We start from the raw sequence: 55692 nt of genomic DNA on the forward strand, positions 1-55692 counted from the left end.
CGAGGTGGCTCCCACCACGGTGACGGAGAATCCCGACACGGTTCGCGCCCTCTATCCGCTGCCTGACTATGGCGACGCCTATCTCTACGTCGTGCGCCCGCTGGCGCCGGGCCTGATCCAGCGGATGCGCAACGGCGAGGAATCCATCACCGCCTATCGCGAAGCGGAGGAAAGCCGCGCCCGCATCCAGGCGGCTTTCGCCCTCAGCTATCTCGAAACGGCCCTGCTGGTGCTGGTCGGCGCGGTGTGGCTGGCCATGTCGGCGGCCAGTTCGATCTCGGCGCCCATCGGTCGGCTGGTGAAGGCGGCCGACCAGGTGGCCGGCGGCGATCTGGACGCGAGGGTCGATAATGCCGAGGCGCCAGCAGAGCTGATCGTCCTGTCCGAAGCGTTCAACCGCATGACGCAGGACATCAAGACCCAGCAGGCCGCCTTGAAGACCGCGTCCGACGAGGCCCAGGCCCGAAGCCTGTTCATTGAAACCGTGCTGTCGGGCGTCAGCGCGGGCGTCATCGGTCTGGATCGCAAGCGCCGCATCTCGGCCATCAACGACAGCGCCAGCTATCTGTTGGGGCTGGACGCCGAGCATGTGCAGGGACGGCGGCTGGCCGAGGTGGCGCCGGAATTGGGCGAGCTATCCGAGCGCGGCGAGGCCCATATCGAAGAAGACATCGACATCGACCGCAACGGCGATGCCCTGCGCCTGCGGGTCCGTATCGAAGGCGGGCAGGGCGGCGAGATGGTGCTGACCTTCGACGATATCACGCGTCTGGTCACGGCCCAGCGTAACGCCGCCTGGCGTGATGTGGCGCGGCGCATCGCCCATGAGATCAAGAACCCGCTGACCCCGATCCAGCTGTCGGCCGAACGCTTGCGTCGCCGTTATCGCGAGCAGGTCGGCGATGATGTCGAAGTTTTCGACCGCTGCACCGAGACCATCATCCGTCAGGTTGGCGATATCGGACGGATGGTGGACGAATTCTCGTCCTTCGCGCGGATGCCCGCGCCTCGTTTCTCACGCGAGAACCCGGCTGAAATGCTGCGCGAGGCGGTGTTCGCCCAGCGCGTTGCGGCGGGGGATATCGGAGTCGATCTGATCGAGCCCCTGCCGGACGTCGCGATGCAGGCTGACGGTCGCATGGTTCGTCAGGCCCTCGCCAACATCCTGAAGAATGCAGGCGAGGCGGTGGCCGGTCGACGCGAGCGGGACGGGGTGACGGAGCCCGGTATGGGGATCATCGCCCGTCTGACGGTCGAGGACGGTTTCGCTTCCTTCATCATCGAGGACGACGGTGTCGGCCTGCCGGCCAAGGACCGAGACCGGCTGACCGAACCCTATGTAACGACGCGCGAGAAGGGGACGGGCCTGGGCCTGGCCATCGTCAAGCGCATCTGTGAAGACCACGGCGGAGAGCTGAGGCTGGCCGACGCCGAAACCTTGTCAGGCGCGCGCGTGTGCCTGACCTTCCCCCTGAGCCAGGATCATAAGGCCGCCGCTCGCGCTTCCAGCGCGATGCGGACGGCGGAGTAAGAGAGGCGTCATGAAAAGCACCGGTGCCGACATTCTGGTCGTCGACGACGAAGCCGATATCCGCGAGCTGGTTTCCGGCCTCCTGGAGGACGAAGGCCACGCGGTCCGCACGGCCGCAAACTCGGACGAGGCCCTGGCCGCCATCAAGGCGCGCAAGCCGTCGCTGGCGGTCCTGGACATATGGATGCAGGGCGGCGGGCTGGACGGCCTGGAACTGCTGGATGTCGTGCGCGAGCTGGATGAGGACCTGCCGGTCGTCATGATCTCGGGCCATGGCAACATTGAAACGGCGGTCAGCGCCCTGAAGCGCGGCGCCTATGACTTCATCGAAAAGCCGTTCAAGTCCGACCGGCTGGTGGTGGTGGTCGAGCGGGCGCTGGAAGCGGCTTCTCTGAAGCGCGAGAACCGTCGCCTGCGCGCCCAGACGCTGACGCCCAGCGGCCTGATCGGCAAGTCTGTGGCGGCGCAGGCGCTGCGCAGCACCATCTCCAAGGTGGCGCCCGCCAACAGCCGAATTCTGATCGCGGGGCCTCCGGGCTCGGGCAAGGAACTGGTCGCGCGCCAGATCCACGACGCCAGCCCGCGCGCCAGGGCCGAGTTCGTGGCGATCTCGGCCGCCGGCATGACGCCCGAGCGCCTCGACGTCGAACTGTTCGGGGAAGAAGGCGGCGACGGTCGCCCGCGCAAGATCGGCGTCTTTGAACAGGCGCATAACGGCACCCTGTTCCTGGACGACGTGGCCGACATGCCCCGCGAGAGCCAGAGCCGTATCCTGCGTGTTCTGGTCGAGCAGCGGTTCCGCCGCGTCGGCGGCGAACAGGATGTTCAGGTCGACGTGCGGGTCATCAGTTCGACCTCGCGCGATCTGCGTCTGGAGATCAGCGAAGGGCGCTTCCGCGAGGACCTGTTCCACCGTCTGAACGTGGTGCCGATTCGCGTTCCGCCGCTGTCCGAACGTCGCGAGGATATCAGCGAACTGGTCGAGTATTTCGTCGATAGCCTGTCGTCGTCGCAGGGGCTGCCGCATCGCCGCATCGCCGATGACGCCCTGGCTGTCCTGCAGGTCCATCCGTGGCCCGGCAACGTTCGGCAACTGCGCAACAATGTCGAACGCCTGCTGATCCTGGCGACCGGGACGGCGGACGAGCCGATAACGGCGGACATGCTGCCGCAGGAGGTGGCGTCGTCCGCCAGCCCCGCTTCGCTCAGCGCCGATCGCATCATCGCCCTGCCGCTGCGTGAAGCCAGGGAGGTGTTCGAGCGTGAATATCTGTCGGCGCAGATCATGCGCTTTGGCGGCAATATCTCGCGCACGGCCGCCTTCATCGGCATGGAGCGGTCGGCGCTGCATCGCAAGCTCAAGTCGCTGGGCGTGTCGCCCGCACGCGGCGGAGACGAAGAAGGAGAGGGCGCCTGATGTCCAGGGTCGCCTATGTAAACGGCGTTTATCAGCCGCACGGTCAGGCCGTTGTCCACATCGAGGATCGCGGGTTTCAGTTCGCCGACGGCGTCTATGAGGTCTGGTCGGTGTTTGACGGCAGGCTGGCTGACTATCAGGGTCACCTGGGCCGGTTGGCGCGCAGCCTGACCGAGCTGCGCATCGATATTCCCATGTCGGCCCAGTCGCTGGGCATCGTCCTGCGTGAAACCATCCGCCGCAATCGGGTGCGCAACGGCCTGGTCTATATCCAGATCACGCGCGGCACCGCCCCGCGCGACCACGCCTTCCCGAATGATGTGGCGCCCAGCGTCATCGTCACCGCGAAGTCTGTCGACCTGAAGAAGGGCGAGGCCCTTGCCGCCAAGGGCGCCGCCGGGGTCACCCACCCGGACATGCGCTGGGGCCGCTGCGACATCAAGACGGTCGGCCTGTTGCCCAACGCCCTGGCCAAGCAGGCGGCGCGTGAACGCGGCGCTTACGAAGCCATCCTGTTCGACGAAATGGGCATGGTGACCGAGGGCTCCTCGACCAACGCCTGGATCGTTGACGAGAATGGCAAGCTGCGGACCCGCGACACCCAGGCCAACATCCTGCGCGGCATCACCCGCGCGGCGATCCTGAAACTGGTGGAGGCGGAAGGCATCGAACTGGAAGAGCGCGCCTTCAGCGTCGAAGAGGCCAAGCGCGCGCGTGAAATCTTCGTCACGGCGGCCAGTTCCTTTGTCATGCCGATCGTGTCGCTGGACGGAACCCGCATCGGCGAGGGCAAGCCCGGCCCGGTGGCGGCCCGTCTGCGCGAGATTTATCTGGAACAGGCGCGCCGCGAGGCCATTTAAGCCGTTGCCGCACCGGCGGGGGCGTGGCTAAGGTCGCGAATGCGGGCGACATCCCGCCTCGCGGCCATTCCGCCGTCGATGAAAAAGACCAAGAACAGGATCAACCTGCCATGTCGCAAGACAAACGACAGAACCTCCAGGACACCTTCCTGAACAGCGTCCGCAAGACGAAAACGCCGCTGACCATCTTTCTGGTGAACGGCGTCAAGCTTCAGGGCATCGTCACCTGGTTCGATAACTTCTGTGTGCTGCTGCGTCGCGATGGCCAATCGCAGCTGGTCTACAAGCACGCCATCTCGACCATCATGCCGTCCGCGCCCGTGCAGTTGTACGAGCCCGACGCCGAAGAAGACTGATTGACCTCCAAACTCATTGACCACGCCGTCCCGCTGATCCGGGCCGTCGTCATCCATCCCGACCGTCGCGGCGACAATGCGCGCCATGCTTCCGAACGCCTGGAAGAAGCCGTGGGCCTGGCCCAGGCGCTGGACCTTGACGTCCGCGCGCAGGAGATCGTGCGCCTGCGATCCGTCACGCCCGCCACCCTGATCGGTCGGGGCAAGCTGGAAGAGATTTCAGCCCTGATCCTGGCGGCCGACGCCGAAGCGGTTGTCGTCGACGATCAACTGACCCCGGTGCAGCAGCGCAACCTTGAACGCTTCTGGGACATCAAGGTCATCGACCGCACCGGCCTGATCCTCGAGATCTTCGGCCGCCGCGCCCGCACGCGCGAAGGTCGATTGCAGGTCGAGCTGGCGCGGCTGGAATATGAGCGCTCGCGTCTTGTCCGCACCTGGACTCACCTCGAGCGCCAGCGCGGCGGCACGGGCGGCGTCGGCGGCCCCGGCGAAACCCAGATCGAACTAGACCGGCGGATGATCGCCGACCGCATCGTCCGGCTGAAGGCCGAACTGGAAGAGGTGCGCCGCACGCGCGGCCTGCACCGCAAGGCGCGCAAACAGGTCCCGTTCCCGTCTGTCGCCCTCGTCGGTTACACCAATGCGGGCAAGTCGACGCTCTTCAACCAGCTGACCGGGGCTGAGGTGATGGCCAAGGACCTGCTGTTCGCCACCCTGGACACGACCCAGCGCACCATCCGTTTGCCGCAGGGGCGTCCGGCCATCATCGCCGATACCGTGGGTTTCGTCTCCGATCTGCCGCACGAACTGGTCGAGAGCTTCCGCGCCACGCTGGAGGAGGTCGGGGAGGCCGATCTGATCCTGCATGTGCGCGACATCGCCTCGCCCGACAGCGCCGCCCAGGCCAAGGACGTCGAGACGGTGCTCGAGCAGATACCGACGCCGGAAGGAAAGACGCGACGCATCCTTGAGGTCTGGAACAAGATCGACCTGCTGGAACCCGAAACGCGGGAAGCCGTGGTCGGTCAGGCCGAACGTCTGGCGCGCGAGGGAACGGCCGTGGCTGTGTCCGCCTGGACAGGCGAGGGGATCGAGGCGCTCCGCGAAACCATCGCCGCCCTGATCGACGATGACCCCGAAACGCAGCTTACGGTCGAACCGCATCGCGGCGACCTGCTGGCGTGGCTCTACGCCAACGGCCGCGTGACGGGGCGCGAGACCGACGAGGGCGGCCGGGTTCATCTGACGGTCCGTCTGCATCCCGCCGCGCTGGGGCGACTTGAACGGCTGTATCCGGATGTGATCGACTGATCCCGTCATGCATCTGATCGAGACCATCCTCTTCCTGTTGCTGGCCGTGGTGCTGTCGGGATGGGTGGCTCGCATCACGCGCATCGCCCTGCCTCTGGTGCAGATCGCGCTGGGCGCGGGGGTGGTGCTGATCACCGGCGAGTCGGTCGATCTGAAGCCGGATGTCTTCTTCCTGCTGTTCCTTCCGCCGCTGCTGTTCGTGGACGGTTGGCGCATCCCCAAGGAGGCGCTGTTCCGGGACAGGGTGGTGATCCTGGAGCTGGCTTTGGGGCTGGTGGTCTTCACCGTTCTGGGGCTGGGCTTTCTGATCCACTGGATGATCCCGGCCATGCCGCTGGCCGTGGCCTTCGCCCTGGCGGCCATCCTGTCGCCGACGGACCCGATTGCGGTCCAGGCCATCGCCGGGCGGGCGCCGATCCCCAAGCGGCTGATGCACATCCTCGAAGGCGAGTCCCTGCTGAACGACGCCAGCGGCCTGACCTGTATGCGGATCGCCGTGCTGGCGGCGACGACCGGCGCCTTTTCTCTGACCAGCGCTTTTGGAACCTTCGCCTGGCTGGCTCTGGCGGGCGTGGCGGTCGGCATCGTCGTCACTCTCGCCATAGGACTGGTGAAGGCCTTCATCAGCCGTCGCTGGGGCGAAGATGTCGGCGGCCAGATCCTGATCAGCCTGCTGATGCCCTTTGCGGCCTATCTGGCGGCCGAAACTATCCATGCTTCCGGCATTCTGGCGGCGGTGGCGGCGGGCGTGACGATGAGCTTCACCGAACGTCAAGGCTCGGCCCTGGCCGCGACCCGCATTCGCCGCGCTGTGGTCTGGGACACGGTGCAGTTCGTCGCCAACGGCCTGATCTTCGTCATCCTGGGCGAGCAGATGCCGTCCATCATGGCGCGCGCCGCCGAGGTGACACGCACAACCCAGCACAGCGAGTTATGGTGGCTGGCGGTCTATGTCTTCGCCATCGTCGCGGCGCTGGCGGTGTTGCGCTTCGTCTGGGTGTGGACCTCGCTGAAACTGACCCTGTTCCGCCGCAAGGGTCGCGGCGCCCCGCCTAAGGTCGGTTTGAGGCTCGTGGCGGTCATGTCTCTGGCGGGCGTGCGCGGCGCCATCACCCTGGCCGGCATTCTCACCTTGCCTTTCTATCTGGGCGACGGGTCGCCGATGCCGGCGCGGAACCTGGCCATCTTTCTGGCGGCGGGCGTGATCATCGTCTCGCTGGTGCTCGCGACTATCGCCCTGCCGCGCCTGTTGAAGGGCGTCCAACTGCCGCCCGAGGATGATCATCAGGCCGAGGAAAACCGCTCTCGCGTCGCAGCCGCCTGGGCCGCTATCCGCGCCATCGAGGACGCCCAGCACGCGATGGCCGAGGGCAAGGCGGACCCCGACTTCTACACCGAAACCGCCACACGAGTGATGGAAGTCTATCGCCACCGCATCGACATGCGCGCCAGCATGGAGGCCGACGCCGTGGTCCAGGCCCGCCGCTCCGACGAGATTGAGCGCCGCTTGCGTCTGACGGGCCTTGCCGCAGAGCGAGAGGAACTGGTCCGCCTGGGCCGTCAGCGGCTGATCGACGAAGAGACGGCCCGCAAGCTGATCCGCGAGATCGACCTGCAGGAGTTGCGCTACATCTAGCTTAGGCTCGTTCGGCCGCCTTCGCCGCGTCCCACAGGGCGTCCATTTCGGGCAGGTCGGACTGTTCCGGCGCGCGGCCATCCTTCTTCAACTCGGCTTCGATGAACTCGAAACGACGCACGAATTTGGCGTTGGCGGCGCGCAGGGCGTCTTCGGGCTCGACCTCCAGCTTGCGGGCCAGATTGGCGACGACGAACAGCAGGTCGCCCAACTCCTCGCGCGCCTTGTCCTTGTCGCCCGCCGCGATTTCGGCGCGCAGTTCCTCGACCTCCTCAGCCAGTTTGTCGAAGACCTCGTCGGTTGAGGGCCAGTCGAAGCCGACACGGCCTGCGCGCTTGGTCAGTTTGGCGGCGCGGGTCAGGGCGGGCAGGCCGACCGGCACGTCGTCCAGCACGCCATGCTGTTCCTTGGCCTTGCGCTCGGCGGCCTTGATGTCTTCCCAGCGGGCCTTCTGGGCCGGGCCGGTGGCCTGGGCGGCTTCGTCGCCGAAGACGTGCGGGTGGCGGCGGATCAGCTTGTCGGCCATGGCCTCGGCTACGTCTTCCAGCCGGAAATGCCCGGCTTCCTCGGCCATGCGCGAGTGGAAGACCACCTGGAACAGCAGGTCGCCCAGTTCGATCCTGAGCTCGTCCATGTCGCCGCGCTCGATGGCGTCGGCGACCTCATAGGCTTCCTCGATCGTATAGGGGGCGATGGTCTGAAAGGTCTGCTCCACGTCCCAGGGACAGCCGCCGTTCGGATCGCGCAGGCGAACCATAATGTCCTTCAGGCGGTCGACGGGGTGGGTCATTCAGGCGTGTCCGGCGTCTCTTTGCGCCAGGGCGGCGCGGATTTCATCGTGCCTGCTCGCAGTCAGGGGATAGCCTTTCAGCACCCAGGCGGTGGCCGCCAATAGCAGGCCCGGCACGGCGATGAACAGGATCTGCAGGATCAACAGCGAGAAGTCGCTGTTCCCCTCCGGCCCCGGCAAAGCCTTGAACCCGACCAGCGGCAGAATGGCGTAAGGAAGCAGAGCGAAGACGTGACCCATCTTGGTCGTGGCCGACAGGATGGAGAACATCAGGCCGGTGCGGTCCACGCCCGTCTCCAGCCGCACCTCGTCGCCCGCATCCGCCATCATCGCCCGCAGCAGGAACAGGCCCGCCGCATAGGGCAGGCCGGCGATGAACATGGCGACCGCCGTCAGGGCGAAGTTCCCGCCCGGCACCAGGGTCGCGCCAACGTAGAAGACGGCGAAGATCAGGCTGGCCACGGCCAGGGCGCGATCCTTGCCGATCCGGGTCGCCAGCCAGGCCCAGATGGGCGCTCCGACCAGGCCCGCCATGAAGTAGATCAGCATAAACAGCGACGCCTGGGTGTGATCGTAGCCCTTGATCTGGCCGAAGAAGAAGAACAGCAGCGACCCGGTGATGCCCGGCGCAATGCCCAGCAGCAGGTCGGCGATCAGCAGCTTGCGCACTGTCTTCATTCTGAACAGGGCCAGATAGGCGCGCGGCCCGCCGTGCGGCGCGGCGCCCGCGTTGACCGGCTCGGGCACGGCCACCATCGCCAGACCGATGGTCAGGGGCAGGGCGATGATGATGGCCCAGCCCATGATCCGCACCCCGTCGACGTAGTTCCCCAGGCCTGTCTTCACCACGATGGTCGGCAGGATCAGGATCAGGATCACGCCGATGATGTTGAACACCTGCCACCAGCCATAGACGCGGCTGCGCTGGTCGTATTGCGGCGCGAGAACGGCGGCCCAGCCCAACTGCCCCAGCGTTCCCATCGAGAAGCCGAGGTAGAGTACAAGCAGCCAGGCGAACAGGTAGACGGGCCCGGCGCCCGGCTGGACCGTCACGAACATCATCAGCGCCGCCAGCATCAGGATCGGCGTCGCCACGGCCATCCACGGGCGATAGCGGCCCAGGCGCGTGCGCGTCCGGTCCATCCCCCAGCCGATGAAGGGGTCGAACAGGATGTCGATCAGCCGCACCGCCATGAAGACGGCGGCCACCATGCCCATCTCGATGCCGACATGGGTGGCGTAGAACTCCGGCAGGGTGACGGGCAGGGCGACGCCGAAAGCCGCCAGCGGCAGGCAGGGCCCTGAGAAGGCGGCCAGGATGGCGTTGGAGCGACGCGGCGCGTCGGGCGCAGCTGTGGCGGACGAAGGCGCGGCGGTTGCGGTCATGCGGTCACGGCCCGATCGCGGCGCGAGTCGGCCGCAATCGTCACCATGCAGGTTTTCGACGCAGGCGCGAAGACCGCGAGGGCTTGCGGCGACTCTCATCCTGAGGCCTGCTGCGGGCATGTGGAAAGCGTCCGCCTTCGTTATCGCCGCCTTGGCCGCCGCCTTCGCAGGACAGGCTCACGCCGAGGCGCCGGAACCTGCACCGACCGCCCAGATCTGCGATCGGGCGCCCGGCGCCTGGGACGATACGGCCGAGGCGAACGCCATCTCCTTATATGCGCTGGAATGGGTTCCGTTCGGGCCGTCGGAACTGGGCTGGGAAGCCTATGTGCCGCTGATCCAGCATGAGGTCGGCTCGCCCTGCGATCCGACATCGGCGGGGTTCGCTGAAGCCCTGGCGGCGTTCCAGGCGCGCTATGGGCTGACGGCCAGCGGACGGTTCGACCAGGCGACCTTTCAGGTCTTGCGGGGCCTGTGGCAGGAGCGGCGGCCCTTCGTCATGGCGCGGGTGAGGGGGGAATGCCCTGATCCGCCCCCCGTCGCCGACCTGGCCTATCTGACGACGGGCGAGGAACATGCTGAACGTCTGACGCGCCTGCTGCGCCGCGACGTGCTCGAGGCCTATCGCGCGATGGCGGCGGCTGCCCGCGCCGAAGTTCCGGAGATCGCCGCTGAGCCGGAACTGTTGCGCGTCTTTTCTTCCTTCCGTGACCCGGAGGCTGACGCCGCCCGATGTGCACGTGACGGCAATTGCGACGGCCTGCGCCGCGCCGTCTGTTCGCCGCACCGCACCGGCACGGCGGTCGATCTGTATGTCGGCCACCTGCAGGGCATGGGCGTTGATTCCACCGATGTTCACAGCCGCCGCCACATGAGCCAGACCCCGACCTATCGCTGGCTGGTCAAGAATGCGGGGCGGTTCGGCTTCGTCCCCTATGTTTATGAGCCCTGGCATTGGGAGTGGGTCGGTCGATGATCCGCCCCTTGGCGCACGGCGAAGCGGCGCTGGCGCGCGAGGTGTTCGGACGCGACCTGCGGCTGGACGATATTCGCTTTCTGGGCTCGCCCTGGCCGTTTGATCGCGCCTTCGTGCCGGGGCGCTGGTTCGGACGTGACTGGATCGTCTGGCCCAGCGCGACGCTGGCGCCGGACCTGTCGCAGACGCCGTTGAGGACGCAGGCGGTTTTCATCCATGAACTCGTTCACGTCTGGCAGGCGCAGAACGGCGTCAACCTGCTGACCAGCAAGCTGAAGGCGGGCGACGGGCCGGGCGCCTACGCCTATCCCGTCGATGACCGATGCGACTGGATCGGCCTGAATATCGAACAGCAGGCCATGGTGGTCGAGCACCGCTTTCTGCTGTCGCGAGGCGCTCGGGTTCCCGCCGATCCGGCCTTCTACCAGCGTGTCTGTCCGATCGGTACGTCGGATTTTTGAGGCGAGAGTCTTGCGGACCTGCGTGAGAAGCCTAAATCAGTCACCAACACTGTTGCCGAATAGGCATCGTACTTCATTCTCATCGGAGCCGTGACGCCCAAGAAGCAGCACGGTTAAGGTCATGCGCCAGCCCGCACTTTTTTTTGGTCATGGTTCGCCCATGAACGCCCTTGGCGGTCCTTTTGCAGAGGCCTGGCGGAGCTTGGGTCATGACGTCGGCAAGCCTAAAGGCGTTGTCATGGTCTCGGCCCACTGGGAAACACGCGGGCTAGGGGTGACGGCGCAGGAGCAACCAGAAACCATCCATGATTTCGGAGGTTTCCCGCCAGAACTTCACGCCATGCAGTATCCGGCGCCGGGCTCTCCCGCCCTGGCGAACCGCGTGTCGGAGCTGACGGGGGCCGCGCCCACGACGCAATGGGGGCTCGACCACGGAACCTGGTCTGTGTTGGCCCACGTCTGGCCAGACGCTGACGTGCCCGTGGTGCAACTGTCGCTGGACCGCACCATCGACGCCCGCGCCCATTATGAGCTGGCGAAGCGCCTGCGCCCCTTGCGGGATGAGGGCGTGATCGTCGCCGGTTCGGGTGACTTCGTGCACAATCTGCGGACGTGGAAGCGCGCGGGCGGGGAGCCTTATGACTGGGCGGTCGACTTCAACGAGGCGGTGAAACGCGCCTTCATGGCGGGCGACCATGACGCCCTGATCGACTGGGTCCATCTGGCCGAGCAGGCGCAGCTCAGCGTCCCGACGGACGAGCACTATCTGCCGCTGCTTTATGTCGCGGCTCAGCAGGCGCCGGGCGAGCCCTTGAGCTTCTTCAATGATGTGATCGACGGCGGCTCGATCTCGATGACGGGCGTCCGGATCGGCTGACCGGACGCCGCGTCGCGGGTGTCAGCGGCGGCCGCCGCGCAGGGCGCTGTCCAGAGACCACGGCCCCGGTCCGGCGAAGACCAGATACAGGAAGACGAAGCAGTAGAGGGCCGCCAGCTCCCCGCCGTTGTTGATGGGGTAGGGGTTTTGCGGCGCGTGAACCATCCAATAGGCCACGGCGGTGAAGCCGGACAGGATGAAGGCCGTCGGGCGGCTGAACAGGCCCAGCACCATCAGCACGCCGCCGACCAGTTCGATCGGTCCGGACCAGCCCGCCAGCGTCGACAGGTTAATGCCCTGGCCTCCTCCGCCCGGCGGGAAGCCGAGAATCTTCTGCGCGCCGTGCTGAAGCAGCAGCAGGCCGGAGACAATTCTGAGAAGGCTGAGGAAATGCGGTTCCCAGCCGGCCAGGGATGTCGAACGTCGAGCCATGAAGTCTCCTCGGTCGTGGCGTCCCGAGAGCGGGACCGAACCGTCGAGGTTATGACACTGGCCGAGAACGGCAAGCGCCTTGTCAGGTGCCCTTCAATTCATCCTCGACCCGCTTCTGGATCGTCACATAATCGGTTTTGCCGGTGCCCAGGACGGGAATGCTGTCGACCTTGATGATCCGTTTCGGCACGGCCAGTTCGGGCGCACCGTTTTCTCGGGCCCACTCCGTCAACTGAGCGGTCTCGGCTCCTGCAACGTCGGTGACCAGGACCAGGCGCTCGCCCTTCTTGCTGTCAGGGACGGCGACGACGGCGTGGTGGCCGGTCGGCCAGACGGCGCCCGCCATGCCTTCAACAGCCGTCAGGGACACCATCTCGCCGCCGATCTTGGCGAAGCGCTTCACCCGTCCAAGGATGGTGATGTGACCCTCGGCGTCGATGTCGACGATGTCGCCGGTGTCGTGCCAGCCGTCGGCCAGAGGCTCCAGATTGTCCGGATCGTTCGGCGAGATATAGCCTTCCATCACGTTCGGGCCGCGCAGGAACAGGCGGCCGCCGACCGCAATGCCCTCGACCGGCTCGATCCGGTATTCCATGCCCGGCAGGATCTGACCCACCGTGCCCGGCCGGTTGCGGTCGGGATGGTTCACGGCCACGACCGGCGCCGCTTCGGTGGCGCCGTAGCCTTCCAGCAGGGTCAGGCCGCCGAACTTGGCGTCGAAGGCGGCGCGGGTTTCTTCGCGGACCTTTTCGGCGCCCGCCACGGCGAACTTCAGGGTGGCGAAGTCGCCGGGCTCGGCCACGCGGGCGTACTGGTTCAGGAAGGTATCGGTGGCGAACAGGATCGACGCCTTCACCTGGGGCAGCAGGTCGGTGATCTGCTTGGCGTGCAGCGGCGAGGGATATTCAAACGCCTTCAACCCCTGCAGCAGCGGCAGGATGACCCCGCCCGTCAGGCCGAAGCAGTGGAAGGTCGGCAGCGGGTTGAACATCACCCAGTCGGGATCCAGGTCGATGTGGGCCGCCACCTGGCGCGCGTTGGCGACCAGGTTCTTCTGGCTCAGCACCACGCCCTTGGGCGCGCCGAAGCTGCCCGAGGTGAACAGGACCACGCCCGCCGAATCCGGGTCGGTCTTCACGCGAAAGCGCTTGGGCGCCATGCCCGCGCTGAGGCCGTACAGCTTGTCGGCCAGGCCGATGGTCTTGCGGATGTCGTCCAGCCAGACGATCTCGGAAACCTCGCTCAGGGCCTCCATCAGGTTGTCCAGCTTGGCCTGTGTCACGAAGCGCTTGGCCGACAGGATCTTCTTTACGCCCGCCGTCTTCAGGGCGGCCTTCAGATTGGCCTCGCCCGAGGTGAAGTTCAGCATGACCGGCACCCGGCCGAAGGCGTGCAGGGCGAAGAAGGTCACCACCACGCCCGCGCTGGACGGCAGCAGCACGCCGACGCGCTCGCCCGGCTGGGTCAGTCTGGCGATCTTGCGGCCCAGCACGAAGGCGGCGCGGATCAGGCCTGTATAGGTCAGGGGGTGGCGATCCTGGTCCTCCAGAATCTCCTTGTCGCCGTAGCGGGCGCGCGCATCGACCAGCGCGTCGAACAGGGTCTCTTCATAGACCTTGGGGTCCAGGGCTGCCCGCAGCAAGCACGTCCTCCTTCGGAGGGCTCTCAGACGGCCCTCTCGGTTACAAGAGGCCGGAACCTAGTGACGTAAGGTCGGCTTGAAAAGATGCGTAACGCTGCGTGAGGCTGTTCCGGCGTCGGACTGAAACGCAGTGTGCCTTGCGTTTGCACTACGGAAAGCCGACATAGCATCGGAAATCCGGCCGCCCTCGAAAACAGGATTCAGACCACCGACAATGGTCACGCTGATCGACACCTTGCAGAAGAAGCCATCCGAGCTTCGTCACCCGGAAAAGCAGAACCGGCCGGATTCGGTCGTGCTGAAAAAGCCGGACTGGCTGCGCGTAAAGGCGCCCGGCTCGGGCCAGTACAACGCGACCAAGGACATCGTTCGCTCCAAGGGGCTGGTGACGGTCTGTGAAGAGGCCGCCTGCCCGAACATCGGCGAGTGCTGGAGCCAGAAGCACGCCACCCTGATGATCATGGGCGACACCTGCACGCGGGCCTGCGCCTTTTGCAACGTCAAGACCGGCCTGCCGCAGCCGCTGGACCCGGAAGAGCCGGCCAAGGTCGGTCTGGCCGTGGCCCAGATGGGCCTGAACCACGTCGTCATCACCTCCGTGGACCGCGATGACGTGTCGGACGGCGGCGCCGCCCACTTCGCCGAGGTGGTGCGCCAGATCCGCCTGCAGGCGCCGAACACCACGGTCGAAATCCTGACGCCTGACTTCCTGCGCAAGGACGGCGCGGCCGAGGTGATGATCGACGCCACGCCCGACGTCTTCAACCACAACCTTGAGACGGTTCCGCGCCTGTATCTGAAGATACGGCCGGGCGCCCGCTACTTCCACTCCCTGCGCCTGCTGCAGATGGTCAAGGAGCGCGACCCCAACCAGTTCACCAAGTCCGGCATCATGGTCGGTCTGGGCGAGACCAAGGAAGAGGTCATGCAGGTGATGGACGACATGCGGTCCGCCGGCGTCGACTTCATCACCATCGGCCAGTACCTGCAGCCGACGCGCAAGCACGCCCCGATCGACCGCTTCGTCACGCCCGAAGAGTTCAAGGCCTATGAGGCGATCGCGCGGGCCAAGGGCTTCCTGATGGTGTCGTCCTCGCCGCTGACGCGCTCGTCGCACCACGCGGGCGACGACTTCGCCCGATTGAAGGCGGCGCGCGAGGCTCAGCTGTCGTCCCGGAACGGCCGCTGATCCTTTGGCCGTCCATCGCGTAACGCGCATTCTGCCCTATGCGCCGGAACAACTCGCCGCCCTGGTGGCGGACGTGCGCGCCTATCCCGACTTCGTGCCGTGGATCACCTCCATGCGCGTCTGGAACGTGCGCGACGAGGCGCCGGGCGTGCATCTGCTGGACGCAGAGGCCGGGGTCGGCTTCGCCTTCCTGACCGAGAAGTTCTCGACCTGGGTGCGCCATGACGTCCATGCGCCCAAGGTCGAGGTCGGCCTGATCCGCGGCCCGTTCAAACACCTGAAGAACCGCTGGGAGTTCCATCCGCATCCGCAGGGGACGCGACTGGAATTCTTTATCGACTTCGCCTTCAAGTCGCGCATGCTGGACATGATGCTTCAGGCGAACTTCGACCGGGCGGTCGACAAGCTGATCCAGTGTTTCGAGGGCCGCGCCAAGGCCCTCTACGGCAAGAGGTAAGACCATGGGCGCGCCTTTCGACTTCGATGCGACGGTCGTGGGCGCGGGGGCTGTGGGGCTGGCTTGTGGTCGGGCGCTGTCGCGGCGCGGCCTGACGGTGCTGGTGCTGGAGAAGGAGCCGCACATCGGCCAGGGCGTCTCCTCGCGCAATTCCGAGGTGATCCACGGCGGGCTGTACTACCCGACCGGCTCGCTGAAGGCGAAGCTCTGCGTCGAAGGGCGGCGCGCCCTCTATGACTTCCTGGAGAGCCGCAAGGTCGATCACTGGAAGTGCGGCAAGCTGGTCGTGGCGACCGAGGAAGCCGAGGTCGAGCGCATCGAGGCCATCTTCCAGCAAGCCGTGATCAATGGCGTCGAAAACCTGGAGCACCTGACCGGCGCGCAGGCGCGGGCGCTGGAGTCGGAACTGAACGCCCACGCCGCCATCCTGTCGCCCGAGAGCGGCGTGTTCGACAGCCACGGCTACATGCTGGCCCTTCAGGGCGAGATCGAGGACGCGGGCGGCGCGGTTGTGATCTCGGCGCCGTTCGAGGGTGCCGAAAGCCTGCCGGGCGGCGGCTTCTCGATCCGTGTGGGCGGGGAGGGGGCGATGACCGTGACCAGCCGTCTTCTGGTCACCGCGCCCGGCCTGTCGGCTCAGGAAGTCGCCGTGCGGATCGAGGGCTATCCGGCAGCGGATATTCCTGCGCGTCATCTGGGCAAGGGAATCTACTTCCGCCTGACGGGAGCGGCGCCGTTCAACCGTCTGATCTATCCGCCGCCGATTCCCGGCGCGCTGGGCACTCACTACCGCAAGGATCTGGGCGGGCAGGGCGTGTTCGGTCCCGATCTGGCCTACGTCGAGATCGAGGACTATTCCGTCGATCCGGCCAAGGCGGAAGAGTTCGCCCGCTACATCCGCCGGTTCTGGCCGGGCGTGACGGTCGAGCGGCTGACGCCTGACTACGCCGGCATCCGGCCCAAGCTGCACGGGCCGGGTGAGCCGCAGCCGGACTTCCAGCTTCATGGCGCGGCGAATCACGGGCTGGAAGGGCTGATGGCGCTTTTCGGCATCGAAAGCCCTGGCTTGACCAGTTCGCTGGCCATCGGCGAGGCCGTGGCGCAAAGCCTGACGGCAAGGGTTTGACGGTCGGTAGGCCTGACGGCGTCGAGGCCCTTGAAATCGGTTGCGTCTTCATGCATAAGCCCGCCCTCGCGTGGCGGCTCTTATCGGGGGGCCGCCGCTGTTGTTTTCGCGTCTTCACCGGCGCACCGACTTAGAGATTGAGACGGACATGGCCGTTCCGAAGCGCAAAACCTCCCCCTCGCGTCGCAACATGCGTCGCGCTCATGACGCCCTGGGCGCCAACACCTATGTCGAAGACAAGGACACCGGCGAACTGCGTCGTCCGCACCACATCGACCTGAAGACCGGCATGTACAAAGGCCGTCAGGTCCTGACCCAGCAGGAAGACTAAGTCTTTCGGGTCTGACCGGCTTCGGCCGGACGAAAGTTTTGACGGCGCGCGATGACATCGCGCGCCGTTTTCGTGCGTTATGGACGGCGTGTGCAAGACAGGAGCGCCTTTCATGATCCGCAACGCCGTTCTCAGTTCCGTCGCCCTGTTGGCCCTGACGGCCTGCAACGCTCCGGAAACCGCCAAAACACCTGAAGCCGAGCCTCCTGTTTCTGCACCTGCGGCTCCGACAGCCGCAGCGGATGTTCTGACGCCTCAGGGCTATGGGCCGCTGCGAATTGGAATGTCTCAGGCCGAGGTGGACGCCGCTGTCGGCCCGCCTCCCGCCAACGTCGCGGACGCGGAACCTTCTGAATGTCGTCAATACCAACCGCCTCGTGGTCCCAAGGGTGTTCTTGTGATGCTTGAGAAGGGCGTGCTCACGCGCCTGACCGCCATCAGAGGGTCGGATGTGTTGACCGAGGACGGCGTCGGCGTGGGCTTTGACGGCGAGCAGTTGAAGGCTCGCTACGGCTCCGTCGCTGAGGTGACGCCTCACAAATATCAGGATGCGCCGGCTGCCTACGTCACGATCTGGTCAGGCAAGACCTCTCCGTCGAGCGGCTATGTCACGGACCCCGCCGCGCGCGGCTTCAACTTCGAGATCGGTCAGGACGGCAAGGTCGCCTTCATCCACGCGGGCGGCCCCAGCATCCAGTATGTCGAGGGATGCTCCTGATCGCGGAGCGGCGGTTGGAGATTCCGCACGGTCGGGCTAAACGCCTCGAACAACTCCCACCATTCACTACAGAGTGTCTTTCATGACCGACATCGTCGACATCGTCGCCCGCCAGATTCTCGACAGCCGGGGCAATCCGACGGTTGAAGTGGACGTGATGCTGGAAGACGGCAGCTTCGGCCGCGCGGCGGTGCCGTCGGGCGCTTCGACCGGCGCGCACGAAGCCGTTGAGCTGCGCGACGGCGACATGGACGTCTGGGGCGGCAAGGGCGTCGAGAAGGCGGTCGACGCCGTCAACGGCGAAATCTTCGACGCCCTGTCCGGCATGGACGCCGAGGACCAGCGCCGCATCGACGAGGCGCTGATCGAGCTGGACGGCACCGAGAACAAGTCGCGCCTGGGCGCCAACGCCATGCTGGGCGTCTCGCTGGCCGTGGCCAAGGCCAGCGCCATCTCGGCCGGCCTGCCGCTGCACCGCTACATCGGCGGCGTCTCGGCCCGCATCCTGCCGACGCCGATGATGAACATCATCAACGGCGGCGCCCACGCCGACAACCCGATCGACATCCAGGAGTTCATGATCATGCCGACGGGCGCCGAGAGCTTCTCGGAAGGCCTGCGCATGGGCGCCGAAATCTTCCACGCGCTGAAGAAGGCGTTGAAGGATGCTGGTCACAACACCAATGTCGGCGACGAGGGCGGCTTCGCCCCGAACCTGGCCTCGGCCGACGAAGCCCTGACCTTCATCACCAAGGCGGGTCAGGCGGCCGGCTATCTGGCGGGTGAGGACTTCCACCTGGCGCTCGACGTCGCCTCGACCGAGTTCTTCAAGAACGGCAAGTATGAGTTGACCGGCGAGGGCAAGTCCTTCGACGCTGAGGGCATGGTCAACTACCTGGCCGACCTGGTCGAGCGCTTCCCGATCGTCTCGATCGAGGACGGCTGCGCCGAAGACGACTTCGACGGCTGGAAGCTGCTGACGGACCGTCTGGGCGACCGGGTGCAACTGGTCGGCGACGACCTGTTCGTGACCAATCCGCGCCGTCTGGCCGCTGGCATCGGCGAAGGCCTGGCCAACTCCATCCTGATCAAGGTCAACCAGATCGGCACCCTGTCCGAAACGCTGGACGCTGTCGATATGGCCCACCGCGCGGGCTACACCGCCGTCATGTCGCACCGTTCGGGCGAGACCGAGGATTCGACCATCGCCGACCTGGCCGTGGCCACCAACTGCGGTCAGATCAAGACCGGCTCGCTGGCCCGCTCGGACCGGACGGCCAAGTACAACCAGCTGCTGCGCATCGAAGAGATGCTGGGCGACCAGGCCGCCTATTTCGGCGACGGCATGCTGCTGAAATAAACTTCATCACGAAGATGTGCCGGGCGCCGCTTCCGAACCCCGGGGGCGGCGTTCGCAATTACGGCCAAGCTACGGTTCGTTAGGCATTTTCGGTCACTGATGGGCCACCGTGTTTGTGCGCGCTCAGAAGGAGCGTCCGTTGTGCCCGAGCAGATGAAGCCATACCTGCCGACTGTACTGTTGCTGCTGCTGATCGCCTATCTGGGCGTTCAGGCCCTGACGGGTGAGCGCGGCCTGCTAAGTGGTTCAGAACGCGACGCTTTATTGTCCAAGCGCCAGTCTCAGCTGACCCGTCTGAACGAACAGCGTCAGGATCTGGAAGTGCGTGTCCGCTATCTGCGCACCGAGAGCCTTTCGAGGGATCTGCTGGAAGAGCGGGCGAGGGCGGTGATCGGTTTCGCCGACCCACGCGACTACGTTGTTCGGCTGAACGGTCCCGCAGGACGCGCCCCCGAGGCTACGCGCGCCTCCTGAACTATTGTTACAGCGTAGCCGGCTGCTTTGGTTTCGGGAACGAAGGCTGCTAAAGCCCCTTTCCGTAACGATAAGAGTCCCTGATACAGGGGTGTAAGCCGGGAGATGCCGGATGGCGAAAGCCGCCGCTCAGAAAACCTCGCCCAGCGCGGGCGACAAGATTCCGAACACGCCTCAGGCTTCCAAGGAAGACCTGCTGCGTTTCTATCGCGAGATGGTCCTGATCCGACGCTTTGAAGAGCGCGCGGGCCAACTCTACGGCATGGGCCTGATCGGGGGGTTCTGCCACCTGTACATCGGTCAGGAAGCCGTGGCCGTCGGCGTTCAGGAGAGCGTCAAGCAGGGCTACGACAAGATCATCACCGGCTATCGCGACCATGGCCATATGCTGGCTGCGGGCATGGATCCCAATGAGGTCATGGCCGAACTGACCGGCCGCATCGGCGGCTCGGCGCGCGGCAAGGGCGGGTCGATGCACATGTTCGACGTGCCGACCGGCTTCTACGGCGGCCACGGCATCGTCGGCGCCCAGGTGGCGCTGGGCACCGGCCTGGCCTTCGCGGGCAAGTATCGAGGCGACGACTCGGTCAGCTTCGTCTACTTCGGCGACGGCGCGGCCAACCAGGGTCAGGTCTACGAGAGCTTCAACATGGCCCAGCTGTGGAAGCTGCCGGCCATCTACATCATCGAGAACAACCAGTACGCCATGGGCACGAGCATCGAACGCTCGTCCTCGACGACGGAACTGTATCAGCGCGGCGCCAGCTTCGGCATTCCGGGCGAACAGGTCGACGGCATGGACGTGCTGGCCGTCCGCGACGCCGCCGCCCGCGCCGTGGCCCGCGCCCGCGCCGGCGAAGGGCCCTACATCCTTGAGGTGAAGACCTACCGCTATCGCGGCCACTCCATGTCCGATCCGGCCAAATACCGGACCAAGGAAGAGGTGGACGAGGTCAAGAAGACCCGCGACCCGATCGACCATATCAAGATGCTTCTGGCCGCCGCCAAGGCGACTGAGGACGAGCTGAAGGCGATCGACAACGAAGTGAAGGCCATCGTGGCCGAAGCTGTGCAGTTCGCTCAAGAGAGCCCTGAGCCGGATCCGTCCGAGCTCTACACCGACGTCTACGTGGAGGCCTGATACGTGACGGACATTCTTATGCCGGCGCTGTCCCCCACGATGGAAGAGGGCACGCTGACGAAGTGGCACATCAAGGCTGGCGACGTCGTGTCGGCCGGTCAGGTGATCGCCGAGATCGAAACCGACAAGGCGACGATGGAAGTCGAAGCCGTCGATGAGGGCGAAGTCCTCGAAATCTTGGTGGCCGAGGGCTCCGAAGGCGTGAAGGTCAATACGCCGATCGCGCGTCTGGCCGGCGAAGACGGCGCTGCCGCGCCCGCACCCAAGGCCGAGGCTGCTGCGGCCGCCGCCCCCGAGGTCAAGGCTGAAGGCGCGCCTGCCGACGCCCCGGTGAAACCGAAGGTCGAACTTCGTGACCCGGAAATTCCAGCTGACGCCAAGCTGGTGAAGACGACCATCCGCGACGCCCTGCGCGACGCCATGGCCGAAGAAATGCGCCGCGACGAGAACGTCTTCCTGATGGGCGAGGAAGTCGCCCAGTATCAGGGGGCCTATAAGGTCAGCCGCGATCTGCTGCAGGAGTTCGGCGACCGCCGCGTGGTCGACACCCCGATCACCGAGCACGGCTTCGCCGGCCTAGGCGTCGGCGCGGCCTTCTCGGGCCTGAAGCCGATCGTGGAGTTCATGACGTGGAACTTCGCCATGCAGGCGATCGACCACATCATCAACTCGGCGGCCAAGACCCTGTACATGTCAGGCGGCCAGATGGGCTGTCCGATCGTGTTCCGCGGCCCCAACGGCGCCGCCGCCCGCGTGGCCGCCCAGCACAGCCAGGACTATTCGGCCTGGTACGCCCAGATCCCGGGCCTGAAGGTCGTGGCGCCCTATGACGCTGCTGACGCGAAGGGCCTGTTGAAGGCCGCGATCCGCGATCCGAACCCGATCGTCTTCCTCGAACACGAGATGATGTACGGCCTGGAGTTCGACGTTCCGGACGTCGAGGACTACGTCGTGCCGATCGGCAAGGCCAAGGTCCGCCGCGAAGGCACGGACGTCACCATCACGGCGCACAGCCGCATGGTCGGCTTCGCCCTGCAGGCGGCTGAAAAGCTGGCCGAAGAAGGCGTGTCGGTCGAGGTCGTGGACCTGCGCACCCTGCGTCCGCTGGATCACGAGACCATCGTTGAGAGCGTCAAGAAGACCAATCGTCTGGTCTCGGCCGAAGAGGGCTGGGGCCCGATGGGCGTCGGCGCCGAAGTGGTCGCCCGCGTGATCGAGCACGCCTTCGATTATCTGGACGCCCCGCCGCTGCGCGTGCACCAGGAAGACGTGCCGCTGCCCTACGCCGCTAACCTCGAAGCCTTGTCTCTGCCGGGCGTCGACAAGATCGTCGCCGCCGTAAAGAAGGTGATGGCGTGAGCGAGAACCCTGAATTTCAATTGACCATGCCGGAGAGCGTCGCTGCTGATCCGGAGGCTATCGAAATCCTGCGGATGTGGTGGTCGAAGAACGAGCCGGTCATGTCGGTGAAGCCGGCCTTCAACGACCCGATCAAATTCGGGGAACTGCTGGCCTATGCCGCGCGACATATGGCGCATGGTTATGCCGTGAGGCACGGTCATAACGAACGCGAAGCCTATAATCGCATCCTGCAAGGCCTCTCGGACGTAGTGAAGGCCGATAATGTGCGCACTGTCGCCGAGCCAATCCTGCAGCCGAAGGGGAGCGCCTGATGGACGCCGCCGCCCTGGAACAACGCGCTCTGCCGATCCCTGAAGGTCTGAACGCGCCCGAAGACCTGGTCATCGAATTGGCTCGCGTTTGGTGGAACGGCACGAGCCCCATCATGAACATTCGGCCCGCGCTGGCGGAGCCCGGCAACATCGGCGTCGTCTTGGCCGAACTGGCGTGGCACTACTCCCACGCCTATGCGGAGCATCATGGCTTTGATCAGCCGACGGCGTTCAAGGCCATCTCCGACAGCTGGGACAGGGCGCATGCCCAAGCCGCCTCCACCGTCAAGACGGAGACCGCTCAATGACCGATATCCTGATGCCCGCCCTGTCTCCGACGATGGAAGAGGGCGTGCTGGCCAAGTGGCACGTCAAGGTCGGCGACACCGTCTCTGCCGGCGATGTGATCGCTGAAATCGAGACCGACAAGGCGACGATGGAAGTCGAAGCCGTCGATGAAGGCGAAGTGCTCGAAATCCTGGTGCCGGAAGGCTCGGAGGGCGTGAAGGTCAATACGCCGATCGCCCGCCTGTCCGGCGACGCCGTGGCGCCCGCGCCCAAGAAGGCTGATGCTCCGGCCGAGGCCCCCAAGGCTGAAGCGCCGAAGACGGAAGTTCCTAAGGCTGAGGCTCCCAAGGCTGAAGCTGCTCCGGCCGCGCCGAAGTCCGACGACGGCGGACGCATCTTCGCCTCGCCGCTGGCGCGCCGTCTGGCCGCCCAGGCCGGTCTGGACCTGAAGACCGTCAAGGGCACCGGTCCGCATGGCCGCATCGTCAAGCGCGACGTGGAAGCCGCGGGCAAGGGCGGCGCTCAACCGGCCGCCGCTGCTGCGGCCGCGACCTCCGCTGAACCGCGCAAGGCTCTGTCGCTCGCTCAGATGGGTATCGCGAACGGAACCTACGACCTGATTCCGCTGGACGGCATGAAGAAGGCCGTCGCCCGCCGCATGGTGGACAGCGTTCAGAACGTGCCGCACTTCCCGCTGTTCATCGACGTCGAGATCGACCAGTTGATGGCTGTCCGCGCCAAGGTCAACAAGATGCTGGAGCCGCAGGGGATCAAGGTCTCCGTCAACGACTTCGTCATCAAGGCCGCTGCGCTTGCCCTGAAGATGGTGCCGGAGGCCAACGCCTCCTACACGCCCGAAGGCATCGCCATGCACCACAACGCCGACGTCTCGATGGCGGTGGCGATCGACGGCGGCCTGATCACGCCGATCATCCGCAAGGCCGAAACCAAGGGCCTGGCCCAGATCGCGACCGAGTCCAAGGATCTGGCCAAGCGGGCGCGTGAGCGCAAGCTGAAGCCGGAAGAGTTCCAGGGCGGCACCTTCTCAGTGTCCAACCTGGGCATGTTCGGCATCAAGCAGTTCACTTCGATCATCAATGAGCCCCAGGGCTGCATCATGAGCGTGGGCGCCGGCGAACAACGCCCGGTCGTCAAGGACGGCCAACTGGCCGTGGCTACGGTCATGACCGTCACCCTGACCTGCGATCACCGCGTGGTCGACGGCGCGACGGGCGCTCGCTTCCTGCAGGCGTTCAAGCCGCTGATCGAAGATCCCGTGGCGATGCTGGCGTAAGGGAGCCGAGAGGTCATGGCATCCGTCTATGACTTCTCCGCCCGGGCCATCGATGGCGCGGACGTGTCGCTGGATCGCTTTCGCGGTCAGGCGCTGCTGATCGTCAATACGGCGTCGAAATGCGGCTTCACCGGCCAATACGCCGGGCTGGAGAAGCTGCATCGCGATCTGATTGACGCGCCGTTCGAAGTCCTGGGCTTTCCCTGCAATCAGTTCGGCCAGCAGGAGCCGGGCAGGGCGGCGGAAATCGCCGCCTTCTGCGCCAGCAGTTTCGACGTGACCTTCCCCTTGTTCGACAAGGTCGAGGTCAATGGGCCGGAACGCCACCCTCTGTACGCCTGGCTGACGGAGCAGAAGAGGGGCTTCCTCGGCTCGCGCGCCATCAAGTGGAACTTCACCAAGTTCCTGACCGACCGCGAAGGCCGCGTTGTCGCGCGTTATTCGCCCCAGACTGAACCTGAGGCCATCAAGGCCGACATCGAAAAGTTGATCTGATCATGGCTGCTGAATTTGATCTCGTCGTCATCGGCTCGGGCCCCGGCGGTTACGTCGCGGCCATCCGCGCCAGCCAACTGGGCCAGAAGGTCGCCATCGTCGAGCGCGAAAACCTGGGCGGCATCTGCCTGAACTGGGGCTGCATCCCCACCAAGGCCCTGCTGAAATCGGGCGAGAAGTTCGAAAGCCTGTCGCACCTGAAGGACTACGGCCTGTCCGCCTCGGGCGCGTCGTTCGACTTCGACGCCATCATCCAGCGTTCGCGTGGCGTGGCCAAGCAACTGAATCAGGGCGTCGGCTTCCTGATGAAGAAGAACAAGATCGAGGTCATCGAGGGCGAAGCCAAGCTCGAGAAAGGCGCCGCCGCCCCCAAGGTCGTCGTGGCCCTGAAGGCCGGCGGCACGCGCGCCATCGAGGCCAAGACCGTCATGCTGGCCGTCGGCGCCCGCGCCCGCGCCCTGCCGCAGATCGGGCTTGAGGCCGACGGCGACAGGATCTGGGCCTATCGCGACGCCCTGGCGCCGAAGAAACTGCCCAAGACCTTCGTGGTCATCGGCTCAGGCGCCATCGGCATCGAGTTCGCCAGCTTCTACCGCGCTCTGGGCGCCGAGGTGACGGTCGTCGAAGCCGTCGACCGCATCATGCCGGTCGAGGATGAAGAGGTCTCCAAGGCCGCTCAGAAGGGCTTCGAAAAGCGCGGCATCAAGTTCAAGCTCGGCGCTAAGGTGACGAAAGTCTCCAAGGATTCCAAGGGTGTGAAGGTTGATCTTGAAGTCAACGGCAAGGCTGAAAGCCTGGCGGCCGAGGTCTGCATCTCGGCCGTCGGCATCACCGCCAACACCGACGGCATTGGTCTGGAGGCGCTGGGCGTCGAACTGGACCGCGGCCACATCAAGACCGACAGCCACTGCCAGACCAATGTAAAGGGCCTGTACGCCATCGGCGACTGCGCCGGCGCGCCCTGGCTGGCGCACAAGGCCAGCCACGAAGGCATTCATGCCGCCGAGCATATCGCCGGTTACAAGACGCCGAACGTCAACTCGCCCATCGCGGGCTGCACCTACGCCCAGCCGCAGGTCGCCTCGGTCGGGGTGACTGAGCAGGGGGCCAAGGCCGAGAAGCGCGAGGTCAAGATCGGCCGCTTCCCGTTCAAGGTGAACGGCAAGGCCATCGCGGCGGGCGAAACCGAAGGCTTCGTCAAGGTCATCTTCGACGCCAAGACCGGCGCTCTGATCGGCGCCCATATGATCGGCGCCGACGTCACCGAGATGATCCAGGGCTATGTCACCGCCATCACCATGGAAGCGACCGAGGAAGACATCCACGGCATCGTCTATCCGCACCCGACCATGTCAGAGGCCATGCACGAGGCCGCGCTCGACGCCTATGGACGCGTCATCCATATCTAAGGCTGGCATATCTAAGGCCGGTTGTTAGAAAATCTGAACTGTGGCTAAGAGGGGCGTTCCTCCCTGCGGTTCGGATTTTCCATGATTGTCGCGCCTGACGTCCTCGGCCTGATCGGCAACACGCCTCTGGTGCGCCTCAAGCGCGCCTCGGAGGCGACGGGCTGTGAAATTCTGGGCAAGGCCGAGTTTTTGAATGTCGGCGGCTCGATCAAGGATCGCGCCGCGCTCAGCATCATCCGGGCCGCGCGGGCGTCCGGCGCTCTCAGGCCCGGCGGGACAATTGTCGAAGGCACGGCCGGCAACACGGGCGTGGGCCTGGCGCTTGTGGGCGCGGCACTGGGCCACCCCGTCGTCATCGTCATGCCGCGCACCCAGACCGAGGAGAAGAAGCGCGCCGTCCGCCTTCATGGCGCGCGCCTGATCGAGGTCGATCCGGCGCCCTTCGCCAGCCCCAATCATTTCGTCCACTTTTCGCGGCGTCTTGCAGAAGAACTGAACGAAAGCGAACCGAACGGCGCCTTCTATGCGGACCAGTTCGACAATCAGGCCAACCGTCTGGCTCATTATGAGGCCACCGGTCCGGAAATCTGGAAACAGACCGACGGTCGCGTCGACGCCTTCATCTGCGCCGTCGGTTCGGGCGGAACCCTTGCGGGCACGGCCGCCTACCTGCGCGAACGCAGGCCTGATGTGCGGATCGGGCTGGCCGACGTGCCGGGCGCCTCGCTCTATAGCTGGTTCACCGATGGCGTGTTGAAAGGCGAGGGGACCTCCATCGCCGAGGGCATCGGCGTCAACCGCATCACGGGCAATCTACAAGGGCTGTCGGTGGATCACGCCTATCGTATCGAGGATGCTGAGTTCCTCCCGATTCTGTTCGACCTGGTGAGAGAAGAAGGCCTGTCGCTTGGCCCATCCAGCGGCGTCAACATCGCCGGCGCCATCCGACTGGGCCGCGATCTTGGCCCAGGCCACACCATCGTGACGGTGCTGTGCGACTCTGGCCAGCGCTACGGCAGCAAGATCTATGACCCGGCCTTCCTGGCCGCTCGAAACCTGCCTAAGCCCCAGTGGATGAGCTGATGACGCGCCGCAAGACCCCGTCGGCCCCGGAAAGCCGCATCCCGCCCCTGAACGCGCTGAAGGCGTTCGAGGCGGCCGCCAGACGCCTGAACATCACGCGCGCGGCCGAGGAACTGTCCGTCACGCCCGGCGCCATCAGTCAGCAGATCCGCATCCTCGAAGAACACGCCGGAGCGCCTCTGTTTCACCGCGAGGGCCGTCAGATCGCCCTGACCGAGCTGGGCGCCGAGCTTTATCCTCTGCTGCGCGACGGCTTCGACTATCTGAAACGGGCAGGGGACCTGCTCTACCGGCCGGAACGTCGTCACGCCCTGTCGATCTCCGTCCCGCCGTCTTTCGCAGCTAAATGGCTGGCGCCGCGTATCGCGCGCTTCTCGGCGGCCCATCCCGAGATCGAGGTCTGGATGTCGGCCGACATGCGCCTCGCTGACGTCAGCGGCGGCCGGGTGGATGTCGCCGTGCGCCATGGCCGGGGCGACTATGCAGGCGTGCGATCCGAATATCTGTTGAACGCCGACGTCACGCCCGTCTGCGCTCCGGGGCTGATGGCGGGGCCAAAGCCGCTGCGAAAAGCGGCCGATCTGGCGCAGCATGTGTTGATCCACCTGAGGCCCAGCGAACTGGAAGAGCCGCGCCCGGACTGGCGCGCCTGGCTGAAAGCGCGCGGCTTGACCGACATCGACGATCAGGCCGGTCCGCGTTTCGATCAGACAGCCTTGGCGATCGAAGCGGCGGCTCACGGCCAGGGCGTAGCCTTGGCGCCTTATGCCTTCGTCGCTGACGACCTGGCGGCTGGCCGACTGGTCGCGCCGTTCGCCGACGGGGCCTTGACGACCGACTTCGCTTACCACCTCCTGATCAAACGCAGCGGCGCCACAACGGCCGCCCGCACCTTCGTCGCCTGGCTGAAGGAAGAAGTGCGTGCGGCGGCCGAGGCCGGGGTGGACGATCTGTAGCTGTCGCTACAAGCGCCGAAACCTCGTCGAGCGCGCCTACCGCCCCGGTTCAACTGAACCAAGGCGCACTTGCCGCACGATAGTTGATTTCATTAGGTGAAAAATGGTGGACAATGATGATGGCTTATCGAACCAATTGTTCGCTACTTTGAGCGATTGGGAAGACTGCCTGAAGGACACTTCGCTGTCCGATTATCAGTGCCCCACGCTTCCTAAACCGCCCTCTCCGTCCATCTAACCCACAAAACCTGAAGAGCCATCACAGGCGGTCTCCCGTAACCCCCAAGGGGTGCGGGCATGGCCGCCTATTGTCGTTTGCCATGCCGCCCTCCGCATCCTCTTCGAGCCAAGCGCCGTTCTCTGTGCGCCTGTCGCCCGAGGAACGTGCGCGGCTGGAACGCGAGGCGGCGGGACTGTCGCTCGGAGTCTATATCCGCTCTCGCCTGTTCGGCGCGGATGCGACACCGCCCCCAAGGTCACGCGGCAAGTTTCCGGTGAAAGACCACAAGGCCCTGGCGCAGGCACTCGGTCTGCTCGGCCAATCCCGCATCGCCTCCAACCTCAACCAGCTTGCCCGTGCGGCGCATCTGGGAAGCCTGCCGGTCGATGGCTCGGTGGAAACCGATCTGACTGAGGCCGTTCATGCGGTCGCGGAGATTCGCGCCCTGCTAATGGTGGCGCTCGGCCTGTCAGAGGCCGCGCCATGATTCTCAAAGGCTCCCAGCGCGGGGGCGAGATGGCTATGGGCCGCCACCTCCTCAAACCCGAGAATGAACATGTCGAAGTGCATGAGGTGAGCGGCTTCATCGCCTCCGACGTTTTAGGTGCGATGAAAGAGGTTCAGGCGCTCAAAGCTGCGCGCGGCATCGAAGGCGACCGCTGCGCTGTCGAGGCAGATGCTTACGCTCACATGGCGCGGAGACGCGCCATGATGATTGAGCGCCATTATTTGGAACAGGACGCATTAGGCGATCTGGGCAACGCCCGTCTCGCCAACCTTGATGATGCCGAGAAGGCTGGCCTGCTTAATCCTGCCGGTTGGTATCTCGGGGTGATGCAGCGGCGTTTCCTGTTCCTCAACGCCGATGGTCACAACCTGATCTATGCGCGCACGGGCGGCGGCAAAGGCACGACCTCGGCGCTGCCCAATCTGGCGCACTGCCGCTCGTTCATGTTCGTCATCGACGTGAAGGATGCGGAACTGGCGAGCGCCACCGCAGCCCATATCATCTGCACCGAAGAGCTGGCGATTGTGGCCCTTGGAGCGGCGGGAGACAGTGGTGTGACCTCGAGGACCGGACGGCGCGGATGCCTTCGGGGACCAATCTGGCGGGCGGCTTCCGGGTTCAGACGCCGGGCAAGCTGCGAGCGGGCAAGCGCCATCGTGGCGGCGCCGTGGATGCGCACCTGATGACCTATAACTCGGTTCGCCTGACGTTTACGACATTCAGCGACTGGCGACTTCCTGCGGGTCCATTTCACGCTAGGCGCCAGGCGTGGTGGACGGCCGAGCCTTCTGGTTTGGGCTGGATCGCTTCTGGGCCTTTAACGGGGTGGTTGAGCCTCTTCGGTGTGATGTGGGGGATTATGTCTTCGGGGACATCAACCGGGGGCAGGTGTCCAAGATCACGGCCGTCCACATCGGCCAGTTTGGGGAGATATGGTAGTTCTACCCCTCGGCGTCATCCGTCGAGAACGACCGATACGTCATCTACAACTACCGTGAAGACCACTGGAATATCGGCAAGCCCCAGCGGCTGAGCGGAATTTGGCCGGGGCGAGACCTTGCAATACCCGCTGATGGTCTGCGACGATGGCAACCTCTACGAACACGAGGTGGGCCAGAACCGATCCGGCCGCCAGCCCTACGCCATGTCGGGGCCGGTCGAGTTGGGATCAGGCGAGAACACTTATTCGATCTATTCCATCATCCCGGATGAGGCGAACCTGGGCGACGTGCAGGTCAGCTTCACGACCGGCGACTGGACGATGAGCCCCGATGACGCGGAAGGCCCGTTCGACCTGACCGACAAGACGGATGTGCGGTTCAATGCGCGTCGGGTGGCGGTGAAATACGAGGCCGATCCAGACAAGGACTTCCGGGTCGGCATCTTCCGCTTTGAGGCCAAGGTGGAAGGTAGGCGATGACGATACCCCGCGCAGAACCGGCGCGCGGGACCGGAGCCAAGGTGTCTGACGTTGGCGCAAACAACACTGCTGCGCTGTGCCACGACGGTAAGCTGAACTTCTATTGGCTCGGGTCCATCCCATACAAGTTGGGCGACTTTATCGAACACCATGCCCCGTCTGTGGAGGTGATCGAAAGTTGGACTCACGCCGGCCGAGAAACCACGCTGAACGCCCCGACCAGGGCGAATGGGAACTTCACGCACAATACGCCCGATGGTTGGAGGTGGCACGTAGGCGGCGTTGACGCGTTCTCGCTCAACACCGCCGGCGGCGTCGCCTGGCCCCGAGTTTACGGGCCGCTTCAGCTCAAGAGCTACAGCATCAACCAGCTGCCTTTAGCGGCCAACCACAACCAGTCCATTGTCTATTGTTCAAACGGTGATGCTGGAGCTCGGTGTCTGGCCTACAGCAACGGCGCGAGTTGGCTCCGTATCCCCGCTGGGCGCCGTGGTAGCGCTGACGTGATGGTGTAGAAGTCAGCCCTCAGCTGATTCCTCCCGAGCTGGGCGCGGGCAGCAAGACGATCCGGGGAGAAGGGGCTGGGTGTCCCCACCATTCTTGAACGTCCTTGAACTCGGAAACCAATTCCTCCAGGGTCACCCCGGTGACCCTGATCATTTCCGCGCCCTCGCCCACCACGGCGATCCATGCACCCTCGATTTGTTCTAGAACAAGGATGGGTGGTCCTGAAGGTATGGTGAGATTGCCTCTCGGGCGGATGAAGGGGTGAGCGCCTAGTTCATTTCTTTTGCGTATCTCTTGGTTGTCGCTATAGATCAGCCACTAATTTTGCGGGGCCGGGATCCAGAGTGCAAGACTTTCATTTCGTTCGCCGCGGGGACTATCCGGGACGCAACGGCGGGGACGGTGATTGGCATGTTCAGACCGGCGCGCCCTCTAAGTGGGAGCAGCGATGGCTGGACGAGCCTCTTACGGTCTCTGATGGGGTCGCTGATGAAGCTCGTGAGCGCGACCTCCGTTACGTCGAGCAGGGTCAAACTTTCGCGGGGCCTGCCTTCGTCGTTGGGCTCCAGAACGCTGATGTATTTGGCAACTTCATTGTCGCGGACCAGCGCGGCGGCATCTTGACGGATTCGTTCCGCGCCCTGGGAGCGGTAGCCGACGCCGGCTTTCTGCACAAAGAAAAGGAGTTGTACACCCACGAACTGGACTGGACACACCAGCGTGAGGGAACATTCGCTGTTCTCGGGATACAAACCAACAACAACTATTTTCATTGGCTTCTGGAGGCTTGCGCGCGCGTTCAGGCCTTGGAGGATGCGGGTTTATTGAGGCCAGATCTCCTGTTTGTCGTTCCGCCGCTCCGGCCCTGGATGCGAGAGATTTTGAACACATTGGGGGTCGCTAATCGACAGATGGTAGAGCAATCAAGAGACTCTCGTGTTCGATACCAAAACCTTCTTGTACCGGCGCGCGGGCTTGTGAACATCAGAACCTTCAACGAACACGCCGTGCGAATGGCCAGATCATTGCCAAAGCCAGCAGCTGGTGCAGCGATCAAGCTGTTCGTGTCGCGTCAAAAATCGTCGTCTCGACATCTTGGCAATGAAGACGAGATTTTCGAGACAGCCCAAGCCCTCGGTTACATCAAGATCTTCCCAGAGGACCTGCCCTTCTCGGAGCAGATGGCTCTCTTTGCCCGTGCATCTCACATCGCAGGGCCCCTCGGGGCAGGACTAACTAACGCAGCCTTCATGCGGGAAGGCGGGGCCATGGTAGAGTTCGCCCCCGAAGGCCGAACCGGTGACGCGACTCTATTCGCGAACATGGCTCACAATTGGAGTCTGCGATATAGAGGCGTCGTGGGGCCGTTCGCCGGGGGGGGCGATCGCCCCGCAGACCGGCGAAACTTTACCGTCAACCTCGCCTTGGCTCAGGACGCACTCCACGCCGTCGAATAGATCGGCCGTGGGGCGCGCCTGAGGTCGGGCTAGTCCACACCCGCTAACAAACGGAAAATCGCCCCCAAAAGGGGCTTTTTTTATGCCCGGAGGTCAGATGACCGAAACCAAAAAGTTTAACTGGTCGATGGCGGCCGTTGTCGTGTCCCTCGTCGCCCAAGCTGCGGCCCTCGTGTTCTGGGGTGGCGGTCTATCTTCTCGCGTAGCGGCGTTGGAGGCCAGGACTGCGCCACTGGCTGATGGAACCCTGGCCCGACTGGATGAGCACACACTATCCGTAAGCAAGGCGCTTGAACGACTGGAGCGCAAGGAAGAGGTGAGGCTGTGATCCGAGAATGAACATGTCGAGGTGCATGAGATCAGCGGCTTCATCGCCTCTGATGTTCTAGGGGCGATGAAAGAGATTCAGGCTGTCGCCGCTGGGACGCGTTGCAAGCAGCCGCTCTTTTCTGTCTCACTCAATCCCCCAGAAACAGAAACCGTGCCAGTGGCGGCGTTTGAAGGCGCCATAGACCGCATCGAGAAAGCCAACGGCTTCGAAGGTCAGCCACGCATCGTGGTCTTTCATGAAAAGGAAGGTCGCCGTCACGCCCATGTGCTGTGGTCGTGTATCGACGTAGCCACCATGACCGCCAAAGCCATTACCGTTCTTCAAGACGCGCCTGCGCGAAGCCTCCAAGCAGCTCTATCTCGATCACGGTTGGCGGATGCCTGCCGGGCTGATGGATTCCAAAGCCCGCGACCCCAAGAATTTTGATCTGGCGGAATGGCAACAGGCCAAACGCTCGGGTCGTGATCCGCGCGAGGTCAAAGGCACAATTCAGGAGTGCTGGGCGGTGTCCGATGATCGGGTGTTATTCTCCCGCGCTATGGAAGAGCGCGGCCTGTATCTCGCCAAGGGCGACCGTCGCGGGCATGTAGCCGTGACCTATGAGGGCGAGGTTCATGCAATCGCCCGCGTCGTCGGCAAACGTGCGAAGGAAGTCACTGCCCGTCTGGGTAATGCGGATCCACGCCAAGGGCCGTAATAGGCACCACGCCTATTATCTGTGCATGCACAAAGGCTGTTCGCAGTACGGCAAATCCACGAGGCAGGAGGTCGTCGAGGAACAGTTCGCAGACCTGCTCAAGGCCATGCAGCCGACATATGCATTGTTCGCGGTCGCGCGAGACACACTGTGCGATCTGTGGAGGGCGCGAGTGGCGGCCAGTACAACTCAGCGTCGCTCATTGGAGTTGGAACTGAGCAAGCTCGACAAGGGCATTGTCCAACTCGTTGACCGCATCGTCGCTTGCGAGAGCGCAACCCTCGTCAAAACCTATGAGGCGCGTATTCGCGAAATGGAGACCCGCAAGGTCGAGATACGTGAAAAGGCGGCCAACATCGGCAAACCGAAGAAGGACTTTCCTGTAATTTTTAAAACCGCCATGAGCTTCCTCGCAAACCCTTATAATATCTGGGTTTCCGGGGAGATGGTTTATCGGCGGATGGTGCTGAAACTGGCCTTTGCAGACCGCGTGACCTACTTGCGCGGCGAAGGCTTTAAAACCGTCGATACGGCCTTACCATTCAAGATGTTAGAGCAGTTTCAAGCGGGAATAAAAGAGATGGTGGACGCGACAGGGATTGAACCTGTGACCCCCTCGGTGTGAACGAGGTGCTCTCCCGCTGAGCTACGCGTCCGCCTGGAACGGGGCGGTCAGTGACTGCGCCGTCGGGAGGCGGGGACATAGCCCGCGATTCCGACGACGGCAAGCCTCAAATTATCAAATAGCTGCGTCGCTTGTTCAGATTCCCGCCGCTCGCACGCCGTCGGGCGTTTCATCTTCCGGATCGCCGGGCAGCCAGGCCACGTGGCCGTTGTAGATGTCCTGATTGAGGATGCCTTCTTCCTTCGCAACCAGGACCGGCACGACCATCTGGCCGGTCACATTGGTGGCCGTGCGCATCATGTCGATGATGCGGTCGATGGCGATGATGTAGCCGACGCCTTCCAGCGGCAGCCCCGCCGTGGACAGCGTCAGGGTCAGCATGACGATGCTGGTTCCCGGCACGCCAGCCGTACCCAGCGACCCCAACACCGCCGTCAGGCCGATCAGGATGTACTGCGTCAGCGTCAGGTCGATCTGGAAATACTGGGCGATGAAGATGGAGGCGATGGCCGGATAGATGGCGCCGCACCCATCCATCTTTACATTGGCGCCCAGAGGCACGGCGAAGGAGGCATAGGCCTGCGGCACGCCAAGCCGCTCGACCGTCTGGCGCAGGGTGACGGGCAGGGTGCCCAGCGACGACGAAGTGGCGAAGGCCGTCTGCATGGCCGCGCCTGCGCCGCGGAAGAAGCTGACGACCTTCAGTCCATGCAGCTTCAGCAGGCCCGAATAGACGACGAAGATGTGGAACAGGCAGGCCGCATAGATGGCGAAGATGAACTTGCCCAGCGGCAGCAGCGCCTCCCAGCCATAGCCGCCTACGACCGAACCGATCAGGCCGAACACCCCGAACGGCGTCAACTGGATCACCCAGCGAGTGATGCGGAAGATCAGGGCCGCGCCCTCATCCACCAGTCTGCGCGCGTTCTGCGCCCGGTCGCCCAGCGCCACCAGAGCCGCGCCAAGCAGCGCCGAGAAGAAGATGATCTGCAGCACCTTGCCCTCGGCCAGCGAGGCGAAGGGATTGGTCGGCACGACGCCCAGCAGAACCTGCAACGGCGAGGGGATCTCGCGCGCCTTCACCTCGCCCAGCGGCAGGTCGGACAGGCCGACGCCCGGATTGATGATGTGGCCGAACGCAAAGCCGACCAGCACGGCCAGCAGGGAGGTGACGGCGAACCACACGATGGTCCGCACGCCCAGCCGCACGGCGCCGACCCCTTCGCCCAGCTTGGCGATCGAACTGGCGATGGTGAACAACACCAGCGGCGCCACCACCATGCGGATCAGGTTCAGATAGACGTCGCCGATGGGCTGAAGCCAGACCACGGCCTGCTCGCGCAGGATCAGGCCGGCGATAATGCCCAGGGCGAAACCGGCGGCGGTGCGCTGCCACAGGGGAATGGCGAAGAAGCGACGAAGCATGACGACCCTTGGGGAGGAACAGGTCGACCTATGTGTTTCGCAGACGCGAAGACGGCAACAGCCTCAGGGGCGGATAGGGGGTAGAAGTTCTAAAGGCAGCAGGAGTTTTCCTTCTCCCGCAAGAGGAGAAGGGTTCAGCCCATCACCCCCGCGAGCGCCTCATCGAACCCGTCGTAGTGGTCGATCATCACGTCGCCGCCCAACTCCGCGTGCGGCACGTCGTTGTAGCCGAAGCTGACGGTGATGCAGGGCACGCCCGCGTCCCTGGCCGCCTTGGTGTCCGTCGTGCTGTCGCCGACCATGACGCAGCGCGCCGGATCGCCGCCCGCCTTGCGCACCGCTTCGATGATGTGGGCGCCGCTGGGCTTGCGAGCCGACACCACGTCCGGGCCAGCGATGAAGGCGAAATGGCGCGTCAGCCCCAGCGCCTCGATCAGCGCGACCGAAAGGTCCGTGCGCTTGTTGGTCGCCACGCACAGGATCGCTCCGCGCGCGCTCAGCCGGTCCAGCGCAGCCACACAACCGTCGAACGGGCGGCTCTCATCGGCGATGTGAGCGAGGTAGACCTCGATGAAGCGCTCGAACAGGCCGGGTGCGTGGGCCTCGTCCCAGACGGCGCCCGCCTCCATGAAGCCGTGACGCAGCATGGCCATCGCGCCGTGCCCGACCAGATGCCGGGTCGAGGACATGGGCACGGGCGGCAGTTCATACTCCGCCAGCATCCGGTTCAGCGTGCCGATCAGATCCGGCGCCGAATCCACCAGGGTTCCGTCCAGATCGAAGGCGATGGTCCAGCCTTCCAGGTCGCGCTCAATGCTCACTCATCTGTCTCCCGGCTCGCGAAGACCCCGGCAATGGGCTAGATCGCAGACAACGACAAGCCGCCGGATCGATTCATGACCAGCAAGCCTCATCCGAGAGCCGCCATCATTCTCGCCGCCGGTCAGGGCACGCGCATGAAGTCGCCCCTGCCCAAGGTGCTGCACCCAGTTGGCGCGCGCGCCATGCTGGACCACGCCATCGACGCGGCTGAGGCCTTGGGCTGCGAGCGCATCGTGGTCGTGGTCGGCTCTCACTCTCCGGAAGTCCGCGCTCACGTCGAGAAACGCCTCGGCGCCGACAGCATCGCCGTTCAGGACCCGCCGCTCGGCACCGGCCACGCGGTGCGCGCCGCCGAGGTCGTGCTGGGCGACTTCGTCGGCCATGTGGTCGTGACCTATGGCGATGTCCCCCTCCTGAAGGCCGCCGACATCGAGCCGGTCTTCGCCGACGCCCATGAAGGCGTCACCGTCATCGGTTTCGAGGCCCGCGACCCCGGCGCATACGGCCGTCTGATCCTTCAGGGCGACAGCCTGCTGGCCATCACCGAGGCCAAGGAAGCCTCCGCCGAGGTTCTGGCCGTCACCGCCTGCAACTCGGGCGTCATGGCGGCGCCGGTCGGCCTGCTGTTCGACCTGCTGGCCGAGGTCACCAACGACAACGCCAAGGGCGAATACTACCTGACCGACGTGGTCGAGCTGGCCCGCAGGCGCGGCGCCCCGACCCGCGCCGTCTTCGCCGCCGAAGACTCCGTCATGGGCGTCAACGCACAAGGCGAACTGGCTCAGGCCGAGGCCCTGTTCCAAAAGACCCAGCGCGAGCATTTCCTGGCGCAGGGCGTGACCATGAGCGCCCCCGACACCGTCCACTTCGCCTGGGACACGGACATCGGCGCAGGCACGACCATTGAGCCCTTCGTCGTCTTCGGCCCCGGCGCGGTCGTGGCCGAGGGCGCGCGCATCCGCAGCTTCAGCCACATCGAAGGCGCCAGGATCGCCACCGGCGCCGAGGTCGGTCCCTACGCCCGCCTGCGTCCCGGCGCGGACCTGGGGCAGGGCGTCAAGGTCGGCAACTTCGTCGAGGTCAAGAACGTCCGCATGGACGCGGGCGCCAAGGCCAACCATCTGGCCTATCTCGGCGACGGCGACGTGGGGGCGAAAGCCAACATCGGCGCCGGCGCCATCTTCTGCAACTATGACGGCTTCTTCAAACATCGCACCACAGTGGGCGAGGGGGCCTTCATCGGCTCGAACTCTTCGCTGGTCGCTCCTGTGACCATCGGGGCGGGCGCCATGGTCGGCTCCGGCTCGGTCGTGACGAAGGATGTCGCGCCCGGCGACCTGGCCCTCGGCCGCGCCGAACAGACAACGAAGCCGGGCTGGGCGGCCCGCTTCATGGCTGCCATGCGCGCGAAGAAGACGGCGAAAGCAAAATGAGCGACCTGCAGAAGAAGAACGCCGGCGAAGCCGCTGCCCGATACGTCGAAGCCGGCATGGTCGTCGGTCTGGGCACCGGCTCGACCGCCGCATGGTTCGTCAAGGCGCTGGCGGCGCGCAAGCTGCCTGGCCTGCGCTGTGTCCCAACGTCGGAACGCACCGCCGATCTGGCGCGCGAGCTGGGCCTGACGCTCTCTACGCTGGAAGACACGCCCAGGATCGACCTGACCGTCGACGGCGCCGATGAGATCGGCCCCGGCCTCGCCCTCATCAAGGGCGGCGGCGCGGCCCTGCTGCGCGAGAAACTGGTGTGGGAGGCGTCCGCCCGCTGCATCTGCATCGCCGACGCGGCCAAGGTGGTTCCGGCGCTGGGAACCTTCCCCTTGCCGATCGAGGTCGTCGCCTTCGGCCACAAGACGACCGCCAACCGCATCGCCGACGTCTTGGCCGACCACGACATCGGCTCTCCCGCTCGCGTGCGCGAGGCCGAACGCGGCCTGATCCGCACCGACGGCGGCAACCTGATCTACGACGCCGCCTGCAAGCTGATCGCCGACCCGGCCCGCCTCGCCGCCGACCTGAAAAGCCTGACCGGCGTGGTCGAACACGGCCTGTTCCTCGACCTCACCGACCTGGCCGTCATCGGCACGGACGAGGGCGTGGAAACGCTCAATCCGTAGACGGCGCGGCCTCTTCGGCAAGGCGGGCGTGCGCGCGGCGGATCGAGGACTGGATCTCTGACTTGCCCGCCCGCACGTTCTGTCGGGTCCGCTGAGCACCGTACAGCCCGTCAAGATAGGCCTTGTCCCACTCGGTCAGATAGGGTGCGCTGTTCGGATCGTTGAAGACGTTCAGGATCGAGGCATAGGCGCTGGTGTCCGCTGTCGGGTCGATCTGCGCCAGCGACACCATGGCGATGTAATCCGCCAGTTGCACCGAGTTCACTGCGCCGATCTTGCTCACATCCACGACGATGATGGCGCGGAAGATGTTGTCGACGATCTGGGTCGTCAGCCGCGAAGCCGAAGACACGTTGATCACCGGAGCGGCGTCCATCGGGCTGGAGCAATCATTCATGCAATCTCCGGGTATCCGGACCGCGCGCTGGCCCGTTTCGGAATCGACCGGCATGCTGACCTGCCACCAGCGGACGGGGCGGCTGGTCTCCTGAAAATCTCTGAGGGCCGCAGCGCCGCGGTCCATGCCGGAGCCGCCCATGCGCAGGGCTCGACGGCGGCGTTCCACCAGCTCCTGTGCGAAGGCGTCGCCGTCAGCGGTCGCAATGATCAGCAGATTGGGCGTGCAGCCGGGGTCGCCTGCATTCAATCCAAGGTCTTCCGCCACAGTCGAAACGCGGTCCACCAGATATTGCGCGGCTTCACGGCGCAGATTGACGGCGCCCACGCAGACGCTGCGGTCCCATCGGGCGATGCCGCGCCCGCGATTGGGCGCTGCGACTTCGCTGACGAAGCTCTGGATCAGGTCGTCAAGGCGTCGGCCCGAGACCTGGATATCTTCCAGCCTAACCGCCTGATCCTCATGGGCGGGCGTGGCCGACTGGGCTGACTGAGCGGGCGGCGCGCTGGCGCTGAGCGCAAGAGCGAGAAGGGCTGCGATCATCACCTGGCCTCACGACATATTCTGACCCAGCCACAGTATTTCATAACCGCGTCTTGTGAAAGCGGGACGATGGCTGTCCGGCGCCCATCCGGGCTTCTTTGACAGGGGCCTGCCTCGCGCCTTGCCCCCTCGCATCCGGGCGCCTAAGTCGGGGTCAGCGCTGCGGTTCAACCGCGCGACTTCAGACGATTCAGACGAATTGGACTCTATTTTTTCGGGTCCAGTCCAACCGGAGCCCCCGATGAGCCACTACGACTATGATCTCTTCGTCATCGGCGCCGGTTCGGGCGGAGTGCGGGCGGCGCGGCTGACGGCGTTGGGCGGCAAGAAGGTCGCCATCGCTGAAGAGTATCGGGTCGGCGGCACCTGCGTCATTCGCGGCTGCGTGCCCAAGAAGTTCATGGTCATGGCCGCCGAGGTCAGCCATGCGCTTGAGATTGCAGAGGGCTACGGCTGGTCGTTCGACAATGCGAAGTTCGACTGGCCGACCTTCCTGCAGGCCAAGGATGTCGAGATCGCCCGCCTGTCGGGCATCTACGCCGCCAATCTGGGCAAGGCGGGCGTCGACCTGCTGCACGGCCGCGCCGTGCTGAAGGACGCCCACACCGTCGAGGTCATCGGCAAGGACGGCGCTGAAAACCAGACGATCACGGCCGAGAAGATCCTGATCGCCACCGGCGGCCGTCCGTGGAAGCCGGACAGCCTGCCGGGCATCGAGCACGCCATCACCTCCGAAGAAGCCTTTCATCTGCCCGAACTGCCCAAGCGCGTTCTGGTGGTCGGCGGCGGCTATATCGCGGTGGAGTTCGCCGGAATCTTCGCGGGCCTGGGCGTAGAGACGACCCTGATCTATCGCGGCCCCAACATCCTGCGCGGCTTCGACGACGACGTGCGCGCCCATCTGGCGGGCGAGATCGAGAAGCGCGGCATCAAGGTCATCCTCGGCTGCCAGCATGCGTCGATCGAGAAGACCGACACGGGTCTGATCAACCAGCTCGAAAACGGCATGAAGATCGAGACCGACGTGGTCATGTTCGCCACCGGCCGCGTGCCGTACGTCGAGGGCCTGGGGCTGGAAACCGCCGGGGTCGAGCTGAACGAGAACGGCGCCATCAAGGTCGATCAGTATTCCCAGACCACGGCCGACAACATCTGGGCGGTCGGCGACGTCACCGACCGGATGAACCTGACCCCCGTCGCCATCCGCGAGGGCGTGGCCTTCCACGAGACGGTGTTCAGGAACAACCCGCAGAGCTTCGACTATGAAGCCGTCGCCACCGCCGTGTTCAGCCAGCCGCCTGTCGGCACCGTCGGCCTGACCGAGGCCGAGGCCCGCCACGCCTGTCCGGGCGAGGTCGATGTCTACGTCACCCGTTTCCGCCCGATGAAATACGCTTTCACCGGCTCGGACGAGCGGGTGCTGATGAAGCTGGTGGTCGAGGCCGAAACCCAGCGCGTCGTCGGCTGCCACATCGTCGGCCCCGACAGCCCCGAGATGATCCAACTGGCCGCCATCGCCGTCAAGGCGGGCCTGACCAAGGCCCAGTGGGACGCCACCTGCGCCGTCCACCCCACGATGGCCGAGGAGCTTGTCACCCTCAGAGAAAAGCAGGCGCCGGCAGCCATGACTGCGGGTTGATCATGCGCCGGGACGGCTTGCCAGCCGTCCCATCCGCGCGCCTTATGCCGTCCGAAGGCCCCGACCGGGGCAGCCGCAAGATCAAGGAGTTCGTCATGAAACCGCATCTGCTCGCCGCCGCCGTCGCCGCCGCCTTCCTGAGCGCCGCGCCTGTTCTGGCTCAGGACGCCGCCGCGCCTGCCTATCAGGCCGCCGTCTCCGACACTCTGCGTCCTGCCGATGAGGTCGAGCGCGACGCTCTGCGCCATCCGGCCGAGATGCTGGCCTTCGCCCAGGTGAAGCCGGGCTGGCGCATTGCCGACATCCGCCCCGGCGCGGGCTATTTCAGCCGCCTGTTCGCGCGCGTCGTGGGCGAGAACGGCCACGTCTACGCCTTCGTGCCGAACCGCACGGCCGAGCGCGAGAACCCGCGCGCCGACGCCCTGGTCGCCGCCTATCCCAACATCAGCCGCGTCAACGGCGACCTGGACGCCATGAGCTTCGACCAGCCGCTGGATCTGGTCTTCATGAGCCAGGAATACCACGACTTCCACATCCCCCGTTTCGGCGTGGATGTGGCCAAGATGAACGCCGACATCTTCAAGGCCCTGAAGCCCGGCGGCCTCTATGTCGTTATCGACCATCAGGCCGCGCCCGGCGCCGCCAACACCGTTGTCGAAACCCTGCACCGCATCGAAGGCGCCCAGCTGCGCAAAGAGGTCGAGGCGGCCGGCTTCGTCTTCGACGGCGAAAGCACGGCCGTCGCCAATCCGGCCGACGACCACAGCCTGAACGTCTTCGACGAGGCGATCCGGGGCAAGACCGACCAGTTCGTCTATCGCTTCCGCAAGCCGAACTGAGGCGTCTCGTCTCAAATTGGTGACTGGCGAAGCGGGTCGTGCGGCGCTAACCCTCGGCCAAAATCCATAAGGGAAACGCACAGATGACTCGCATCGCCTTCATCGGTCTGGGCAACATGGGCGGCGGAATGGCCGCGAACCAGGCCAAGGCCGGGCATGACGTCGCCGCCTTCGACCTGTCGCCCGCCGCGCTGGAACGCGCCGCCGAGGCTGGATGCCGCACCGTCAGTTCGGTCGCCGAGGCTGTGAAGGACGCCGAGGTCGTCATCACCATGCTGCCCGCCGGGCCGCACGTCCTCAGCGTCTATTCCGAACAGATCATCGGCGCGGCGCCCTCCAGCGCGCTTCTGCTGGACTGCTCGACCATCGACGTAGAAACCGCGCGCAAGGTCGCGGGTCTGGCCAAGGAGGCGGGCTACGCCTTCGCCGACGCGCCTGTTTCGGGCGGCACGGCGGCGGCCGATGCGGGTTCTCTGGCCTTCATGGTCGGCTGCGACGAGGCCGACTTCGCCCGCGTCGAACCGGCGCTTGAGCCGATGAGCCGCATCACCATCCGCGCGGGCGACCACGGCGCCGGGCAGGCGGCCAAGATCTGCAACAACATGCTGCTGGGCATTTCGATGATCGGCACGTGCGAAGCCATCGCCCTGGCCGAAAAGCTGGGGCTCGAACCCGAGCGCTTCTTCGAGATCGCCTCCAAGTCCTCGGGCCAGTGCTGGAGCGTGACCAGCTATTATCCCTGGGCCGGTCCCGTGCCGACCGCGCCGTCGAACCGCGACTATGAAGGCGGCTTCGCTACGGCCATGATGCTGAAGGACCTCAAGCTGGCTCAGGACGCCGCCGCCAAGGCGGGCGCCACGACCCCGCTGGGCGCGCAGGCCGAGGCCCTCTACGCCCTGTTCAACGGGCTCGGCTACGGCGGCAAGGACTTCTCCGCCATGGTGCAGATGCTGCGCGGCCGCATCGATACGCTGAGCTGAGCCAAGCCCGCATCGGGTCGGGAGGTCCCGCAGGGCCGACGACCGCGGGAATAGCTGAAGCTGAGAACCGTTATCAATTAAGGGGTTGGGACGTTTTGTCCGGTTCCTGACATGGACAAGACAGGGCGGCGCGCGCAATTAGGCCGCAAAGCTGCATAAGCGAAAGAAGCGCCGCCTTGTTCGACTATAAGTCCGCCTTTCAGAACTCTGTGGATCAGGTCCGCAGCGAAGGCCGTTACCGTGTCTTCGCCGATCTGAAGCGGGTGCGCGGGCAATTTCCTCTTGCTCGCCGTCGCCGTGCGGACGGCACGCAGCAGGAGGTGGTGGTCTGGTGCTCCAACGACTACCTCGGCATGGGACAGCATCCGGCCGTGGTCGAGGCGATGAAGACCGCGATCGATCTCAGCGGCGCCGGGGCAGGGGGCACCCGCAACATCTCCGGCACCACACGCTCGGCGGTCGATCTGGAAGCCGAGCTGGCCAGCTGGCACCAGAAGGAAGCCGCCCTGCTGTTCACCTCGGGCTATGTGGCCAATGAGGCGACGCTGTCGACCCTGCAGAAGATCCTGCCCGGCCTGATCATCTTCTCGGACGCCCTGAACCACGCCTCGATGATTGCGGGCATCCGCAACGGCGGCGGCGAGCGTCACATCTTCCGCCACAACGACCTCGAACACCTCGAAGAACTGCTGGCCGCCGCGCCCGTCAACGCGCCCAAGCTGATCGCCTTCGAGAGCGTCTATTCGATGGACGGCGACATCGCCGACATCGCCGGCACCATCGCCCTGGCCAAAAAATACGGCGCCCTGACCTATCTGGACGAGGTTCACGCCGTGGGTCTGTACGGCGCGACCGGCGCGGGCGTGGCCGAGCGCGACGGCGTGCTGGACGGCATCGACATCGTCGAATGCACCCTGGGCAAGGCCATCGGCGTCATGGGCGGCTACATCGCCGCCGACGCCGTGATCGTGGATGCGGTGCGCAGCTGGGCCTCGGGCTTCATCTTCACCACCAGCCTGCCGCCCGCCCTGACCGCCGGGGCGCTGGCTTCGGTTCGCCACCTGAAGGCGCACCCGGAACTGCGCGACGCCCATCAGGAGCGCGCCGCCACCCTGAAGCGCCGTCTGTCCGAGGCGGGCATCCCGGTCCTGCCCAGCGTCAGCCACATCGTGCCGGTCCATGTCGGCAATCCGGTTCACTGCAAGCTGATCTCGGACATGCTGCTGGAAGAACACGGCATCTACGTCCAGCCGATCAACTATCCCACCGTGCCCAAGGGGACCGAGCGCCTGCGCTTCACCCCTTCGCCTGACCATGACGACGCCATGATCGACAAGCTGGTCGATGCGATGGACAGGCTGTGGTCCCACTGTAACGTGGCGCGTCGTCCGGTCGCGGCATGACGACCGATGCTGAGCTCGGCGAAGTCATCGTCGAGTTCGTCCGCAACGGCCCCTATGTGAAATGCTCCGCCGTCCACACGGCGACGGGCGTGGAGGTCTCCGCGATGGGCCCGGCCGCTGAGCCGCGCGCGGTCGAACGGGTGGCTATCGCCAAACTGAAACGAGCGTTGTCACAGCGGTGACCCCCTAGATGTTGTGGTGTTCGGCGGCGCGGCCTAGAAGGGAGCGCCGTTTCAGCCTTCAGCCTCCGGGATGCCTCCAGTGACCGCCTTCACGCACGATTCCTATTTCACCAAGAGCCTCGCCGATGCTGATCCGGCGATCTTCAAGGGCATCCAGGGCGAGCTTGGCCGCCAGAAGGAGCAGATCGAGCTGATCGCTTCCGAGAATATCGTCTCTCAGGCGGTGCTGGACGCGCAGGGCTCGGTCCTGACCAACAAATACGCCGAGGGCTATCCGGGTCGTCGCTATTACGGCGGCTGTGAGTTCGTCGACGTCACCGAGGACCTGGCCCGCGAGCGCGCCAAGGAACTGTTCGGCGCCGCCTATGTGAACGTCCAGCCCCACTCGGGCGCTCAAGCCAACCAGGCCGTCTTCTTCTCCCTGCTACAGCCGGGCGACACCTTCCTGGGCATGGACCTGGCCTGCGGCGGCCACCTGACCCACGGTTCGCCCGCCAACCAGTCGGGCAAGTGGTTCCGTCCCGTCACCTATAAGGTGAACGAAGACGACCATCTCATTGATTATGATCACGTCGCCGAAATGGCCCAGAAGGAGAAGCCCAAGCTGATCCTGGCCGGCGCCTCGGCCTACAGCCGCCAAATCGACTTCAAGCGCTTCCGCGAGATCGCCGATTCGGTCGGCGCCTATCTTATGGTCGACATGGCTCACTATGCAGGCCTGATCGCGGGCGGGGCCTATCCCGACCCGATGCCGCACGCCCACGTCGTCACCACCACGACCCACAAGACCCTGCGCGGACCGCGCGGCGGCATGATCCTGTCCAACGACCTGGATATGGGCAAGAAGATCAACTCGGCCGTCTTCCCCGGTCTGCAGGGCGGCCCGCTGGAGCACGTCATCGCCGCCAAGGCCGTGGCCTTCGGCGAAGCGCTGAAGCCCGAATTCAAGCTCTACGCCCAGCAGGTCGTGAAGAACGCCCAGGCCCTGGCCGCCGTTCTGGTCGAACGCGGCCTGGCCATCGTCTCGGGCGGCACGGACAGCCACCTGATGCTGGTCGACCTGCGTCCCAAGGGCGTGACCGGCAAGGCCACCGAGCATGAACTCGAAAAGGCGCTGATGACCTGCAACAAGAACGGCGTGCCGTTCGACACCGCCCCCTTCACCGTTACCTCGGGCGTCCGCCTGGGCACGCCGGCGGGCACCACGCGCGGCTTTGGCGAGGAAGAGTTCAAGCAGATCGGTCACTGGATCGCCGACGTCGTCTCCTCGATGAACGGCGGCGACGAAGCCGATCCGGCCGTGATTGCGGGCGTCGCCGCCCAGGTGCGCGAACTGACCGTGCGCTTCCCGATCTATCGCTAAGGGACCTATCGGATGAAGTGCCCCTTCTGCGGAAACGCCGACACCCAGGTGAAGGACAGCCGCCCGTCTGACGACGGCGCGGCCATCCGGCGCCGTCGGTCGTGCCCGCAGTGCAGCGGGCGCTTCACCACCTTCGAGCGGGTGCAGCTGCGCGAACTGGTTATCCTGAAACGGAACGGCCGCCGCACCCCCTTCGACCGCGACAAGCTGGAGCGCTCGCTGGGCATCGCCCTGCGCAAACGTCCGGTGCAGCCTGATCAGGTCGAGCTGCTGGTCAGCCGTATCGTGCGCCAGCTGGAAAGTCTGGGCGAGACCGAGATCCCGTCCAGCATCGTCGGCGACTTCATCATGAAGGCGCTGAAGTCGGTAGATGAGGTCGCTTACGTCCGTTACGCCTCGGTCTACAAGGACTTCCGCCACACCAGCGATTTCGCCAAATTCCTCGGAGACGAGGGTTTCGACGAGACCAAGTCCGGCCAGGACTGATGCGCCCCCGCGTCACCCTGAAGCTGGCGACGTCGCTGGACGGTCGCATCGCCACGGCCACGGGCGAAAGCCAGTGGATCACCGGCCCGGAAGCGCGCCTTCAGGGCCACCGCCTGCGCGCGACACATGACGCCATTCTGGTCGGCGTCGAGACGGTTCTGGCCGATGATCCGGAACTCACCGTCCGGCTTCCTTCTCCCCTCGGGGGAGAAGGCGGCTCGCGCAGCGAGACGGATGAGGGGGCTGGGTCATCACGCAAAACGGCTGACGATGAGGGCGCGTTCGGCGTCCCCCTCATCCGAGCGGCTCCGCCGCCCACCTTCTCCCACGAGGGGAGAAGGAATCCGCTAAGGGTCGTGCTGGACAGTCGGCTCAGAACCCCCGCGACGGCCAAGGTCGCATCCGGCAACACCCTGATCTTCACCACAGCCGCGCCCCACGCCATCGGCCAGGCCGAAGTCATCACCGTCGCCGCCATCGACCGCCGCCCAGCCATCCCCGCTGTCCTCGACGCGCTCGCCGCCCGCAACATCCGCTCCATCCTGATCGAGGGCGGTGGGCGAGTCGCCGCCTCCTTCATCCAGGCGGGCGCAGTGGACGCCATCGAGTGGTTCCGCGCCCCGATCCTGCTGGGCGGGGAGGGGCGGTCCTGCGTCGCCTCCCTGGCGCTTGCAAAGCTGGCCGACGCCCCCAAGTTCCGTCGTCTGGGCGTCGAGCCTGCCGGAGACGATCTGTGGGAACGCTACGCCCGCGCGCCTGACGCCTCCCCAGGCGCGATTTCAGACGAATTAGACTAATTAGACTCTGTTTTTTGGGTCCGGAGGGACCGGAGCTTTCATGTTCACCGGCATCGTCACCGACATCGGCCGCGTCCGCAGCGTCCGTGAAACCAACCGCGACCGTCGCTATGAGGTCGAGACTGTGTGGGACACGGCGGGCATCGACCTAGGCGCCTCCATCAGCCATGCGGGCTGCTGCCTGACCGTCACGGAAAAGGGCGAGGGCTGGTTCGCCGTCGAAGTGTCCGGCGAGACCCTGTCCAGGACCAAGCTGGGCGACTGGAGCGAGGGCAGCCGCATCAATCTGGAGCGCGCCGCCAAGCTGGGCGACGAACTGGGCGGCCATATCGTCTCGGGCCATGTCGACGGTCTGGGCGAGGTGATCTCCATCACGCCCGAGGGCGGATCGCACCGCATCGTGATCGAGGCGCCTGCGCCCCTGCACAGATTCATCGCCCCAAAGGGCTCAATCACGGTCGATGGGGTTTCCCTGACGGTGAATGGGGTGCATGAGCGCCGCTTCGACGTGAATATTATCCCGCACACGTGGGATGCGACCACCCTCGGCGGCCTGAAGGTCGGCGAAAAGGTCAATCTGGAGATCGACATGCTGGCGCGTTACCTCGCGCGGTGGCAGGAGACCGCATGATGAAACTGGCCGTCTACAATACCGACAGCCCGATCAGCTCGATCGAGGACATTATCGAGGACGCCCGCAACGGCCGCCCCTACATCCTGGTGGATGCCGAGGATCGCGAGAACGAGGGCGACATCGTCATTCCGGCCCAGTTCGCCACGCCGGACCAGATCAACTTCATGATCCGCTATGCGCGCGGCCTGGTCTGCCTTGCCATGACGGCCGAGCGCGCCAAGCAGCTACGCCTGCCGCCGATGGCCGCCGAGAACCGCGAGAGCATGGGAACGGCCTTCACTATCTCGATCGAAGCCAAGGAAGGCGTCACGACCGGCATTTCGGCCGCTGACCGCGCCCATACGGTTCAGGTGGCCGCCGACCCGTCGCGCACCGCCGACGACATCGTCTCGCCGGGCCACATCTTCCCGCTGGTCGCGCGCGACGGCGGCGTCCTGGTCCGCACCGGCCACACCGAGGCGGCCGTGGACATCAGCCGTATGGCCGGCCTGATTCCCGCCGGGGTGATCTGCGAGATCATCAAGGACGACGGCGAGATGGCGCGGATGCCCGACCTGATCGCCTTCGCCCAGTTGCACGGGCTGAAGATCGGCACCATCGCCGACCTGATCGCCTATCGCCGCCGCACCGAGCGCTTTGTCGAGCGCGTGATGGAGACGCCGTTCGAAAGCGTCCACGGCGGCGAATTCAAGCTGATCCTCTATCGCAACACCATCGAAGGCGCCGAGCACGTCGCCCTGGTGCGCGGCGATATCGACCCGGCCAAGCCCACCGTCGTGCGGATGCACCAGGTTGACTTCGCCGCCGACCTGCTGGGCCACGTCGAGGCTCGCCAGGACTATATTCCGAAGGCGATGCAGGCGCTTGCGGCTCAGGATGGGCCGGGCGTCGTCGTCTTCCTGCGCGATCCGGACCTGCATGGTCTCGCCGAACGGCTGGGCGGCGTGCCCAAGCCCGCGGCGGCGGATCGCTCGCTGAAAGCCTATGGCGTCGGGGCGCAGATTCTGCTCGACCTCGGCGTCAAGGATATGATCGTGATGAGTTCGACGCGGCCCAATCCGACGGCGCTTGAGGGCTATGGGCTGCGCATTGTCGGTTGGCGCGACATGGACGGAGAAGACCAATCTTGAACGACCCCACTCGCGTCCTCATCGTTGAGGCGCGCTTCTACGACGAACTGGCCGACGCCCTTCTGGAAGGGGCGAAGGACGCCCTGCGCGCGCAAGGCGTTCAATACGACTTCGTGACCGTGCCCGGCGCGCTGGAAGTTCCCACCGTGATCGCCATGGCCGAAGAGGCCGGCCGCTATCCGACGGCGCCGCGCTATGACGGCTATGTCGCCCTGGGCTGCATCATTCGCGGCGAGACCTATCACTTCGAGATCGTTTCAGATCAGTCGGCCGCCGGCATCCGCAATCTGGGCCTGAAGGGCGTGGCCATCGGCAACGGCATCCTGACGACCGAGGACGAGGAGCAGGCCTGGGCCCGCGCCCGCCTTAGCGAGGGCGACAAGGGCGGTTTCGCCGCCCGCGCCTGCCTGGACCTGATCGCCATCCGCAAGCGCCTGCGCGGGGGGCTCGCCTCGTGACCGAACCGACCAGCGCCCCGGCGACCGTCGCCGAAGTCATGGCTCAACTGGCCGAGGCTGAAAAAGCCCGCGCCGAGCCGCAACTGACCAGCCGCCAGCGCCGCGCCCGCACGGTCGCCCGTCTGGCCGCCGTTCAGGCCCTGTATCAGATGGAGCTGGCGGGCGAGGGCGTCGACAGCGTCGTGCGCGAGTTCCGCAATCACCGTTTTGACGCCGACATCGACGGCGCGCCTCTGGCCGAGGCGGACGAGGACTGGTTCTCCGACATCGTCCACGGCGTGGTCGAAGACCAGCGCGGCATTGACGAAGCGATCAAGGCGCGTCTGGCCTCCAACTGGCGTATGGAGCGTCTGGACGCCACCCTGCGCGCCCTGCTGCGCTGCGGCGCGTGGGAGTTGAAGCACAAGCCGGACGTCCCGCGTGAGATCGTGATCGACGAATACGTCGAACTGGCCAAGGCCTTCTTCGACGATGCGGAGGCGAAGTTCGTGAACGCGGCGCTGGACGGCGTGGCGCGCGATGCCCGCGATTGACGTCGCGGGTGAATTCGAGACCATCCAGCGGCTGCTGAAGCCGCTGGCGCACCCGGAATGGGCGAGGGGGCTGGCCGACGACGTGGCTGCGCTGCCCTCGCGTCCGGGACACGACCTGATCCTGACCAAGGACGCCATCGTCGAGGGCGTCCACTTCCTGCCCGACGACCCGCTGGATACGGTGGCGCAGAAGCTGCTTCGCGTGAACCTGTCCGATCTGGCGGCCAAGGGGGCCGAGCCGTTCGGCTATCTGCTGGCCTGCTGCTGGTCCGAACGCTGCGGCTGGCCCGAGCGCGAGGCCTTCGTCGCCGGGCTGCGGCGCGATCAGGCCATTTTCGACATTTCCCTGCTGGGCGGCGACACGGTGAAGACGCCGGGACCGGCCAGTTTCTCGGCGACGATGATGGGCTGGGCGCCATCAGGCGCCGCGGTCAGCCGGGCCGGGGCGCGGCCCGGCGATCTGGTCTTCGTCACAGGTACGATCGGCGACGGCTGGCTGGGCCTTCAGGCCGCCCAGGCGACCCTGACGCTGGAGCCTGAGCGCATGGACGCGCTGGAGGCCGCCTATCGCACCCCCATGCCGCGCGTGGAGTTCGCGCCCGTCGTTCTGGGCCTCGCCACGGCCAGCGCCGACGTCTCCGACGGCCTTCTGGCCGACGCCACCCACATCGCCGAGGCCAGCGGCGTCTGCCTTGAGATCGATCTGGAGGTCCTGCCGATGTCGGCGGCGGCCCAGGCCTGGTTCGAAGGCCGCGTCGACCCGCAGGCGGCGTTGGAGCTGCTGGCCAGCGGCGGCGACGATTACGAGATCCTGCTGACCGTCCCGGCGGGCGCCGAGAACGCCCTGCGCCGCGAAGCCGAACGCCGCCACCTGCGCCTGACCTGCGTCGGCCGCGTAACCGAAGGCAGGGGGCTGTCCCCGCGCTATCTGGGCCAGGCCATCACCCCGACCCGCACCGGCTGGACCCACGGCTGAGCGCAACGGAATCCTAACCGGGCACGGCCAGACTGAGTTCATGAACCGCCGCGCCCTGATCCTCGCCCTCGCTGGCGCCGCCCTGTCAGGACCGGCGCTCGCCTCGCCCTCAGCGGAAACGCCCGCCCAGCCCGCGAGCTTCAATCTGACCGGCGTGGGCCTGCCGATCATTGTGGGCGGCCGCGTCCGCAACTACGTCTTTGCAGAACTGAGACTGCATCTGGGTGAAGGCCAAACCCTGGATGCGGTAAGGGCCAAGGAGCCCTACCTGCGCGACGCCCTTGTCCGCGCCGGGCACCGGACCCCCTTCGTTCTCGCAGACGACTGGAATCAGTTGGACGCGGCAGCGCTGAGCGCCAGCCTGATCCGCTCGGCCGACAGCCTGATCGGCAAGGGCGCGATCTCCCGCGTCGAGGTCGTCAGCCAGGCCGCGCGCCGTCGCACGACCGTTCGCCCTCTCTGAACGCCCTAAAAGAGCGCTGTTGCGCCACGCCTCTGCTTTTGGCACGATTTAGCCGCAATTCCCGAGGGGCGTGAATTTGCGTCCGTAAGCGCACGGGGGGACCGGAAGGCGGCCGAGAGGCGACAACGCCCGTAGCGCAGCCTATGGAACCGCGCGTCTAGTTGCATAAGGCTTGGAAACGCCATGACGTCATATCTTTGGCTGGTCATTGCGGCCGGCGCTTTGGGGGTGCTTTACGGCGCCGTCCAGACCGCCGCCTTGATGAAGGCCGACAGTGGTAATGAACGGATGCGTGAGATCGCCGCGGCGATCCAGGAAGGGGCATCCGCCTATCTGAAGCGTCAGTACACAACGATTGGCATTGTAGGGGTCGTGATCTTGGTCGCGGCCTTTTTTCTTATCGGAATCTGGGCGGCGCTCGGCTTCCTGATCGGCGCGGTCCTGTCGGGCGCGGCGGGCTATGCGGGGATGCTGATCTCCGTGCGCGCCAACGTCCGCACGGCGCAGGCGGCGTCCCAGAGCCTGTCCAAGGGGCTGGACCTGGCCTTTCGCTCGGGCGCCATCACCGGCATGTTCGTGGCGGGCGGCGCGCTTCTGGGCGTGTCCGGCTACTACGCCTTCATGACGCAGGGTCTGGGCCACGCCTCGACCAGCCGTGAGGTCATCGACGGCCTGGTGGCGCTGGGCTTCGGCGCCTCTCTGATTTCCATCTTCGCGCGACTGGGCGGGGGCATCTTCACCAAGGGGGCCGACGTCGGCGGCGACATGGTGGGCAAGGTCGAGGCCGGCATCCCTGAGGACGACCCCCGCAACGCCGCCACCATCGCGGACAATGTGGGCGACAACGTCGGCGACTGCGCCGGCATGGCCGCCGACCTGTTCGAGACCTATGCCGTCACCACGGTGGCGACCATGGTGCTGGCGGCCATCTTCTTCCGCAACCAGCCCTATGTCGACGTGCTGATGCTGTTGCCGCTGGCGATCTGCGGCGTCTGCATCGTGACCTCGATCATCGGCACCTTCTTCGTCCGTCTGGGCAAGAGCGGCAACATCATGGGAGCCCTGTATCAGGGGCTGATCGTCACAGGCGTCCTGTCGCTGGGCGCGGTCTGGTGGGTGATCAATCAGCTTCTGCCGGGGGCGGTCGAAACCTCAGGAGGCCTGCTGATCCAGCCGATGAATCTGTTCTGGGCGGGCGTCGTCGGCCTGCTGGTCACGGCGGCCATCGTGGTCATCACCGAATACTACACCGGCACGGGCTTCCGTCCGGTGAAGTCGGTGGCCAACGCCTCGGTCTCGGGGCACGGCACCAACGTGATCCAGGGCCTGGCCATGTCGCTGGAATCCACCGCGTTGCCAGCCCTGACCATCATCGTCGGCATTGTCGCGGCCTTCCAGTTGGCGGGCCTGTTCGGCATCGCCATCGCCACCACGACCATGCTGGGCGTGGCGGGGATGATCGTTGCGCTGGACGCTTTCGGCCCGGTTACGGACAATGCGGGCGGCATCGCTGAGATGGCCGGCCTGCCGCCGGAAGTCCGTGTCTCGACCGACGCTCTGGACGCCGTGGGCAACACCACCAAGGCCGTGACCAAGGGCTACGCCATCGGGTCTGCGGGTCTGGGGGCGCTGGTCCTGTTCGCCGCCTATGTGGAGGATCTGAAGTTCTTCGCAGCCGAGGCGGCGCCGGGCAGCTTCTTCTATGGCCTGGGCGCGGTCGCGTTCGACCTGTCCAACCCCTATGTCGTGGTCGGCCTGCTGTTCGGGGGGCTGCTGCCCTTCCTGTTCGGCGGTCTGTCGATGACGGCGGTGGGGCGCGCCGCCGAGGCCGTGGTGGCCGAGGTCCGGCGTCAGTTCCGCGAGAACCCCGGCATCATGACGTTCGAGACCAAGCCGGAATACGGCCGAGCGGTCGACATCCTGACCAGCGCGGCTATCCGAGAGATGATCGTGCCGTCGCTGTTGCCGGTGCTGTCGCCGATCGTTCTGTTCGTGGTCATCCTGTTCATCCAGCCGGACAAGGCCAACGCCTTCGCAGCGCTGGGGGCCATGCTCATGGGGGTGATCGTGACGGGACTGTTCGTCGCCATTTCCATGACCTCGGGCGGCGGCGCCTGGGACAACGCCAAGAAGGTGATCGAGGAAGGCTTCACCGACAAGAACGGCGTGGTCCACGGGAAGGGCTCGGAAGCGCACAAGGCCGCAGTCACCGGCGACACGGTGGGCGATCCCTATAAGGACACCTCCGGCCCGGCGGTGAACCCGATGATCAAGATCACCAACATCGTCGCGCTTCTGCTGTTGGCTGTGCTGGCGAGCGGCAAGATCGTCTGACGGCGTTCAACTGCAACTGAAGACGCCCCGGAGAGCGATCTCCGGGGCGTTATCTTTTTGCGCCCTATGCTCGTGACGCGGTCGCTTGCGGCTTGAGGGCGACTGTATACTGCGGCTGTTAATCCGGGCGGCGCTGGCCGGGAACGTCGTCCTCGGTGCGCGGCAGTTGGCCGCGGCCGACGTTGCCGAGCAGTTGTTCGAGAATGGTCAACTGGCGTCCGCGCGTCGGGGTCTCGCGGCGTTCCATCGCGATCTGGCGGCCGTCATCCAGTCCCAGATTACGCACCGAAGCGACCTTGCCGTCGGATTCGTTGAAGGTGATCTCCGTCACCGTCCGCTGCGACACCTGCGGCTTGTTGTAGGTGTAGCGCTGTGTCGTCTGGGTCAGGTAGTACCAGACGTTCTCCGACTCGAAGGTCGAGGTGGTGGAGGGCGTGCCCAGCTTGGTCAGCACGGTTTCGCGCGTGTCGACGCCAGACTCGATATCCTGGGGTTTGACGTCCACGGCCTGAAAGCCCTGGGTGGCGACAACCGGCGCGCAGGCGCCGGCGGCGGCGGCGAGCGAGGCGGCGATGATGAGCGACGTAAAACGGGGCATCGGCGATGGGCCTCAAGAAATAAGGTCTTTGACCTAACCGTCGCTGCGTCCTAGTGCAACGGCGCGGCGGAAAAGGGGCCGTGAAATCCTATGTTCAAGACACTCTTCAAGCGCCAGACGCAAGATCGCCATGTCCAGGCCCTGTACGCCCTGGCCGTCGAACAGGCCCGCCAGCCTGATTTCTACACGCGGCTGGGCGTCGCGGACCGCATCGACGCGCGTTTCGAGCTCTACACCCTGCATGTGCTGCTGCTGTTCGTGCGGCTGAAGCAGGATGGCGAGCGCGGCGCGGACCTGTCCCAGAAGCTGTTCGACGCCTATGTGTCGGCGTTGGACAACGTGTTGCGCGAACTGGGCGTGGGCGATGTCTCGGTGGGCAAGAAGATGCGCAAGCTGGGCGAGGCGCTCTATGGCCGCATGAGCGCCTATGAAAAGGCGCTGAGGGCAGGGGATCACGAGGGGCTTCAGGCCTCGATCGCCCGCAATGTCTTTGAGAGCGAAGACGCCGCTGCAGGCGCCGCTCTGGCGCGCTACACGATTGATTCGCACGAACAGCTGGCCCGACAGTCGTCGGCTGCCGTGGAAAAGGCGCCGGACTGGGCGAAGATCGTGGCATGACCCTTCCAGCTCTTCCCTATAGCGATCCCATCCGCCTGCATCAGGTCGGCGTCTCCCTGACACGGCGGCTGGAGCCTGATGACGCTGCGCGGCAACGCATCGCGCGCGCGCTGGACCTGAAGTCGCTCGACCGATTCGTCGCCGATATGGAGCTCGTGCCCACGGTGTCGGGGTGGCGCATGGATGGCCGGGTCCAGGCCGAGGCCGTTCAGGCCTGCATTCTGACGCTGGAGCCGCTGCCTGTCGCCATCGACGAACGATTCTCGATCAATCTGACTGAAACGGCGCCTGAGGTTCAGGCGAACGAGGAAGGCGAGATCGATCTGGAACTGGACGACGACTCCGCCGATCTGGTTGAAAATGGCCAGATCGACCTGGGCCAATACGCTGTCGAACAGTTGGCCCTGCACCTGGATCCCTATCCTCGCAAGGAAGGCGCGGTGTTCGAACAGCCGCCGGAGCCCGGTGAAATCTCGCCCTTCGGCGTGTTGAAAACGTTGAAGCCTGGCGGGCAAACCGACAAGAGTTGACCTAAGGTCGCTCAAGCCTCATCCACGGTGCGACATTTTCGTCCGATCGCCCTAAACTGAAGCGCCGCGGCAAGACGGCGACGGAGTCGATTTTCACTTGGCATCACCGATACTGATCTCGCTCGACGCCATGGGCGGGGACCATGGACCATCCGTCGTCGTCGGAGGCGTGAAGGACTACATCGCCCGTTACGGCGGCGAAGGCGTTCGTTTTCAACTGCATGGCGATGAGGCGGCCATTCGCGCGGAGGTCGCCCGCAACGGCCTTCCGGCTGATGTCTGCGAAATCCGCCACACGGACAAGGTCGTGGGCATGGACGAAAAGCCCGCCCAGGCCATGCGCCGGGGCAAGGGCTCCAGCCTGTGGAACGCCATTGAGGCGGTCAAGCTCGGGGAGGCGCAGGCCGCCGTATCGGCCGGGAACACCGGCGCCCTGATGGCCATCTCCAAACTGCTGCTGCGCATGGCCGTGGATGGGCTGGAGCGGCCTGCCATCGTCGCCAGTTGGCCGACGAAAAGAGGCTTCACCGCCGTTCTGGACGTCGGCGCCAATATCGGCAGCGATGCGCGCCAACTGGTTGAGTTCGCCATCATGGGCGAGGCTTTCCAATCGGCCGTCCACGGCGTCGCCACGCCCACGGTCGGGATTCTGAACGTCGGCTCTGAGGAAATGAAGGGCCATGATGAGGTGCGCGAGGCTCACGCCGTCCTGCGCACAGATGCGGTGCCCGTGAACTACACAGGCTTCGTCGAAGGCCACGACATCGCCGCAGGCACGGTGGACGTGGTGGTCACCGACGGCTTCACCGGCAATGTCGCCCTGAAGACGGCCGAGGGCACGGCCCGCTTCATTTCCGGTTTGCTCAAGGAAGCCCTGACATCCGGCCCGATGGCCAAGATGGGCGCCCTGATCGCCATGCCCGCCCTGAAGAGAATGGCGCGCCGCATCGATCCCAGCAGCGTCAACGGCGGCCCCCTGCTGGGCCTGAACG

Annotated in this window: 60 protein-coding genes and 1 tRNA gene (2 of these 61 running past the window's edge); 52 read left to right on the forward strand and 9 right to left on the reverse strand. The window is 65.3% G+C overall.

The annotated features are described in order from the left end of the window. The 6 genes from D1604_RS01800 to D1604_RS01825 form a co-directional block, all read left to right on the forward strand. Positions 1 to 1531, forward strand: the 3' portion of a protein-coding gene (locus tag D1604_RS01800; RefSeq protein WP_119411951.1) for a sensor histidine kinase NtrY-like. Its footprint begins 719 nt before the window's first position; the window shows 1531 of its 2250 coding nt (coding positions 720-2250); its start codon lies beyond the left edge, outside the window; the stop codon is at positions 1529 to 1531. 10 nt (positions 1532 to 1541) lie between these two features. Beyond that, complete coding sequence (gene ntrX, locus D1604_RS01805) at positions 1542 to 2948, forward strand: nitrogen assimilation response regulator NtrX (RefSeq protein WP_024352854.1); 1407 nt, start codon at positions 1542 to 1544, stop codon at positions 2946 to 2948. Beyond that, the gene (locus tag D1604_RS01810; protein ID WP_119411952.1) at positions 2948 to 3808 is read left to right on the forward strand and encodes a D-amino-acid transaminase; all 861 of its coding nucleotides are present in this window, start codon (positions 2948 to 2950) and stop codon (positions 3806 to 3808) included. Before ntrX ends, D1604_RS01810 begins: the two co-directional genes overlap by 1 nt. 110 nt (positions 3809 to 3918) lie before the next feature. Continuing rightward, entirely contained in the window at positions 3919 to 4164 is a 246-nt protein-coding gene (gene hfq / locus D1604_RS01815) for an RNA chaperone Hfq (RefSeq protein WP_003164861.1), read from the forward strand. Continuing rightward, complete coding sequence (gene hflX, locus D1604_RS01820; protein WP_119411953.1) at positions 4165 to 5478, forward strand: GTPase HflX; 1314 nt, start codon at positions 4165 to 4167, stop codon at positions 5476 to 5478. 7 nt (positions 5479 to 5485) lie between these two features. Beyond that, positions 5486 to 7114 carry a Na+/H+ antiporter gene (locus D1604_RS01825; protein WP_119411954.1) on the forward strand — a complete coding sequence of 543 codons (1629 nt, stop codon included), beginning with the start codon at positions 5486 to 5488 and terminating at the stop codon, positions 7112 to 7114. Between the two features lies 1 nt (position 7115). Here the strand turns inward: D1604_RS01825 and mazG are convergent, their stop codons facing one another. Together mazG and D1604_RS01835 are read right to left on the reverse strand one after the other, a co-directional pair. Next, a complete protein-coding gene (gene mazG / locus D1604_RS01830) occupies positions 7116 to 7904 on the reverse strand; it encodes a nucleoside triphosphate pyrophosphohydrolase (RefSeq protein ID WP_119411955.1) in 789 nt (262 codons plus the stop codon). Continuing rightward, positions 7905 to 9290, reverse strand: a complete 1386-nt coding sequence (locus D1604_RS01835; protein WP_024352849.1) for an MFS transporter — start codon at positions 9288 to 9290, stop codon at positions 7905 to 7907. A gap of 118 nt (positions 9291 to 9408) precedes the next feature. Between D1604_RS01835 and D1604_RS01840 the strand changes: the two genes are divergently transcribed. The 3 genes from D1604_RS01840 to ygiD all read left to right on the forward strand — a co-directional run bounded on the left by D1604_RS01840 (position 9409) and on the right by ygiD (position 11604). Beyond that, a complete protein-coding gene (locus D1604_RS01840) occupies positions 9409 to 10266 on the forward strand; it encodes a M15 family metallopeptidase (RefSeq protein WP_024352848.1) in 858 nt (285 codons plus the stop codon). After that, a complete protein-coding gene (locus tag D1604_RS01845; protein WP_119411956.1) occupies positions 10263 to 10727 on the forward strand; it encodes a hypothetical protein in 465 nt (154 codons plus the stop codon). Before D1604_RS01840 ends, D1604_RS01845 begins: the two co-directional genes overlap by 4 nt. Before the next feature lie 121 nt (positions 10728 to 10848). After that, positions 10849 to 11604 (forward strand): 4,5-DOPA dioxygenase extradiol, encoded by a 756-nt coding sequence (gene ygiD, locus D1604_RS01850; protein WP_119411957.1) that lies wholly within the window; start codon positions 10849 to 10851, stop codon positions 11602 to 11604. 21 nt (positions 11605 to 11625) lie between these two features. On the opposite strand, the gene D1604_RS01855 is transcribed toward ygiD, so the two are convergent. Both D1604_RS01855 and D1604_RS01860 read right to left on the reverse strand, forming a co-directional pair. Beyond that, a complete protein-coding gene (locus D1604_RS01855; protein ID WP_119411958.1) occupies positions 11626 to 12036 on the reverse strand; it encodes a DoxX family protein in 411 nt (136 codons plus the stop codon). 82 nt (positions 12037 to 12118) lie between these two features. Then, on the reverse strand, positions 12119 to 13675 hold the full coding sequence (locus tag D1604_RS01860; RefSeq protein WP_373561206.1) for an AMP-binding protein: 1557 nt from the start codon (positions 13673 to 13675) through the stop codon (positions 12119 to 12121). A 217-nt stretch (positions 13676 to 13892) separates the two neighbouring features. Between D1604_RS01860 and lipA the strand changes: the two genes are divergently transcribed. The 23 genes from lipA (at position 13893) to D1604_RS01975 (ending at position 32812) form a co-directional block, all read left to right on the forward strand. Further along, positions 13893 to 14867 carry a lipoyl synthase gene (gene lipA, locus D1604_RS01865; RefSeq protein WP_024352843.1) on the forward strand — a complete coding sequence of 325 codons (975 nt, stop codon included), beginning with the start codon at positions 13893 to 13895 and terminating at the stop codon, positions 14865 to 14867. A 4-nt stretch (positions 14868 to 14871) separates the two neighbouring features. Continuing rightward, entirely contained in the window at positions 14872 to 15324 is a 453-nt protein-coding gene (locus D1604_RS01870; RefSeq protein WP_003169367.1) for a type II toxin-antitoxin system RatA family toxin, read from the forward strand. A 4-nt stretch (positions 15325 to 15328) separates the two neighbouring features. Next, on the forward strand, positions 15329 to 16450 hold the full coding sequence (locus D1604_RS01875; protein WP_119411960.1) for an NAD(P)/FAD-dependent oxidoreductase: 1122 nt from the start codon (positions 15329 to 15331) through the stop codon (positions 16448 to 16450). A 148-nt stretch (positions 16451 to 16598) separates the two neighbouring features. Beyond that, positions 16599 to 16781 (forward strand): 50S ribosomal protein L32, encoded by a 183-nt coding sequence (gene rpmF, locus D1604_RS01880; protein ID WP_024352840.1) that lies wholly within the window; start codon positions 16599 to 16601, stop codon positions 16779 to 16781. A gap of 112 nt (positions 16782 to 16893) precedes the next feature. Beyond that, positions 16894 to 17499 carry a hypothetical protein gene (locus D1604_RS01885; protein WP_119412411.1) on the forward strand — a complete coding sequence of 202 codons (606 nt, stop codon included), beginning with the start codon at positions 16894 to 16896 and terminating at the stop codon, positions 17497 to 17499. 82 nt (positions 17500 to 17581) lie between these two features. After that, positions 17582 to 18859 (forward strand): phosphopyruvate hydratase, encoded by a 1278-nt coding sequence (gene eno, locus D1604_RS01890; RefSeq protein ID WP_003169372.1) that lies wholly within the window; start codon positions 17582 to 17584, stop codon positions 18857 to 18859. 153 nt (positions 18860 to 19012) lie between these two features. Then, complete coding sequence (locus D1604_RS01895) at positions 19013 to 19333, forward strand: FtsB family cell division protein (protein WP_029673127.1); 321 nt, start codon at positions 19013 to 19015, stop codon at positions 19331 to 19333. Positions 19334 to 19445: 112 nt separating this feature from the next. Then, positions 19446 to 20474 carry a pyruvate dehydrogenase (acetyl-transferring) E1 component subunit alpha gene (pdhA, locus tag D1604_RS01900; RefSeq protein WP_119411961.1) on the forward strand — a complete coding sequence of 343 codons (1029 nt, stop codon included), beginning with the start codon at positions 19446 to 19448 and terminating at the stop codon, positions 20472 to 20474. A 3-nt stretch (positions 20475 to 20477) separates the two neighbouring features. Continuing rightward, positions 20478 to 21833: a pyruvate dehydrogenase complex E1 component subunit beta gene (locus D1604_RS01905; RefSeq protein ID WP_024352835.1), complete on the forward strand. Its 1356-nt coding sequence runs from the start codon at positions 20478 to 20480 to the stop codon at positions 21831 to 21833. Next, positions 21830 to 22147 (forward strand): DUF5076 domain-containing protein, encoded by a 318-nt coding sequence (locus tag D1604_RS01910; protein ID WP_024352834.1) that lies wholly within the window; start codon positions 21830 to 21832, stop codon positions 22145 to 22147. The genes D1604_RS01905 and D1604_RS01910 overlap by 4 nt, the downstream gene beginning before the upstream one ends. Next, complete coding sequence (locus D1604_RS01915; RefSeq protein WP_119411962.1) at positions 22147 to 22455, forward strand: DUF5076 domain-containing protein; 309 nt, start codon at positions 22147 to 22149, stop codon at positions 22453 to 22455. Before D1604_RS01910 ends, D1604_RS01915 begins: the two co-directional genes overlap by 1 nt. Continuing rightward, on the forward strand, positions 22452 to 23729 hold the full coding sequence (locus D1604_RS01920; RefSeq protein ID WP_119411963.1) for a pyruvate dehydrogenase complex dihydrolipoamide acetyltransferase: 1278 nt from the start codon (positions 22452 to 22454) through the stop codon (positions 23727 to 23729). The genes D1604_RS01915 and D1604_RS01920 overlap by 4 nt, the downstream gene beginning before the upstream one ends. A gap of 15 nt (positions 23730 to 23744) precedes the next feature. Then, a complete protein-coding gene (locus D1604_RS01925; protein ID WP_024352831.1) occupies positions 23745 to 24224 on the forward strand; it encodes a glutathione peroxidase in 480 nt (159 codons plus the stop codon). Positions 24225 to 24226: 2 nt separating this feature from the next. Continuing rightward, positions 24227 to 25633 carry a dihydrolipoyl dehydrogenase gene (gene lpdA / locus D1604_RS01930; RefSeq protein ID WP_024352830.1) on the forward strand — a complete coding sequence of 469 codons (1407 nt, stop codon included), beginning with the start codon at positions 24227 to 24229 and terminating at the stop codon, positions 25631 to 25633. An 81-nt stretch (positions 25634 to 25714) separates the two neighbouring features. Beyond that, positions 25715 to 26716 (forward strand): cysteine synthase A, encoded by a 1002-nt coding sequence (locus D1604_RS01935; protein ID WP_119411964.1) that lies wholly within the window; start codon positions 25715 to 25717, stop codon positions 26714 to 26716. Beyond that, positions 26716 to 27672 (forward strand): transcriptional regulator GcvA, encoded by a 957-nt coding sequence (gene gcvA, locus D1604_RS01940; RefSeq protein ID WP_119412412.1) that lies wholly within the window; start codon positions 26716 to 26718, stop codon positions 27670 to 27672. The genes D1604_RS01935 and gcvA overlap by 1 nt, the downstream gene beginning before the upstream one ends. Positions 27673 to 28034: 362 nt before the next feature. After that, on the forward strand, positions 28035 to 28379 hold the full coding sequence (gene mobC, locus D1604_RS01945; protein ID WP_233551810.1) for a plasmid mobilization relaxosome protein MobC: 345 nt from the start codon (positions 28035 to 28037) through the stop codon (positions 28377 to 28379). Then, a complete protein-coding gene (locus D1604_RS01950) occupies positions 28376 to 29083 on the forward strand; it encodes a hypothetical protein (protein WP_119411966.1) in 708 nt (235 codons plus the stop codon). Before mobC ends, D1604_RS01950 begins: the two co-directional genes overlap by 4 nt. A gap of 374 nt (positions 29084 to 29457) precedes the next feature. Beyond that, complete coding sequence (locus D1604_RS01955; protein WP_147399860.1) at positions 29458 to 29820, forward strand: hypothetical protein; 363 nt, start codon at positions 29458 to 29460, stop codon at positions 29818 to 29820. A gap of 851 nt (positions 29821 to 30671) precedes the next feature. Then, positions 30672 to 31784, forward strand: a complete 1113-nt coding sequence (locus D1604_RS01965) for a glycosyltransferase family 61 protein (protein WP_119411969.1) — start codon at positions 30672 to 30674, stop codon at positions 31782 to 31784. A gap of 97 nt (positions 31785 to 31881) precedes the next feature. After that, entirely contained in the window at positions 31882 to 32112 is a 231-nt protein-coding gene (locus tag D1604_RS01970) for a hypothetical protein (RefSeq protein ID WP_119411970.1), read from the forward strand. 21 nt (positions 32113 to 32133) lie between these two features. Continuing rightward, positions 32134 to 32541 (forward strand): relaxase/mobilization nuclease domain-containing protein, encoded by a 408-nt coding sequence (locus D1604_RS15705; RefSeq protein WP_158584905.1) that lies wholly within the window; start codon positions 32134 to 32136, stop codon positions 32539 to 32541. Beyond that, on the forward strand, positions 32507 to 32812 hold the full coding sequence (locus D1604_RS01975) for a hypothetical protein (RefSeq protein WP_147399862.1): 306 nt from the start codon (positions 32507 to 32509) through the stop codon (positions 32810 to 32812). Before D1604_RS15705 ends, D1604_RS01975 begins: the two co-directional genes overlap by 35 nt. A 581-nt stretch (positions 32813 to 33393) precedes the next feature. On the opposite strand, the gene D1604_RS01980 is transcribed toward D1604_RS01975, so the two are convergent. From D1604_RS01980 to D1604_RS01990, 3 genes are all read right to left on the reverse strand, one after another. Beyond that, positions 33394 to 33468 (reverse strand) — tRNA-Val (locus tag D1604_RS01980). A gap of 104 nt (positions 33469 to 33572) precedes the next feature. Further along, positions 33573 to 34862 (reverse strand): dicarboxylate/amino acid:cation symporter, encoded by a 1290-nt coding sequence (locus D1604_RS01985; RefSeq protein ID WP_119411972.1) that lies wholly within the window; start codon positions 34860 to 34862, stop codon positions 33573 to 33575. A gap of 134 nt (positions 34863 to 34996) precedes the next feature. Next, positions 34997 to 35683, reverse strand: a complete 687-nt coding sequence (locus tag D1604_RS01990) for an HAD-IA family hydrolase (RefSeq protein ID WP_119411973.1) — start codon at positions 35681 to 35683, stop codon at positions 34997 to 34999. 75 nt (positions 35684 to 35758) lie between these two features. Between D1604_RS01990 and glmU the strand changes: the two genes are divergently transcribed. Continuing rightward, positions 35759 to 37117: a bifunctional UDP-N-acetylglucosamine diphosphorylase/glucosamine-1-phosphate N-acetyltransferase GlmU gene (gene glmU / locus D1604_RS01995; RefSeq protein ID WP_119411974.1), complete on the forward strand. Its 1359-nt coding sequence runs from the start codon at positions 35759 to 35761 to the stop codon at positions 37115 to 37117. Further along, positions 37114 to 37797, forward strand: coding sequence for a ribose-5-phosphate isomerase RpiA (gene rpiA / locus D1604_RS02000; RefSeq protein ID WP_119411975.1), 684 nt, complete (start codon positions 37114 to 37116; stop codon positions 37795 to 37797). The genes glmU and rpiA overlap by 4 nt, the downstream gene beginning before the upstream one ends. On the opposite strand, the gene D1604_RS02005 is transcribed toward rpiA, so the two are convergent. Continuing rightward, entirely contained in the window at positions 37787 to 38737 is a 951-nt protein-coding gene (locus tag D1604_RS02005) for a hypothetical protein (protein ID WP_119411976.1), read from the reverse strand. The two genes, rpiA and D1604_RS02005, sit on opposite strands and share 11 nt — an antisense overlap. 241 nt (positions 38738 to 38978) lie before the next feature. On the opposite strand from D1604_RS02005, the gene gor reads away from it, so the two are divergent. From gor to D1604_RS02080, 15 genes are all read left to right on the forward strand, one after another. Further along, on the forward strand, positions 38979 to 40376 hold the full coding sequence (gor, locus tag D1604_RS02010) for a glutathione-disulfide reductase (protein ID WP_119411977.1): 1398 nt from the start codon (positions 38979 to 38981) through the stop codon (positions 40374 to 40376). A 95-nt stretch (positions 40377 to 40471) separates the two neighbouring features. Next, positions 40472 to 41215 (forward strand): class I SAM-dependent methyltransferase, encoded by a 744-nt coding sequence (locus D1604_RS02015; protein WP_233551811.1) that lies wholly within the window; start codon positions 40472 to 40474, stop codon positions 41213 to 41215. An 83-nt stretch (positions 41216 to 41298) separates the two neighbouring features. After that, a complete protein-coding gene (gene mmsB / locus D1604_RS02020) occupies positions 41299 to 42195 on the forward strand; it encodes a 3-hydroxyisobutyrate dehydrogenase (RefSeq protein ID WP_119411978.1) in 897 nt (298 codons plus the stop codon). A 176-nt stretch (positions 42196 to 42371) separates the two neighbouring features. Continuing rightward, complete coding sequence (gene hemA / locus D1604_RS02025; protein WP_119411979.1) at positions 42372 to 43598, forward strand: 5-aminolevulinate synthase; 1227 nt, start codon at positions 42372 to 42374, stop codon at positions 43596 to 43598. Continuing rightward, the gene (locus tag D1604_RS02030) at positions 43595 to 43780 is read left to right on the forward strand and encodes a DUF6898 family protein (protein WP_119411980.1); all 186 of its coding nucleotides are present in this window, start codon (positions 43595 to 43597) and stop codon (positions 43778 to 43780) included. The genes hemA and D1604_RS02030 overlap by 4 nt, the downstream gene beginning before the upstream one ends. Before the next feature lie 79 nt (positions 43781 to 43859). Then, positions 43860 to 45143 carry a serine hydroxymethyltransferase gene (gene glyA / locus D1604_RS02035; protein WP_119412414.1) on the forward strand — a complete coding sequence of 428 codons (1284 nt, stop codon included), beginning with the start codon at positions 43860 to 43862 and terminating at the stop codon, positions 45141 to 45143. 12 nt (positions 45144 to 45155) lie between these two features. Further along, on the forward strand, positions 45156 to 45629 hold the full coding sequence (nrdR, locus tag D1604_RS02040) for a transcriptional regulator NrdR (protein WP_119411981.1): 474 nt from the start codon (positions 45156 to 45158) through the stop codon (positions 45627 to 45629). After that, positions 45629 to 46426, forward strand: a complete 798-nt coding sequence (locus tag D1604_RS02045; RefSeq protein WP_119411982.1) for a RibD family protein — start codon at positions 45629 to 45631, stop codon at positions 46424 to 46426. Before nrdR ends, D1604_RS02045 begins: the two co-directional genes overlap by 1 nt. Positions 46427 to 46466: 40 nt before the next feature. Beyond that, positions 46467 to 47057, forward strand: coding sequence for a riboflavin synthase (locus D1604_RS02050; RefSeq protein WP_119411983.1), 591 nt, complete (start codon positions 46467 to 46469; stop codon positions 47055 to 47057). After that, positions 47054 to 48190, forward strand: coding sequence for a 3,4-dihydroxy-2-butanone-4-phosphate synthase (gene ribB, locus D1604_RS02055; protein ID WP_119411984.1), 1137 nt, complete (start codon positions 47054 to 47056; stop codon positions 48188 to 48190). The genes D1604_RS02050 and ribB overlap by 4 nt, the downstream gene beginning before the upstream one ends. After that, positions 48187 to 48648: a 6,7-dimethyl-8-ribityllumazine synthase gene (gene ribH, locus D1604_RS02060; protein ID WP_119411985.1), complete on the forward strand. Its 462-nt coding sequence runs from the start codon at positions 48187 to 48189 to the stop codon at positions 48646 to 48648. Before ribB ends, ribH begins: the two co-directional genes overlap by 4 nt. Beyond that, positions 48645 to 49181, forward strand: coding sequence for a transcription antitermination factor NusB (gene nusB, locus D1604_RS02065; protein ID WP_373561198.1), 537 nt, complete (start codon positions 48645 to 48647; stop codon positions 49179 to 49181). Before ribH ends, nusB begins: the two co-directional genes overlap by 4 nt. Continuing rightward, positions 49168 to 50157 (forward strand): thiamine-phosphate kinase, encoded by a 990-nt coding sequence (gene thiL / locus D1604_RS02070; RefSeq protein ID WP_119411986.1) that lies wholly within the window; start codon positions 49168 to 49170, stop codon positions 50155 to 50157. The genes nusB and thiL overlap by 14 nt, the downstream gene beginning before the upstream one ends. Before the next feature lie 40 nt (positions 50158 to 50197). Beyond that, positions 50198 to 50620, forward strand: coding sequence for a hypothetical protein (locus D1604_RS02075; protein ID WP_119411987.1), 423 nt, complete (start codon positions 50198 to 50200; stop codon positions 50618 to 50620). Positions 50621 to 50803: 183 nt separating this feature from the next. Continuing rightward, entirely contained in the window at positions 50804 to 52954 is a 2151-nt protein-coding gene (locus D1604_RS02080) for a sodium-translocating pyrophosphatase (protein WP_119411988.1), read from the forward strand. 118 nt (positions 52955 to 53072) lie between these two features. On the opposite strand, the gene bamE is transcribed toward D1604_RS02080, so the two are convergent. Further along, the gene (gene bamE / locus D1604_RS02085; protein WP_119411989.1) at positions 53073 to 53552 is read right to left on the reverse strand and encodes an outer membrane protein assembly factor BamE domain-containing protein; all 480 of its coding nucleotides are present in this window, start codon (positions 53550 to 53552) and stop codon (positions 53073 to 53075) included. A gap of 90 nt (positions 53553 to 53642) precedes the next feature. Between bamE and D1604_RS02090 the strand changes: the two genes are divergently transcribed. From D1604_RS02090 to plsX, 3 genes are all read left to right on the forward strand, one after another. Continuing rightward, positions 53643 to 54170 carry a ubiquinol-cytochrome C chaperone family protein gene (locus D1604_RS02090; protein ID WP_119411990.1) on the forward strand — a complete coding sequence of 176 codons (528 nt, stop codon included), beginning with the start codon at positions 53643 to 53645 and terminating at the stop codon, positions 54168 to 54170. Next, a complete protein-coding gene (locus D1604_RS02095) occupies positions 54167 to 54700 on the forward strand; it encodes a YceD family protein (RefSeq protein ID WP_119411991.1) in 534 nt (177 codons plus the stop codon). The genes D1604_RS02090 and D1604_RS02095 overlap by 4 nt, the downstream gene beginning before the upstream one ends. A 97-nt stretch (positions 54701 to 54797) precedes the next feature. Next, on the forward strand, positions 54798 to 55692 hold the 5' portion of the coding sequence (plsX, locus tag D1604_RS02100; protein ID WP_255413925.1) for a phosphate acyltransferase PlsX. It continues 188 nt past the right edge of the window; 895 of the gene's 1083 nt are visible here — the first part of the coding sequence; its start codon is at positions 54798 to 54800; its stop codon lies beyond the right edge, outside the window.

This window comes from Brevundimonas sp. LPMIX5, from assembly GCF_003576505.1.
Taxonomy (GTDB): Bacteria; Pseudomonadota; Alphaproteobacteria; order Caulobacterales; family Caulobacteraceae; genus Brevundimonas; species Brevundimonas naejangsanensis.

Excerpts from the sequence above, each read along its gene's own strand:
- ntrX (WP_024352854.1), top strand. The coding sequence starts at position 1,542 with ATGAAAAGCACCGGTGCCGACATTCTGGTCGTCGACGACGAAGCCGAT.
- D1604_RS01810 (WP_119411952.1), top strand. The coding sequence starts at position 2,948 with ATGTCCAGGGTCGCCTATGTAAACGGCGTTTATCAGCCGCACGGTCAG.
- hfq (WP_003164861.1), top strand. The coding sequence starts at position 3,919 with ATGTCGCAAGACAAACGACAGAACCTCCAGGACACCTTCCTGAACAGC.
- D1604_RS01825 (WP_119411954.1), top strand. The coding sequence starts at position 5,486 with ATGCATCTGATCGAGACCATCCTCTTCCTGTTGCTGGCCGTGGTGCTG.
- mazG (WP_119411955.1), bottom strand. The coding sequence starts at position 7,904 with ATGACCCACCCCGTCGACCGCCTGAAGGACATTATGGTTCGCCTGCGC.
- D1604_RS01835 (WP_024352849.1), bottom strand. The coding sequence starts at position 9,290 with ATGACCGCAACCGCCGCGCCTTCGTCCGCCACAGCTGCGCCCGACGCG.
- D1604_RS01840 (WP_024352848.1), top strand. The coding sequence starts at position 9,409 with ATGTGGAAAGCGTCCGCCTTCGTTATCGCCGCCTTGGCCGCCGCCTTC.
- D1604_RS01845 (WP_119411956.1), top strand. The coding sequence starts at position 10,263 with ATGATCCGCCCCTTGGCGCACGGCGAAGCGGCGCTGGCGCGCGAGGTG.
- ygiD (WP_119411957.1), top strand. The coding sequence starts at position 10,849 with ATGCGCCAGCCCGCACTTTTTTTTGGTCATGGTTCGCCCATGAACGCC.
- D1604_RS01855 (WP_119411958.1), bottom strand. The coding sequence starts at position 12,036 with ATGGCTCGACGTTCGACATCCCTGGCCGGCTGGGAACCGCATTTCCTC.
- lipA (WP_024352843.1), top strand. The coding sequence starts at position 13,893 with ATGGTCACGCTGATCGACACCTTGCAGAAGAAGCCATCCGAGCTTCGT.
- D1604_RS01875 (WP_119411960.1), top strand. The coding sequence starts at position 15,329 with ATGGGCGCGCCTTTCGACTTCGATGCGACGGTCGTGGGCGCGGGGGCT.
- rpmF (WP_024352840.1), top strand. The coding sequence starts at position 16,599 with ATGGCCGTTCCGAAGCGCAAAACCTCCCCCTCGCGTCGCAACATGCGT.
- D1604_RS01885 (WP_119412411.1), top strand. The coding sequence starts at position 16,894 with ATGATCCGCAACGCCGTTCTCAGTTCCGTCGCCCTGTTGGCCCTGACG.
- eno (WP_003169372.1), top strand. The coding sequence starts at position 17,582 with ATGACCGACATCGTCGACATCGTCGCCCGCCAGATTCTCGACAGCCGG.
- D1604_RS01895 (WP_029673127.1), top strand. The coding sequence starts at position 19,013 with ATGAAGCCATACCTGCCGACTGTACTGTTGCTGCTGCTGATCGCCTAT.
- pdhA (WP_119411961.1), top strand. The coding sequence starts at position 19,446 with ATGGCGAAAGCCGCCGCTCAGAAAACCTCGCCCAGCGCGGGCGACAAG.
- D1604_RS01915 (WP_119411962.1), top strand. The coding sequence starts at position 22,147 with ATGGACGCCGCCGCCCTGGAACAACGCGCTCTGCCGATCCCTGAAGGT.
- D1604_RS01920 (WP_119411963.1), top strand. The coding sequence starts at position 22,452 with ATGACCGATATCCTGATGCCCGCCCTGTCTCCGACGATGGAAGAGGGC.
- D1604_RS01925 (WP_024352831.1), top strand. The coding sequence starts at position 23,745 with ATGGCATCCGTCTATGACTTCTCCGCCCGGGCCATCGATGGCGCGGAC.
- lpdA (WP_024352830.1), top strand. The coding sequence starts at position 24,227 with ATGGCTGCTGAATTTGATCTCGTCGTCATCGGCTCGGGCCCCGGCGGT.
- D1604_RS01935 (WP_119411964.1), top strand. The coding sequence starts at position 25,715 with ATGATTGTCGCGCCTGACGTCCTCGGCCTGATCGGCAACACGCCTCTG.
- gcvA (WP_119412412.1), top strand. The coding sequence starts at position 26,716 with ATGACGCGCCGCAAGACCCCGTCGGCCCCGGAAAGCCGCATCCCGCCC.
- D1604_RS01950 (WP_119411966.1), top strand. The coding sequence starts at position 28,376 with ATGATTCTCAAAGGCTCCCAGCGCGGGGGCGAGATGGCTATGGGCCGC.
- D1604_RS01970 (WP_119411970.1), top strand. The coding sequence starts at position 31,882 with ATGACCGAAACCAAAAAGTTTAACTGGTCGATGGCGGCCGTTGTCGTG.
- D1604_RS01975 (WP_147399862.1), top strand. The coding sequence starts at position 32,507 with ATGGATTCCAAAGCCCGCGACCCCAAGAATTTTGATCTGGCGGAATGG.
- D1604_RS01985 (WP_119411972.1), bottom strand. The coding sequence starts at position 34,862 with ATGCTTCGTCGCTTCTTCGCCATTCCCCTGTGGCAGCGCACCGCCGCC.
- glmU (WP_119411974.1), top strand. The coding sequence starts at position 35,759 with ATGACCAGCAAGCCTCATCCGAGAGCCGCCATCATTCTCGCCGCCGGT.
- rpiA (WP_119411975.1), top strand. The coding sequence starts at position 37,114 with ATGAGCGACCTGCAGAAGAAGAACGCCGGCGAAGCCGCTGCCCGATAC.
- D1604_RS02005 (WP_119411976.1), bottom strand. The coding sequence starts at position 38,737 with ATGATCGCAGCCCTTCTCGCTCTTGCGCTCAGCGCCAGCGCGCCGCCC.
- gor (WP_119411977.1), top strand. The coding sequence starts at position 38,979 with ATGAGCCACTACGACTATGATCTCTTCGTCATCGGCGCCGGTTCGGGC.
- D1604_RS02015 (WP_233551811.1), top strand. The coding sequence starts at position 40,472 with ATGAAACCGCATCTGCTCGCCGCCGCCGTCGCCGCCGCCTTCCTGAGC.
- mmsB (WP_119411978.1), top strand. The coding sequence starts at position 41,299 with ATGACTCGCATCGCCTTCATCGGTCTGGGCAACATGGGCGGCGGAATG.
- D1604_RS02030 (WP_119411980.1), top strand. The coding sequence starts at position 43,595 with ATGACGACCGATGCTGAGCTCGGCGAAGTCATCGTCGAGTTCGTCCGC.
- nrdR (WP_119411981.1), top strand. The coding sequence starts at position 45,156 with ATGAAGTGCCCCTTCTGCGGAAACGCCGACACCCAGGTGAAGGACAGC.
- D1604_RS02045 (WP_119411982.1), top strand. The coding sequence starts at position 45,629 with ATGCGCCCCCGCGTCACCCTGAAGCTGGCGACGTCGCTGGACGGTCGC.
- D1604_RS02050 (WP_119411983.1), top strand. The coding sequence starts at position 46,467 with ATGTTCACCGGCATCGTCACCGACATCGGCCGCGTCCGCAGCGTCCGT.
- ribB (WP_119411984.1), top strand. The coding sequence starts at position 47,054 with ATGATGAAACTGGCCGTCTACAATACCGACAGCCCGATCAGCTCGATC.
- thiL (WP_119411986.1), top strand. The coding sequence starts at position 49,168 with ATGCCCGCGATTGACGTCGCGGGTGAATTCGAGACCATCCAGCGGCTG.
- D1604_RS02075 (WP_119411987.1), top strand. The coding sequence starts at position 50,198 with ATGAACCGCCGCGCCCTGATCCTCGCCCTCGCTGGCGCCGCCCTGTCA.
- D1604_RS02080 (WP_119411988.1), top strand. The coding sequence starts at position 50,804 with ATGACGTCATATCTTTGGCTGGTCATTGCGGCCGGCGCTTTGGGGGTG.
- bamE (WP_119411989.1), bottom strand. The coding sequence starts at position 53,552 with ATGCCCCGTTTTACGTCGCTCATCATCGCCGCCTCGCTCGCCGCCGCC.
- D1604_RS02090 (WP_119411990.1), top strand. The coding sequence starts at position 53,643 with ATGTTCAAGACACTCTTCAAGCGCCAGACGCAAGATCGCCATGTCCAG.
- D1604_RS02095 (WP_119411991.1), top strand. The coding sequence starts at position 54,167 with ATGACCCTTCCAGCTCTTCCCTATAGCGATCCCATCCGCCTGCATCAG.